Raw genomic sequence first — 48,467 nt, 5'->3', positions numbered from 1 at the left:
TTTAGACATAAAATATGCTCCCTCCTAAGTGACAAGTTTTTATTATTTCACTTGTCTACCTAGAAGGGAGCATATCAAATAGACAGCCCCTTTTACGTTCAGAATCAATCTTCTTCCATCCATACCTTCATGGTTTTCAGAAGCTTTTGTTTCTCTGGAATACTCATTTTATGTACCTGCTCGGAAATCTCGCGGTCCAGGGCAGTTTCACGGTATTCAGAATCAATTCTGCCAATCAGGGAATCCAGGGAGATGTTCAGCAGTCTTGCATAATAAATAAGGATACGCAGGGACATTGCAGTACGGTTATTCTCCACGTTGCTGATGTAGCCAGGAGTTACATTCAGAGCTTTGGCAACTTCCGCCTGGGTAAGCTTCATTTTGATTCGCAGTTCTTTCATTCGGGATCCTAAGTTTTCGTAATCAATCTGATTCATATTCGTTCTCCAATCTTTTTAACAGGTGCCGAACTGGCTTACCTGTGATTTTACACGCATTTAAGCTGCTTTCCAATTTGAACAAAATCTTCTGCAAATTCTGACGCACATCTTGCAGAAAACCCTTTTCAAACAGTTTCTTCAAACATGCTCTGGCAATCTATGGAACGGTTTCACCGCTTCCTGATTGCCTGCGGGTTCTTATATTATGGAACGACAGCTTCTTTATCCATAATATAAAGTATATAGAAAATATATGAAAAATGTAAGCTGTAAATTGTATGCTATTTATTTTATAGCTATATATCTGTTGTCGTTATTTTGACATTTCTGTCAGATACCCATATAATAAAAAGTGAAATTGGAAACAGGAATCGAACAGTTTGAGGTAATCATAAGATGCAGGATACATTTGAAATGCTGGAGGAGCTTTTGGAACAGGAGCAATTTGAATTGCTGTTTCCGAAAGAAAACGGAGCACAGGCTGAATGGGAATGTTATGAGACATATGAAAATAATGAGAGAAAACAGGGCGAAAAAGACAGCCTTGCCAGAGTGGGAAAAGAGAAAAATCCAGGTGATATCCGCCTTGTTTATTTGATGAATGATGCCGTAGAAAGCTTTCTCATTTTCCGGGACGCCAGACTTACAGGCTCTTATCTGGAGAATTATGAAGGTCCTCTGAAATCATCCTTAAGTCAGGAAGGGGATGAATATATACTGGTAGTATGGCAGGGGGAGAACGTAGTCACCCTGTTTTTCAGAATGCTGGATCTGGAGGTTTATCTTTATAACTATGGGGAAATCGGTCATTTCTGGGTACCTGGGTATGAATATCTGCGTCAGCTGGAATATCGGATCGCCATTGCAAGAGATAAGCTGGAATATCTGGGAGAAGAGTTTTGCACAGAAAAAGAAAGGGCACTTGTGCAGCTGGCGGACTTTCCACCGTTGAATTATTGCTGTTATCCTGCAGTGCCGAAACAGTATATTGTGCCAAAGGAAGACCCCTGGAAGCCGTCTGCAGCAGCATTTCAAGTAATGGAAGAGCTAGCAAAAGAAGCTCGGGATTTTTCTCTGCTTCGGTTATTGCATGTTTATAAGAAATTTCCAGCTCCATTTATCGCCAGGATTTTTGCCAGGGTATTGCACAAGAATAAGCATAGTGCAGTGATTGATCTTCTTACCGGAAAAATAAAAAGCGCAGCGGCGGCTTATCCTGACCGGACTTTTGGAAATGAGGCTGATCAGCAGTTAAAAAGCCTGCTGTCAAAAGCGGGAAAACTGCAGGAAAAACTGACCCGGGACGGAATCCATGCAGAGATATTAAGAGAAGAGCCCTTTACAACAGCCAGAGACAGCCTGGATTTTCAGGTTTTTCTCATGGTTTGGAAAAAGGGCTGGCGGAATCGCAAGGTGGAAATCCGGAAACTGTGAATAAGAAATTATCGTGCTTTAACACTTCTCAGAAAATAACAGATCGCCCACGCAATACTCATCCCCGCGGCGATTCCAAATGCAAAGAGAAAGGTGTCCCTCCCATATTTAAGTGCCTGCATGGGATTTCCCTCTACAATACTGCTCATGCAGTAATAAAGGGTACTTCCGGGAATTAATGGAATCACGGAAGTAACGAAAAAAGAAGTGGAAGTTTCCTTGCAGATTCTTGCCAGGATTTCCGCATACACATCTGCAATAAAACCAGCCAGCAGTGCCGGAAGAAAAACACTTCCCCACAGACTCTTCCCAAAGAGAAAGACCAGCCAGCTAAGAAAACCACCGGCAGCAGCCAGCGGCAGATATTTAGTTTTCATGTGAAAAAGAAGACCAAAAGCCACAGATCCGATAGCTCCGGTAATCAGCTGTATAACCGTCATTGTGATCAAAGTCCAAACCTCCCAAAAAGAATAATTGCGCCCATAAAACCAAGTGCCAGTGCTGCTGCAAGAAGTAACGCGGCGATCAGCCTGATAATACCCGAAAGGGTATCACCAATGAGTACATCGCGGATCGCATTAGTTGACATAAGTCCTGGAATCAGAAGCATAATATCACCAATCATGATCTTATCCATGTGAAGGAAAGGACAGAGCAAAGTAAATCCGCAAATGGCGCAGCCTGTGAGAAAAGACGCTGCAAATTGGAAAGTAACCTCGTTCATACATACTGGTCTTAGATATTTTTGCAGGCTCCATATCAGGATTGCAGCAATGCCGGCAGTAATGGCATCCGGAATAGTGCCGCCGTAGAAAAGGGCAAAACTGCAGGCTGCAAGAACGCTTCCAAGCAGTTTCCAAAGAGGCTTAGGTCTGTTTGCATTGATCTTCTCAAATTCATTTCGCAGCTCCGCAGCAGAAACCGGATGACTGCAGAAACGGCGGCTCAGGTCATTGAGCTGCTCCAGCTTGGTGAAATCATTCCCCCCACATTCATGAATGCGCCGTGTCTGCGTCCGTGCGCCATCTCCGGGAAATTCCATAGTAATAACAATGCTGGACGTGATGACAAAAACATTCATATGGGTAGCACCACAGGCATAGCCCATCCGGTTCAGGGTGTCCTCCACCCGGAAAATTTCTGCGCCGCTGTTTAACAGTGCGTCGCCCATATCAAGAAAAACATGCAAATAATCTTTAGATGTCTGCATAAGGAATGCTCCTTTAAGTTATAGAAAAGCCTTGATGGGCAGGATTCTTTCGCGAATCATTTTGCTACGGGAATAAGATAAGTATAAAGCTTAATGGCAGGCAATACAACCGTTAAATAATTGATTTCCGGAATCTTGTATTCCATAAAATGCCCGATTGTGCTAACATAGAGCATAGTAGATTACGAAATATTTTCAGGAGGAAATTTAAATGGGTTGTACTACAATTTTAGTTGGAAAAAAGGCATCTTATGATGGTTCTACCATGATCGCAAGAAATGACGATTCCGGTTCCGGTCATTATATGCCAAAAAAATTTGTGGTGGTTCATCCGGAGGAACAGCCGCGGAAATATAAATCTGTGATTTCTCATGTGGAAATTGATCTTCCAGATGATCCAATGGGCTATACATCTGTGCCAAATGCAGTAGACGGCGAAGGAATCTGGGCAGCTAGCGGTGTAAATGAGGCAAATGTGGGAATGACTGCTACAGAAACGATTACCTCCAATCCCCGGGTACTTGGCGCGGATCCTCTGGTAACCTATCAGCCTGCAAAGGACGGTAAGGAGGAAGCAGCCGGTGGAATCGGAGAGGAAGATATTGTATCCATTGTTCTTCCATACATCCATAGCGCCCGCGAAGGGGTAATCCGCCTTGGAAGCATTCTGGAGAAATACGGAACCTATGAGATGAATGGAATTGCTTTCCAGGATCAAAACGAAATCTGGTGGCTGGAAACCATCGGCGGCCATCACTGGATGGCAAGAAAGGTTCCGGATGAGGCATATGTAGTAATGCCAAATCAGCTTGGAATTGATAAATTTGACTTGGAAAAGGCATTGCGGGATCAGGAAAAATATCGGTGCCCATGTGAGGAATATGCGGATCTGGAATACATGTGTTCCGCTGACCTGAAAGAATTTATCAGCAAAAATCACCTGGATCTTTCCATGGATGGTGTACTGAATCCAAGAGATGCGTTCGGAAGCCATGACGATTCCGACCATGTTTATAATACTCCTCGTGCATGGTATATGCTGAGAAACCTGAATCCGAAGACAAAAATCTGGGATGGCGTAAATGCAGAATTTACTCCATATTCTGATGATCTGCCATGGTGCATGATTCCGGAAAAAAAGATTACTGTAGAGGATGTGAAATATGTATTGTCCTCCCATTATCAGGGAACCTCTTATGATCCATATGCTTCCTATGGAGAAAAAGAACAGCGCGGAGCATTCCGTTCTATCGGTGTGAACCGTACAGATTTCCTGTCTCTGATCCAGATGAGACCAGGCATGGAAAAGGACTGCAATATTCTGGAATGGGTTGCATTTGCATCCAATGCATTTAATGTGCTGGTGCCGTTTTATGCCACAATTGATACCACTCCGGACTATTTTTCCAGCACCACCAGGGAAGTAACCACTGACAGCTTCTACTGGGTAAGCCGCATGATCGGTGCCATGGCAGATGCTTCTTATAAGAGCTCCATTTTCCATATTGAACGTTATCAGGAGCGTGTAATGTCAAAAGGCCACCAGCTGATTGGCAAATATGACGCTCTTCTGGAAAAAGAGTCTGACGCAGCGAAGCGAATGTCCCTTCGCCATCAGGCCAACCAGGAAATTGCGGATATGGTGAAAAAAGAGGCTTCTGACACACTGAATAAAGTGCTTTATGAGCTGAGTAATCAGATGAAGAATGCTTATTCCAGGTCTGATGCGTAATGTCAGAGCCTTTTTCAAACACGCTCTAGAAACCTGTGGACAAATTTCTTTCAATTTAATATAATAAAGTGCAGAAAGCAGTTACATAGGGAACCGGAATGAAAATTAAGGAGGCTGGAATGACAATAAAAGAATGTTATGAGAAAGTTGGCTCAGATTACGATGGAGTTCTGAAAAGACTGGGAAGCGAAGCACTTGTGAAAAGATTTGCAGTAAAATTTCTTAACGATCCAAGTTTTCAGGAGCTGACAGATGGTCTTGCCGCACAGGATGGAGAGAAAGCATTCCGTGCAGCCCATACCCTGAAGGGTGTGTGCCTGAACCTTGGATTTACAGAATTGTATAAGGTCAGTGCAGAGCTTACGGAGGTATTAAGAGGAAGAGAAACCGCAGGAAGTGATGAGCTTTACGCGCAGGTGAAAGAGCAGTACACGACCTTGACAGATGCTATCAGGGAACTGGCCGGTAATTAATGCCTGCTCCTATTCAGCAGATATCATCCCAAGAGATATTTTGTGAACTTCGTTTACAGAAAACCCAAGAAGTACGGTGCGAAAACATGGGAAACATGATTTCTGTGCATCGCGAAGAGTGTAACTATGAAGGAACGGAAGCGGACCTTATGGGCTGCCAGAAGCCATTGCGATTTTGTTTATCGTATTTTTGCATAAGTGGAAAAAGAATACACTGCTTAGTATTGGCGGTGGAACGATTTTGTATATGCTGCTGGTGCAGAGGGTGTTTTAGACCGTGTTTGAAAAAGTATTCCCGCAAATTGTGACGCACATCTTGCAGAAAGCCTTTTTCAAACACGCTCTGAAATTGGCAATACACCAAATCTAACATATCTAATCAGATATAGCAATATTCTATAACGAACTCAAGGTAAAATGAATTATACAAAATCCTCTTATCTTGCTATGATATGTTCAGACAAAAAAGAGAGAAAACATTTCTCTGAACGCGATCATACGAATCTGGAGGAAAATCATGGCAAGAGGAATCAATACAAAATGTTTACATTTGGAAGAAGAGGAAGGCTGTTGTAACAATTATGGCTCTATCAGTTTTCCGATTTATCAGACAGCAACATATGAGCATCCGGCAGTAGGCCAGAGTACAGGCTTTGACTACAGCAGACTGCAGAACCCGACCAGAGAGCATCTGGAAAAAATTGTAGCAACTTTGGAAAACGGAATCGATGCACTGGCTTTTTCCACTGGAATGGCAGCAATCACTCTGGTAATGGAGCTGTTTAAACCAGGAGACCATCTGATCATAGATGCAGACCTGTACGGCGGAAGCATCCGGCTTTTTGACAATGTTTCTTCGAAAAACGGGATCCATTTTTCCAGAATCGACTGTTGGAAAGAAAATGTGGAAAGTTATGTAAACGAAAACACAAAAGCAATTTATATTGAAACTCCAACCAACCCCATGATGAATGTCACTGATATTGCGGCACTTGCGGAAATTACAAAAAGACATAATCTCCTTCTCATAGTAGACAATACATTTTTATCTCCATATTTCCAGAATCCATTGGAACTGGGAGCGGACATTGTAGTGCACAGCGGAACCAAATTCCTGGGCGGACATAATGATACCTTGGCAGGATTTCTGGTAACCAACAGAGAGGATATCAGCGAAAAGCTTCGTTTTCTTATTAAAACCACAGGCTCCGGCCTGGCTCCTTTTGACAGCTGGCTGATCCTCCGCGGTATCAAAACTCTTGGAATCCGCATGGAGCAGGCACAGAAAAATGCTTTCAAAATCGCAGAATGGCTGAAAACAAAGAGCGCAGTGACCAGAGTAATCTATCCGGGATTACCAGATCACCCGGGATATGAGATTATGAAAAAGCAGGCCAGAGGATTTGGCTCCATGCTTACGTTCCAGCTGGAAAGCAAGGAATTTGCCCTTTCTGTCCTGGAAAAAGTGCGGATGATCAAGTTTGCAGAAAGTCTTGGCGGTGTGGAGACGTTGATCACATATCCAACTACCCAGACTCATGCGGATGTGCCGAAGGAGATACGGGAACGCAACGGAATTACAGAGGCGACCCTTCGCCTCTCTGTTGGAATCGAGGATACACAGGATCTTCTTGATGAATTTGAAAAAGTATTTGCAGAAACAGAGGAAGAATTACATGGCGGAAAGAAATCTTGATTTTGATAAAGTGATTAACAGAAAAAATACCAGATGTCTGAAATATGATTTTGCAGTAAAAAGGGGCAAGCCGGCAGATGTGCTGCCTCTTTGGGTCGCAGACATGGATTTTGAGACCTCTTCTTATATTGAGGATGCGCTGGTAGAGCGTGCAAAAGAGGGAATTTTCGGATACAGTGAGGTGCAGACCCCTTATTTTGAAATCTTGGCAAACTGGATGAAGACTCATCACAATTGGGACGTCCGGGAGGATTGGCTGATTAAAACGCCAGGAGTTGTTTTTGCCCTGGCTATGGCGGTGAAAGCATACACGCAGCCGGGAGACAGCGTGCTGATCCAGCTTCCCGTTTATTATCCTTTTTCAGAAGTTATTCGGGACAATGGCAGAAAAGTGGTGAGCAGCAATCTTTATCAGGGAGAAGACAACCGTTATCACATCGATTTCCAGGATTTTGAGAAGAAAATCGTGGAGGAAAATGTAAAACTGTTTTTCCTGTGCAATCCTCACAATCCGGTGGGAAGAGTGTGGAGCGCAGAAGAATTGGAAAAATTAGGAGATATCTGTGTAAAGAATGGTGTGACCGTTGTCAGTGATGAAATCCATCAGGATTTTGTTTTTAAGGGAAAGCATCAGGTGTTTGCCGGCCTGAAAAAGGAGTTTCAGGATATTTCCATTACCTGCACTTCCCCAAGTAAAACATTCAACCTTGCAAGTATGATGATTTCCAATATTTTTATTCCAAATCCGGAGCTTCGCCGAAAATTCCGGAAGCAGCTGGATGCGGCAGGAATCAGCCAGCTCGGGGTTCTGGGACTGGTGGCAACAGAGGCTGCTTATTCCAAAGGTGAAGAGTGGTACCAGGCAATGCATGCTTATGTGGAGGCGAATATCAATTACACAAAAGAGTATGTGGAAAAATATCTGCCTGGGGTGAAGATGACAGATCTGGAAGGCACGTATCTGGTATGGCTGGACTTCCGTGAGACAGGCCTGACCGTTGCGGAACTGGAGGATTTGATTCTTAACAAGGCCAGACTTTGGCTTGACAGTGGAAAGATTTTCGGAAAAGCAGGCGAAGGATTCCAGAGGATTAATGTGGCGTGTCCAAGGGCAACGCTGACGGAGGCGTTGGAGCGGATTAGAAAAGCGTTTTAAATGGAGATATTTTTACTTTCAGTTGTGTACACGCTCTAGGAATGGTAAAATGGAAAAAACATTTTGCGCATACACAGGAGAAAACCATGACCAACAAAATCGACCGTGAAGATATGCTGGCGCTGACCAGGAGGATGAATGTTGCCCGGAGTTCTTTTACAAGGATTGCGGGATGTTATGTGGATAAGGATGGGGACTTTGACGGCAGCTTTAACGTGAATTTTTTAAAGCTGTCCGCCGCAGAAAAGAAGAAAAACATTGAGCTTGCCAAGGTAGTTCCTTTTGCAGCAACAAATGTAAATCTGAAACGTTATGAATTTGTAGATGCAGACAGAAGGCCAGGAACCGTGTGGCAGCTTTTGATGGCAATCCGGGAATGTGGGCTGAAAAACGATGCTCTTATGGACAGTTTCTATGATCTTGTAATGGAGAATTATAAAAGCAGGAGACCTTATGCAGTTTATATTTTCCACGACAGATATGATATTCCGGCAAAGGCAGCAGATAAGGAGCGGTTGGGGGAATCAGAAGCTGTTTTTGAATATCTGATCTGTGTAATTTGTCCTCTTGCAGATGAATACGAGCCAGGTGAGCCGGAGTGCGGCTTTCTTTTTCCGGCATATACAGATGGAGGCGCAGACCTGAACCATGTTGCCGTATTCCAGAAGGATGCAGACAGGCCGCATCTGGAACTGGTGAGGTCGATTTTGCGGGTGAAATAATAAAAATTTAACAGTTGCTTTTGCAAAATATAAAAAAGGTACTCTGTTATATTGGTATCAACATAATTGATATTAATATAACAGAGTACCTTTTTACATAGTCTGGAGTTCTACTTTATGGGATATTTTCGTATTCCCGTATGATCTCCTTTGCAGCTGCATACTTCGTCCGCCAGTGCTTTAGCTGCATTGGATCCGGCGTGACGGAAGAAAGCCGTGTTTCATCTGAATTATGGGCGAGATCCGCAATCTTTACCTTACGAGCCAGCGGATTTTCGCAAAGTCTGCGCACATAATCCAGATAATCATCGGAAGGAGCGTGTGTAAGCAGCTGGACTGCCTCTGTGATCTCTCTTGGAAATTCCGCTTCCAGATCAGGAAGAGTCAGGGCAGTATCTTCCAGAACGTCATGAAGCAGGGCAATGCAGGTGGTAGTTTCATCTGTCATTTGTTCTGCAAGATGAACCGGGTGAAGAATATAAGGAACCCCACTCTGGTCGTATTGTCCTTCGTGTGCTTTATATGCAATTTTTATAGCTTTTATGGTTAAGGGAGTATAGACCATAGTTTATTCTGCAGGTGCAGCCTCCGTGTCTGTATTTAATGGAGTAAAAGCTGCCAGAATTTCATCTGCTTCTGCTGTGGTATCTGTGGTGTATGATAAAATAATGGAGACAAACTTTCCTCCCTGTTTGCGGGTACAATATTTCTGAAGAATTTCATAGTCATTGACTGCCACACTTGTTTCCATAACACGGAAATCCTGCCCGGCAATCTGTATATCTGTTACGTCCGAATAAGTATAGCCCATCCCGGTAGCATCCAACATCTGCTGTGCAGCCAGAAAATACTGGTCAACAGTCATATTCTCCAAAGAAGCATCCTCGACAACTAAGGAAACATTAGGAAAACCAGAGATGGAAGAAGCCATCATTTCATAAACAGTGCCGGACAAAGCATCCTCTCCAAGTTCCACCCCGGAAGCTTCCTCCAGAGTAGTCTGGCCCTGCTTCATAACAGACTGAAGCTCTTCCTCTGTATTCATGACTACTGTTTCCGGCGGTGTGAATTTCAGATTCAGCCACTCACTCTGAAAATCAGTGTCTGTGATGGTGCCTTTTTCATAAGGGATATCAGAAGTATCGGTTGTCTCCTGTGCAGTGCCGTCAGTGCTGCCCGCTGATGCCTCTTGTTCATTATCTGTATTTGTCATAGCTGCTGCATCAGCTGTCTGTGAGGTCTCCTCCGCCAGTACTGGAACAACAGCACCGGTGCAAAGGGAAAAAGCCAGCACAGCCGGTATTAGTAAGCTCTTTTTTCTTCGCATGAATTCGGTATCCTCCTAAGATTTATAATGCCAGAAAAGTTTGATGCATTCATTGAATAAAGAGGGGGATAAAATATCCCACAAATTGTGACGCACATTTTGCAGAAAGCCTTTTTCAAACATGCTCTGATGTCGTGAAACTATTATAGCAAATTCGAAATTACTTTCCTAGTGATAAAAGGTAGAAAAAAACGTGAAAAAATTGTGAAGGGTTACTGTTCGCTGGTGATTTGCTGTGGGGAGTTGCGTTTCCTATCATATTTCGTTATAATAAAAACCAAAGACTCAAAAACAGATTTTTACCGATTGACAACTTATTATACAAGGAGTTTCTATATGAGCTTTTGGAATACCCTGAAACAGAAATTACGAAGCTTTATTCCGGTAAGCCGCACCTATATGGACAATAAGCTGCGTGAACTGGAAAAAGAGAATAAACGCCAGGAAAAAATCCTCCTGGAGCTTCAGAAAAACAGCCAGTCCATGCTGGAGCTGAAGGAATATGTGTCACAGGAACTGCATCGCCGGGACGACTGGGGAAAACGGGCTGCACAGGTGCAGCGTGAAGCGAAAGAACGCCAGATCTGGGTGATCAAATGTCCTGCTCCTGAGGAAAAAAAGATCCGTTGGGGCGATTATGCGTATGCAGTTGCCTTGAAACGTTACCTGGATCGAATGGGAATGTACACTATAATTGACCTGCACGAAGACTGGGACTGTGAAGTGAACGCAGATGTGGTTCTTGTACTTCGAGGCTGCGAATTTTACCGTCCGGATCGTCGGAACACCAAATGCCTCTACATTATGTGGAATATCAGCCACCCGGAGATGGTTACTCAAGAAGAATACCAGCTCTATGATATTGTATGCGTAGGTTCCCGCCATTATGCCAGGGAGCTTCAGGCGAAGCTTACGGTTCCTGTTTATCCATTGCTTCAGTGTACAGACACTGAGCTTTTTTACCCGGATCAGGCAGCTGAATGCAGCCGTGGAAAAGATTATTTATTTATTGGAAATTCCCGTGGTGTGGCCCGCCCATGTGTATTATGGGCAGCACAGGATAAGCTTCCGCTGAAAATCTGGGGTGCCGGCTGGAAAGCCATGTTAGGCCCAGATAAGACCATGGTACAGGACGTTTTTATCGAAAACAGCCAGATTCCAGCCCTTTACCGAAGTGCCCGCGTCACATTGAATGACCACTGGAAAGACATGTTGGATTACCAGTTTGTGAATAATCGCATTTTCGACGCCCTGGCCTGCGGTCTCCCAGTAATATCTGACTGCTGCGATGAGCTCAGGGAAATCTTTCCGGAAGCAGTGCTGTACTATAGCAATAAAGAAGAATTCCACCAGTGCGTGAAGGAAATTGAGAACAACTATGAAGAAGTGAAAGCAAAAGTCGACGAGCAGTGGCCGGTGATTAAGGAGAAATATTCTTTTGAGACGAGAGCGCGAGAACTGGTGGAGATTGTGGAGAAACACAGAACGGAGAATTCATGGCTTCAATAAAAACAATATCAAAAATTTTGATCATTATACCAGCTTACAATGAAGCTGGATGCATAGAAAAGGTAGTAGACAATCTGGAAAGGAATTATCCTCAATATGATTACGTGGTGATCAATGATGGCTCCACCGATGATACCCGTAAGATATGTGCCCGCCGCGGTTATAATTTCATGGATCTTCCTGTAAACACCGGGCTTTCCGGCGCGATCAAAAGCGGTATGCGCTATGCGAACTATTATGGATATGATTACGTTCTCCAGCTGGACGGCGATGGTCAGCATGATCCAAAGTATATAGAGGATATGATTACGGAGATGGAGCGGACCGGTTGTGACATTGTGATCGGGTCCAGATTTAAAACCCAGCGGAAGCCTGTTAATTCCAGAATGATTGGAAGTCAGCTGCTTACCTACGCCATCATGATAACCACAGGCGGGAAATATATTGGAGATGTAACTTCCGGAATGCGCCTTTTTAATAAGCGCATGATCAAACGCTTTGGCTACGATATCAATTACAGTCCGGAACCGGATACCCTGGCATACCTTTTGAATTGCGGGGTAAAGATTGAAGAAGTGCAGGTAGAAATGCACGAGCGAATTGCCGGAACCAGCTACCTGGATTTTAAAAATTCCATTTGGTATATGATGAAAATGTTCTTTTCTATTTTTATTTTTCAATGGGTGCGTAAACGAGAGAAAGGAGACAAAAAATGAGCGACACGCTGAAAGGTTTACTTATTATTGCCTCTGTTCTGACTGTTGGATGGATTCTTCGAAAAATCCGAAAAAATAAAGTCAAAATGGAGGACGCTATTTTCTGGATTTTTTTTGCAGCCATTTTACTTTTGCTGGCAATCTTTCCGGAAATTTCCTATGAATTGTGTCGTATATTCGGAATTATGTCACCAAGTAATCTGGTGTTTCTGGTGATCATTTTCCTGCTGGTGGAAAAAATATTTACCTTATCTATTATTGTATCTCAGCTGGAAGACAAGATTGGAGTGTTATCTGCAGAAGTTGCGCTTCGTTCCAAGGCTGAGAATAAGAAGATTGATAAAGTAGATGAGAAAGAGACGTTATTGGAACGGGAAGAAGTAGAAAAGCAGGAGATAGAGGCTGAAATTGGTATTGGAGAGGGAAGATGACCAATGGTTTCCTTGAAAATCATTCCAGCAATCTGTACTCCCAACTTTTGGGGATATTTTGCAGAAAGCCTTTTTCAAACATGTTCTGGAATGAATATATCTAAAAGTTTATAGAGAAAATGAAAAATATGGGATTAAAGAATTTTGATAATAGTGATAAAATAAATCTTCATACATTTGCGGTATGCGCGTACGGTGAGAGTCCGTATTTGGAAGAATGTGTACAGTCTCTTCTGGCGCAGAAGGTCAGAACCAGAATTCTGATCGCGACTTCAACTCCCAATTCATATATATATGGAATTGGTGAGAAGTATGGAATACCTGTTCATATAAACCACGGTGAAAAAGGTCTTGCCGGAGACTGGAATTTTGCCTATAGCTGTGCAACAACACCGCTTGTAACCCTCGCTCATCAGGATGACAGATATTATGTAAACTACACGGAGGATGTACTGGCAGCTGCGAAGAAATGTCGTCATCCTCTTATTATTTTTACAGACTACAATGAACTTCGAAATGGAAAAACAGTGACAACTAACCGGCTTCTTAAGGTAAAACGCCTGCTTCTGACTCCTCTGAAACTGACAGTCTTTTGGAAAAACCGCTTTGTTCGGAGGAGAATTCTCTCTATAGGATCGGCTATCTGTTGCCCTGCAGTCACCCTTGTAAAAGAAAATCTGGACAGTTTTTCCTTTAAAAATAACATGAAAAGCAACATTGACTGGCAGGCATGGGAGGAACTTTCCAGGCGGATCGGCGAATTCGCCTATACTGCCCGCCCGGGAATGGAACACCGCATTCATCAGGGATCTACCACCTCAGAGCTGATCGAAGAGAATGGCCGAAGAGAAGAAGACCTCTATATGTTTCGTAAATTCTGGCCGGAGTGGGTGGCGAGAGGAATTGAGAGACTTTATCAGAGCAGTGAGAAGTCGAATGGGGTGTGAGGAGTCAGAAGTTCAACTGTGTATAGCATAACTGCAAGGAGAAAGCCATGCCTGAAGTATCAATTATCATTCCTGTTTATAACAATGAAAAGTATATAGAAAAATGTATCCATTCTGTTCTGAACCAAACCTTTGGAGAATTGGAAATAATTGCGGTTAATGATGGAAGTACAGATGAAAGCGGGAAAATTCTGAAAAACCTGGAGAGAGAAGATGTCCGGATTATTTTGTTAGAACAAAATAATCAAGGCGTAGCTGCTGCAAGAAATCTTGGAGTAAAAAAATCTACAGGAAAATATATTACATTTGTTGATGGCGACGACTATCTGAAAAATGATTATATTGAAAAAATGTATGATCTGGCGGAAAAAGAAAGCCTGGATATGGTGATCAGTGGTCTGACATATGTGGATGAAAGTGGAAAAGAACTGAACAAAATCATTCCAGGTGTGTATAAGCGTCTGGAAAACGAAGAATGGACTTTTCGGATTTCTGCCGTATGTTCTCATTTGTACCGGAGAGAGTTGTGGACGAAATACGATGTAAAATTTCAAAGCGGTGAACGAGGCGAAGATATGCCGATTTCTCTGTTTTTCAGTGCGGTATGTCCGCGAATCAATACCATACAGGAATGTGGATATTATTATGTACAGCATGCTTCTTCCGCAATACATAATTTTAAAGGTCTGGAAAAGTATTCCTTACCCTATAAAGGATTGAATCATACACTTGCTAAGGTGCAGAAAATAGGAATAGTGAATAGTCCGGAATTTTTTGAATTATTTGCATTGAGAATATTTTCTACCTGCCTGTTCCAGCTGGCACCAGGTGCGAGTAAGGTCAAAACAAGAGAACTATGCAATTATATTGAAAACACAGTAAATCGCTATTTTCCTCACTATTGGAGAAACAGCAAAGCTAGGCTGACGGTCAAAGCAGACATTCCATTTAGTCAGAAAGTAGCAGTAAGGGTACTGATGATTTTAATGAAAACCCGACTTCTTCACCCTTTCGGCTGGTTAATCAGCAATAAAAAATAAGCAACTGTTTGGTACTTTCGCAGTTACACGTTTCGAGATGTACAGTAATTATGCCTTGCCTGATTTCACACCGAGTTTCCCGGGGGTTCTAGGAACTATGTTCACAAACAAAGCCTCTCGGAATAGTTACCCTAAATAATTAAAATATTATCACATGTGAATAGGAAGATAAATGGACTATATAAGCTTCGTAATTTTACACTATAAAGATATCAAAGTGACAGACACCTGCGTACAATCAATTTTGGCAATGGAACAGCAGGAACGAATTCGAATTGTGATTGTGGACAATGACATTCAGAAATCGGAAAAAGACAGAAAAGAACTTTCCCTGAAATATCAGGAAAATTCCCAGATCAAGATTTTGCAGATAAAAGAAAACGGTGGATTTTCCTATGCAAACAACCAGGGCTATCAATATGCAAAAGAACATTTTGGAAATGGATACATTATTGTGCTGAATAATGACATTGAGTTTACACAAAAAAATTTTGTCAGTATATTGGAAGAAAGCTATCACAGTCATCCATGTCATATTATTGGTCCAGATGTGATCCGTCAGGGAACCGGCGAGCATCAGAATCCTATGGATACAAGGCTTCGTACCAAAGAAGAAGCCTGTTATACTATAAAAATGAATCGTCTGGCTCTACGCTTTTACCCGCTTTTGTATCCTGCGGTTTATTACATGCTTCAAAAAGCAGAAAAATCTAAACTGAAAAACAAAGAAAAACAGGCTGCTCTCAGTCACCAGCTTCAGACTGACGTTATCCCATTTGGCGCCTGTCTGATTTTTACACCATTATTTGCAGAAAAAGAAGAAAAAGCATTTGACCCGGAAACACAGTTTTTCTACGAAGAATATATACTTGCACTGCGCTGCAGGCGAAAAAATTACAAAATTGTATACGATCCATCAATGACCGTATACCACGAAAGCGGCGCCGCCACGAAAAAGAGTTATAGTACAGAGAAGAAACGAATCAGGTTTATGTTGGAGAAAACGGCGGCGGCTTGTGAGGTTTATTTGGAGATGTTGGGAGAATGAAGCAAAATCTTGTCTTTTATAGATGAATATGATAAACTTACTACGAAATTGGCTTGATGGCTAAGCTTGATATATTAACTGGGAAATATTGATGAAAAAAATATTGTATTTAATGGGAATAGACTGGTATTGGATAAAGCAAAGACCACAGATCATTGCAGAAATGCTGAATAAAGATTATGATGTAACTGTAGCTTATTATAAAGAACTGTTTGTGAAACAGTCTTTGAGAAAAAATAATGATGAATTAGAAAAGAGTATATCAATTTCTGCAATCCCATATCGTGATAAGAATAAAATTGCCTATGCTATTCAGAAGCTTTTGTTTCATAGAATAATGAAAAATGTGAAGCAATTTGATATAGTTTGGATTAGTCACCCTTTATTGTATAGGTATCTTCCTCCAAATTATGATGGTAAAGTGATTTATGACTGCATGGATAATCATGAAGCATTATGCAATGATAAGGAAATATGCAAAACAATAAAAAAAACAGAACAACAACTGGTGAAACGTGCAGATATAGTATTTGCCAGCAGCACAGGCCTCTTAAAAAAGGTGCAGAACCTGGGAGGTCAGACAAAAAGTATATTGATCAGGAATGGTTTTATTGCAGATCATATATATCCGCCGGAACCAGTCCGTCATGAAGATAAAGCGAAATATAAAATCGGATACTTTGGAACAATTGCTGAATGGTTTGATTTTGATTTGCTTTTGAAAAGTTTAGATAATTATCCAAATTTGGAATACTACTTGTGGGGACCCATATCCAATACTGAGGTGCCAAAACACCAGCGCATACATTGGAAAGGGGTGATTGAGCATAACAAGCTTTGGGAAAATGTTAAAGAAATGGATGCACTTATAATGCCCTTTAAGGTGAATGATATTATAAGGGACGTGGATCCGGTTAAGCTTTATGAGTATATCAGCATGGGAAAAAAAGTTATTTCAGTAAAATATCCTGAAGTTAGTGGATTTAGTACATTTACACATTTTTACAAAAATGAAAAAGAATTTTATACTTGTATAGATGAAGTAATGAAAATAACGGATGATACGGATTATAAGCTAAATGAACAACTGGAATTTTTAAAAGAAAACAGTTGGGATATTCGATATAATAAAATTAAACAATATATATAAGAGAGGAAAAAAGATGAAAGTAATGAGTGTGTTTGGAACACGTCCGGAAGCAATTAAGATGTGTCCATTAGTTAAGGTTCTGGAAGCGACAGAAGGAATTGAAAGCGTAGTTTGCCTAACCGGTCAGCATAAAGAGATGCTGCAGCAGGTAATTGATATTTTTGGAACAAAGGTAAAGTACAATCTTAATATTATGAAACCAAGACAGACACTGACTACTATTACAAGTAGTATTTTGGAAAAGATAGAGCCGGTATTAATTGAAGAAAAGCCTGATATCGTTTTGGTACATGGTGATACAACTACATCATTTGTTGTTGCATTAGCGGCATTTTATCAGCAGATTCCAGTTGGTCATGTAGAAGCTGGACTCAGAACTTATGATAAATATTCTCCGTTCCCAGAGGAAATGAACAGATGTTTAACAGGTCGTATTGCCGAACTTCATTTTGCTCCGACTGAAAATAATAAAAATAATCTGTTGCGTGAGGGCATTAATAAAAATATTTTTGTTACAGGAAATACAGTAATTGATGCGTTCCAGACAACAGTAAAAGAAGATTACAAATTTAAAGAAAAAGCACTTGAAAATGTGGATTTGAAAAATAAAAAATGTATTTTGATGACTGCACACAGAAGAGAAAATTTAGGACAACCTCTAGAGAATATTTGCAATGCAGTAAAACGCATTGTTGAAAAATATGAGGATATTGAAGTTGTATATCCGGTGCATCTTAATCCTGCGGTACAGGAAGTTGCACATCGTGTGCTTGATGGGGTAGACAGAGTTCATTTGGTAGCACCTTTGGATGTAGAGGATATGCATAATATTATGGATCGCAGTTTCCTGGTAATGACTGACTCAGGCGGACTTCAGGAAGAGGCTCCAGCTTGTGGAGTTCCCGTGCTTGTACTTAGAACGGAAACTGAGCGCCCAGAAGCAGTTCAGGCTGGAACTGTAAAAGTAGTGGGTGTAGATGAAGAGGTTATTTTTAATGAGGCAGTAAATCTGATTGATAACAAATCTGAATATGAAAAAATGGCGCATGCAGTAAATCCTTATGGGGATGGACATGCGAGTGAGAGAATTGCTACATATATAGAGAATTGGTTTAAAGGTGAATAAATGAAAGATACAATACAGATTTTGAAAGATATATGGAAAGATAGATTATTGCTTTTTTCATTATCTACTAAGGATTTTCAAAGAAAGTATTCAGGTACTTTCTTTGGGATTTTTTGGGCTATTGCACAGCCGTTGCTCACAATAATTGTATATTGGGTAGCATTTCAATATGGATTTAAAAGTCCCGATGTAGATGCAATCCCATATGCTGTTTGGTTTATTTGCGGTATCGTTCCGTGGCTTTATGTAACGGAAAGTTTTAGTTCTGCAAGCAATTGTTTTATAGAATATAATTACCTGATAAAAAAAGTAAAATTTAATGTAGTAATTTTACCATTAGTGAAAATCTTATCAGCTTTTTACATTCACATATTCTTTTGTCTCATTGCTGTTGGGGTTGCAGTGGGACTTAAAGTATGGCCAACTGTTTATATTATTCAGTTGTTATATTATATGGTAGCTAATATAATATTACTGTTTGCGCTTTCTCTTATTACTTCATCAATTGTTGTTTTTTTTAGAGATCTGAATCAGATTATATCTGTTATTTTGTTAATTGGAATGTGGGGAACTCCTATTGCGTGGACTTTAGCTGGTTTTCCCGAAGCAATTCACAAATATTTTAAACTAAATCCATTCTTTTATATAATTGAAGGATATAGAGATGCTATTTTGGGCAGGCAGTGGTTTTGGGAACATCCACATTTAACCTTATATTTTTGGGTGTTTGTAATAATTTTACTTGTTATTGGTGGCCGTATTTATGTGAAATTGAGACCACATTTTGCAGATACAGTATAAAGGAAGAATGAAATGAGTCAGGAAGCGGAAAATAAAATTGTTGTAAAGAATTTATCTAAGACTTTTGATATGTATAATTCTCCAATGGATAAATTGAAAGAAGCGCTTAGTCCCAGGGGAAAAATAAGACACACAGAGTTTCACGCATTAACTGATTTAAGTTTTAATGTAAAAAAAGGAGAGATTTTGGGCATTATGGGAAGAAATGGTGCCGGAAAATCTACCTTGTTAAAAATAATTACGGGAATATTGGAACCGACTAGTGGAAGTGTGGAGGTGAGTGGCAGGATATCTTCGCTGCTGGAACTGGGGACAGGTTTCAATATGGAATATACAGGTATTGAAAATATTTATTTTTATGGTACTCTTATGGGATTTACCAAGAAACAAATGGATAAGAAACTGGATGATATTATAAAGTTTGCAGAAATAGGAGATTATATAGATCAAGTTGTGAAAACATATTCAAGTGGTATGTTTGCACGGCTTGCTTTTTCATGTGCAATAAATGTTGAACCTGAGATATTGATTGTCGATGAGATTTTAAGTGTAGGTGATATGAGATTTCAGGCAAAATGTTTTAATAAATTTAAAGAATTTAAAGAACAAGGTGTAACGATTTTGTATGTGGGACATGATGTTGGTATGATGCGTACATTTTGTGACCGATGCATGTGGATTAATAATGGAAAATTAGTAGCAGAGGGGGATCCTACATTTATAACGGCTCAGTTTACGGAATTTATGTATTTGGATGATACGTCGGATTTTACATTGTACCAGAAGTTTTCTGAGGAGAAATCAGCCGAACTGGATGAAAAAAATAATGCTGAAGTAATTGATGATACCCAAAAAGAAGATGGAAAAAAAGAAGAAGTTATTTGTACTGAAGAAGTTGCTGTAAAGCCTGTAATATCTGAAAAAAGTAAGTTCTCAGATTGTCTTGCGCATTGGGGAACAAATGTGGGAATGGTTACTTCAATTAGAATGCTTGGAGAAGATGGAAAAGAAAAAAATCATTTTGATCCATATGAAAAAATTAAGATACAAGTAGAATTTGAAGATAACTTTGAATTGGACTATGAGTCTTTTTCTGTAGCAGTTTCTATAAAAAATAAAGAGGGAACAGATTTATGCGTAAAAACTACATATGATGAAGATGTTTTCCTTAAAAAACAAAAAAAACACTGTATTACTTTCGAATTTAAAACAATGTTGGCAAAAGGGGAATATTACTTAGTGGTGGCATTGGAAAATAGAGAAAATATGAATCCGACATATTACGAATATATAGAAGGCGCAAAGTTTTTTAAAGTATTTTCTGATAAAAAGATTTTTGGTATATATGATGTTGATGCGAAAATAACGATTCAGTAATTAATGGAGGAAGTATGAATATTAATTCAAAAGAGTATTGGGATGAAAGATTTGATACTAATTGGTTAGATTACGCTGGAGACAAACAGACTTTATTTTTTGCAGAACTGTTATGTGGAATGTTGCCACAGAGTCTGGTGAATGAAATTCGTGAAAAAGAATATTCTGTGTGTGATATGGGTTGCGCATTAGGGGAAGCTGTACCAGTTTTCTGTCGGAAATTTGCTGTAGATGTGGATGGCATGGATTTTTCAGAAGAGGCTGTAAAAAAAGCAGCAGAAACATATCCTGAGCATAAATTTTGGGTTGGTGATTTGACAAAATTAAACGCTGAGAAAACATATGATGTAATTATCTGTTCTAATGTATTGGAACATTTTGTGAATCCATGGAAGATTGCAAAAAATCTTTCTGAAGTTTCAAATAAATATATGATTCTAATGTTTCCATACAAAGAAACGTTGAAAATTGATGAGCATATGTATCATTTTTCAGAGCAGGTTATACCAATGAAGATTAATGATTTTTCATTAGTATATGTTAATACTATTGATGGAAAAGCTTTCAAAAATTCTTACTATCCGGATCAGCAGGTACTGCTTGTATATAAGAAAAAATGTGAAAATATGGTACTGCTTTCGGATGTAACAGAAGGTAGTGTTGGAGCTCAGAAAAGAAAAGATGATGAAGAGTGGTTGTCAAGACTGGATATATTAAAGGAAGAATTAAATGCGTCTAATGCAGCGCTTAGAGAACAAATAGCGGGGAAAGATAAAGATATAGAAATTCTGAATGCTGCTATTCATGAAAAAGATTTGGTTTTACAAGAAGAAAAACAGAAATATGAAAATGAAAAAGCGCAGTTAGAAGCTGAAAAAGTGCAGTTGGAAGATGAAAAGTTACAGCTAGAAGCTGAGATAGAAACCGAAAAAGCACAATTTATTACGAGAATTTGTGATTTAGAAAAAGAAGTCGAAGAGCATAAAAATGTCATAAAGCAGACAGAAGATTTTAAAGCTCAAAATAGTGGGAATTTGAATGAGATTGATCGATTGAATAATATTATTCTTCAGAAGGATAATACCATCCTTCAAGCCCGTTCTTTATGTTTGAATATAAATTCCAAGACATCTTACAAATTATTATGTGCTTTTGCACGCTTTGTTAAACAGTTTTTATGTGGTTCTCTCGCAGAAAAAAAGAAGTTTCTTGGAATTTGTAAACGATGTATTACAAGAGAAAGCAGTGAATTTTCAAAGAATGACGGATACAATATGGTATTAAATATTGTTAATGTGTTGGATTCTGTGAATGAAATTGCAATTCCTAGTCAGGCAGTAGAAAAAATTCAGGATAATCAGAATAGTATATTGAGTACGGGAGCTACTTTTAATCAGATTAATCCTAATCAGATTAATTCAATTACAGAAAAATGTTTGGAGCAAACTTATAATAAATCGGATATAATTATTTTTTCTGTAATTAATTATGAATTCAGATATCAGCGTCCACAGCATTTTGCAGCTAGATTTGCAGAAAATGGTCATCGTGTTTTTTACATAAACGCCAATTTTGTAAGTAAGGATAGTATAAAAAGTGTTTCAAATAATTTATATGCAGTAGATTTCCATAATGAAAATTGTAATGCTATTTATTATGCACCGGATTGTGTCGATTTTGACCAATGGTTTAGAGAAAAAATGGACAATTTGGTTAATTTATATGCAATCAGCGATGCTGTTATAGTTTTAGACTATCCTAATTGGGTTAATGGGGCGGAATATCTGCGAAAGACCTATGGATTTAAAATTACAGTAGACTATATGGATGATTTTACTGGATTTTTGGGAACTACAACAAATGCGTTGAAAGATAATTGTATTCATATGCTGAAAACCAGTGATATGGTTGTCGCAAGTTCAAATTTCTTACGTGATATCGCGACAAAATATGCAAAGAAAATTAATACTGTAAGAAATGGAACGGAAGTAGATCATTTCTATAAAGCATTTGAGATGGAAAATCATAAACAGAGACCTGTTATTGGATATTATGGTGCTGTTTCACATTGGTTTGCGTGGGAAAAAGTATGCTATATTGCTCAAAATATGCCAGAAGCAGATATTGTTATTATTGGTGAGGTAACAGAACATAGGGATAAACTGGAAAAATATAAGAATATTAAATTATTAGGGGAAATGAAATATGAAGATTTACCTAAACACTTAGCGTACTTTGATGTTTGTTTGATCCCCTTTGATACTTCGACTGATTTGATTAAGGCAACAAATCCTGTAAAATTTTATGAGTATTTAAGTGCTGGAAAGAGAATTGTTGCGACGGAAATTCCGGAATTAGAGCCCTTCAGAGATGAATATGTTTATATGTCAAATGACGACCAGAAGTTTCTTGAATATGTTAAAATGTGTTTATCTCATGAGGATAATCTGAAAAGTAAAGAAGAATGTATTGCTTTTGCTCGTGAAAATGATTGGCAAAAGAGATATGAGAAATTTGCAGAAGCGTGTCAGGAGGCAGTTCCGAAGGTAAGTATTGTTGTTTTGACTTACAATAATCTGGAACTTAATAAATATTGTATTGACAGCATTTTGAATAAAACGGCATATCCAAATTATGAACTATTGATTTTAGATAATTGTTCAACGGATGGAACAGTGGAATATTTAAAAGAATTAGATAAAAAGCAAGATCCAAGAGTAAAAATTATTATCAATGAGAAAAATAGTGGTTTTGCAGGCGGTAATAATATTGCAATTGATCAAGCAACTGGTGATTTTATAATGCTTTTAAATAATGATACGGTTGTTACACGCGGTTGGCTGACAAATGTAGTTAAGCACATGAGCAATGATCCAAAATGTGGAATGTGCGGTTCAGTAACAAACTCCATTGGAAATGAAGCTATGATAGGTGTTAATTATAAAAATATAAGAGAACTGGACAGTTTTGCGTACCAATATACTAGAATGCATAATAACGAATTGTATACAGAGGTAGACCGTTTGGCAATGTTTTGTACATTGATACGTAAAGAAATTATGAATCAGCATGGAAAGCTGGATGAAAATTATCAGGTTGGAATGTTCGAAGATGACGATTATGCTCAGGTAGTAGAAAAAGCTGGATACAAATTATTGATTGCTGAAGATGTATTTGTGCATCATGTGAATAATGCTTCTTTTAAAAAACTTCAATCCGAAGAATATAAAAAGATATTCGAAAAAAATAAGGAATATTTTGAAAAGAAATGGTCCGTTAAATGGAAAATGCCTAAATACAGAAATGGTGTAACGGCAGTGGTTAATGATGGAATGATGAAAATGCCAGTTAAATAAAAAATGTAATACTGTAGAAATTCTGCTGTTGAAAAACAGCAGAATTTCTACAGTATGTAAGTGCTTAGAAAGATTTTTATGGAGGAATAATGTGGCTTTTGCCATATAATGAGGGTATGAATAAAAAGTGTGTAAAAGTTGGAGGATGTTGCGCAGTCCTTTTTTTGGTTATAATACTTCCTGCATTAGTGATTGGAAAAGGAAGATTATTTATGAATGCGGATTTCAATTCGCAGCAAATTCCTTTTAATATTTTATGTAATAAGGCAATAAAAAATGGAGAATATTTTTGGAATTGGAATACAGATTTAGGAAGTAATTTTATTGCATCGTATTCTTTTTACAATATTGGAAGTCCTTTTTTCTGGATAATGCTATTGGTTCCGTCGAAGTATGTGGTTTATGCGATGGGTCCTTTATTAGTCCTTAAATTCATGGTTTCTGGTTGTTCTTCATATTTATATTTGAGTCAATATGTTAAAAATGGATATTTAGCGGCTATTGGTGCTGTGCTATATACTTTTTCAGGCTTTACATTTAGTAATTTATTCTATAATCATTTTATGGATGTAATAGCACTTTTTCCGCTTTTGCTATTGGCATTAGATCAAAATGTAAAAAATGGAAAAAAAAATTATTTTTCTATTATGGTGGCATTAATGGCAATGACAAACTATGTGTTCTTTGTTATGGAAGTTGTTTTTATAATTTTGTACTTTATATGCCAGGTGAGTGCAGGTGAATACAAAATAACATTAAAGAAATTTCTCAATTTAGCTATTGAATCTGTTTTAGGATTTTGCGCAAGTTGTATTATTGTGCTTCCTTCAGTTCTGGATCTTGTTGGAAATCCGCGCTCAATAGTTCATTTTTCAAATTATCGTGACATGTTGATTTATGCATTAAATCAGTATGTATTAATTATTAAAGCTGCATTTTTGCCATCAGATTTACAAAATGGAGCAGCATTATTTGAAAATCGTTACTCGTGTACAGAGTTATATTTACCAATGGTTGGAATGATTTTTGTAATTAGTTTTATTATTCATTGTAATAAAAAGAAAAATTTTATTTTCAACATGTTAATAGCCTGTATTTGCTTTTCCTTTGTTCCAGTTTTAAATAGTTCATTTCAGTTGTTTAATCAAGCGTACTATACAAGATGGTTTTTTATGTTTGTATTAGTTTTATCCTTGGCAAGTATAAAAGCGATAGAAAATAACTATGAAATAAAAACTGGTGCTATAATAAGCTGTATAATTATTTGTAGTTTATCAATTTATTTATATAAAGGAGACTATATAAATAATAATTTTTATATATGGATTTGGGTTAGTTCTTTATTGGGGATTGTTTTTACAGTTTTATTGGGAAAGAAAAAAGCTGAGAATACTTCTGTAAAAATGTTTATTGGAATTATATTTTTCGTACTTTTGAGTGGTGCAGGCCACTATTACAATACGTTTGACTATAATAACATTGATAGTTATTTTAATGATTTTATTGGGGAAAATAATGAAAATAGTCCAGATGATAAAGAGTTTTATAGAACCGAAAATAAAAATCAGTGGAATTCATCTATGGTATCTGATAATAAAGATATAATTTGTTGGAATAGTACGGTAAGCTCTTCTATTTTCTCATTTTATGAGAATGTTGGTGCCGGAAGATATGTTACTTCTTCACCAGATGATTCTTTATATGGTTTACGTGCATTATTGTCAGTGAAATATATTTATAATAAGGATAATGAGTGGTTAAATACTAAATTATATTCTTCGGATAATGTAAATACAATTTATGAAAATGTTGATTTCTTACCGATGGGATTTGGATATGATAATTATATATCTGAGTCAGAATATCAGGCTTTGCCAGTGGAAAACAGACATTTGGTATTGCTTAAAGCTCTTGTTTTAAGTGATGAGGACGTTCAAAAATATAATTCTCTTTTAAAAAAATTAGACAGTAGTGAGTTGGAGAACTTAAACTATGAATCATTTAAGCAGGATATCAATGAACGAAGAAAAGTCGTTTGTAATAATTTTCAACAGAAAAAAAATGGGTTTTCTGCTGAAATTGATTTAAAATCCGAAAAGATAATCTTTTTTAGTGTACCATATGAAAAAGGTTGGACTGCAACTATTAATGGTGAAAAAGCAGAGATACTAAAAGTAGATGATGGATTAATGGCAATTAAATGCCCAAAGGGACCAAACAACATACAATTTAATTATGTACCACAAGGTTTTGTGATTGGGGCAATGATATCAGTAGTAGCAGTGTTATTAATTGGATGCGGTGTATTATTAGCTCAAAAGGCGAAAAGGTAGAAGTAATGTATGGAAAAAGAAAGAGGATTTAATTTTAGTAGAATCTCAAAGAAAAAAATATTTAATATAATTTTTTTTATACTTTTTATAATGCTTGATTTTAAGATTATAATGAATATAAATATGGAAAGTATCAATTTAAAACAAGCATTTATAATATTGTTTGAGAATGTGCTTGCACTAGTAGTATTGTTAAGAAACGAAAACGCTGATAAGAAAAATACATTTATTATAAGAATCATAAATGTTTTCTCAGTATTTGCAAGCCCTTTTGGGGCTATGGTATTGGGGCAATTAATTGTAGGCGATGGAACATGGGGGCTTTATCCAGAATATATATGTATAAACCTTATTTTGTATATGTGTGTGTACATAATTTTATTTATGATTATAAAAAAGGCGCATATTACAATTTGTTTATATTTTATGTTGGTAAGTGTTTTAGCGCTTACGAATTATTTTGTGAATATGTTTCGTGGTACGGCGTTTGTTTTAATGGATATAAATAGTGTAGGAACTGCACTTGAAGTGGTTGGAAATTATAGGTTTGAAATATCTACTGCTATATGTTTATGTTTATTTGCTACGTTGATATTTTTATTATATCAAATTGATTTTCAAACATTAGATGTAACGTTATTAGGAATTAATTCTGGATGGCTGCGGTGCGTAATTGTTTTAGGAATTGTAATAGGACTATATTGTGGAAAAAATTTTTTTGAAGCAGAAGATTTATATATGTGGGCTATCAATGGAGAATATATAAATAAAGGATATTTATATAAACTATTAAATGAATTTAAATATTTGGAAGTTCAAAAACCAGAAGGCTATTCGATTGAAAAAGTAGATGAAAGTATTTCAGAACTGGTTGGAGACAAGAACATTGGAACTAAAAATATGTTAACTACTCCAAAGAATTTAATTGTCATTATGAATGAAAGTTTAGCTGATTTTGGGGAATTTAGTAATTATATTGCTTCTGAAGACGTTTTATCCTATATTCATAGCTTAAATGGAAATGCAAGGAAAGGATTTTTATATGTTCCATCTTTTGGTGGTGGAACTTCTGATACAGAATATGAAGTGCTGACAGGAAACAGCAAAGAATTTATGCCAGTAGGTAGTAATGCATATCAATTATATTGTAAAAGATTGCAGTATGGATTGGCAAATACATTGAAAGAACAAAACTATACTACTATAGCAATACACCCTTATTATGCTAATGGATGGAACCGTCCACAAGTATATTCCAAAATGCAATTTGATGAGTTTATAACATTAGAAAATTGGGGAGAAGAGATAAATAATATTCGTGAATATGCAAGCGATAGATCCGCTTATAATAAGATAAAGCACATAGTTGAAAATAAAGATGATGAAAATCTATTTATTTTTTGTGTTACAATGCAAAACCATGGTGGATATGATGAAAATTCTGCCAATGGTTTTAAAACGAGTGTTTCATTATCTTACTCAGCAGAATATCCAATGGCAGAAACTTATTTATCTTTAGAAAAAGAATCTGATGCGGCATTTAAAGAATTAGTAGAATATTTTGAAAGTGTAGATGAACCGACAATGCTTGTTATGTATGGGGATCATTGGCCAAGTCTTGAGGAAGGATTTTTTTGGGCACTTTTTGAAAAAGATGTTAATACTTTAAACTGGAAGGAAGTACAGCAGGAACATCGTACGCCATATATAATATGGACAAATTATACTTTGGATTCAGAAAATGAAGATATGAGTTCAAATTATTTTGGAAGTTACATTTTAGAGCAAGCGGGATTGGAATTGACAGAATATAATAGAGCATTATTAAGTATGAAGGAAAAAATTCCGATTATAGGTACTGGTGCAATATGCGATAGTATGGGAAAATGGTATAAAATGGATGAACTTCCAAAAGAATATGAAGAACTAGTTAATTGCTATAAAATAGTACAATATAATAATGTTTTTGATAGAAAAAATCGAGTGGATTCTGTTTTTGATTTGAATTAATGTAATAGAATTGAAGAAAAACAATAGGAGGCCTTGAAAATGAAACCTGTTTTGTTCATAGTAATTCCTTGCTATAATGAGGAAAAGGTATTGCCAATTACAAGTACTATGTTTTTAAATAAAATAAATGAACTTGTGTCTGCAGGGAAAATTGCAGATTCAAGTAGAATTCTTTTTGTAAATGATGGTTCAAAAGATAAAACATGGGAAATTATAACTAGATTAGCTAAGACAGATCCCCATTACATAGGTATTTGTCAAAGCCGGAATAGAGGACATCAAAATGCGGTACTTGCTGGTTTGATGGAAGCAAAAGATAAATGTGATATTACAATTTCAATTGATTGTGATGGTCAGGATGATATCAATGCAATGGATGAAATGGTAGACGCTTATTTGGACGGATGCGAAGTTGTTTATGGCGTACGAAGTAAACGTGACACAGATACATTCTTTAAAAGGTTTACCGCCGAAGGTTTTTACAAATTATTAAATTGGATGGGGGTTGAGGTAGTATTTAACCATGCTGATTATCGCCTGCTTTCCAATAGAGTTTTAAGAGAATTTGCTAATTTTAAAGAGGTAAATATTTTTTTGCGTGGAATGGTACCTTTAGTTGGATTCAAGAGTACAAGTGTGTATTATGAAAGGCACGAAAGAATTGCAGGAGAAAGCCATTATCCGTTAAAGAAAATGTTGGCATTGGCTTTTGATGGAATTACTAGTCTTTCGGTTAAACCAATTAGAATGATAACAACTGCTGGTATATTGATTGCGTTTTTGAGTTTTATTGGAGTTATCTGGGCTGTTGTAGGCGCTTTGCTTGGAAAAACTGTTTCCGGATGGGCTAGCACGGTATGTATTGTGTGTTTTATGGGGGGGATTCAGTTACTGTGTTTAGGGGTAATTGGAGAGTATGTTGGAAAAATTTACATGGAATCTAAGCATAGACCAAGATATATTATTAGTGAACGTACATGGGAGAATGATAACGAAGAAGAGCTTAGGGTTAAGAAATGAAGAAAATAAAATTATTATATAAAAAATATAAAGAAATTATCAATTACATAATTGTTGGTGGAATGACGACTGTTGTTGGACTTGGAATATATTATATATTGGTTATTTCAGTACTGGATCCTTTAAAACCAGTTGAACTTCAAATCGCAAATATATGTTCTTGGATAGGTGCTGTCGCGTTTGCTTATTTTACAAACAGAAAATTTGTATTTGAGAGTCAAAATCAGAATAAAGTAAAAGAAGCATCCCAATTTATTTTGTCCAGAGTGGCTACGCTGTTTATTGATATGGGAGGAATGTTTTTTGGGGTTACACTTTGTAAAATTAATGACAAATTGTCAAAGATCATCGTTCAGGTAGTAGTTATAGTAGTTAATTATTTATTGAGTAAACTTATTGTTTTTAAGAAGGATAAAAGGTAAATAACATTTTGGGGGAATATATGGTTGTTTACTGGATAATCCAAAAAAGAAATTTGGTATTTAATCATAAAATATGCTATACTATCAAAACAGACTAAAAACTAAAAGGGGGACTATGTATGATTTTGACAGATAAAGATATCCGTGCTTTATGTACAAATGAAAAGAAAAGTACAGCTGGAATGATTAATCCCTTTTTTGAGGAGTCATTGCAGAGTGAGTCATATGATTTAGCAATAGGTAAACGTATTGCGGTACTAAAAAAGGAAGTTCGCTGTATTGATATTACCGATCAAAATAAAATTGATTCAATTTACGATGAAATGGAGCTTCCTGCTAGTGGTTATGTGTTATCTCCTAAAGAATATGTTCTTGTATCATTAAGGGAAAATATTGCGCTTCCAGAGAGTATTACAGCTCATATTCGTCCAAGAACGAGATTTACCAGATTGGGTCTGTTAGTAAGTGATCAGCATTGTAATAGTACTTATGAGGGAAATCTGAAACTAGGATTGTTTAATGCCACTGATTATGCAATTAAAATTTTTCCAGGGGTTAGAATTGCCCAGATAGTATTTGAAGAACTGAAAAGTACACCATCAAGCGAGAAGATGTATAAAAATAAAGTAAATGCTGTATATCAAAATGAACAGGAGTTTAGAGGTGCTGTTGCGTCCAAAAAGTTAGAAGATAAAGTGGCTGAAGCAGTAAGTCTTTTATTAAAGAGGGATAATTAAATGGCAACAAGCTTAGATAATTTGATTGATAATTATGTACAGCTGAAAAAGGATATTTTATTCTCGAAGGTAAATGATGAGGATTTGGCTCTTTTTATTGACATGACGAAGAAAGAATTGAAAAGAGAAATTCGGGAAGAAATTGAAGAAGAGGTAAAGGAACGTGCATTAAAAAAAGCGCAGAACGAGATTGAGGAAAAAGCAGGACTGCGACGAATTGCTGAGTTTAAAAAGTTAGCTTTGGATGGATTTATTGTGGCTATTTTTGTAGGGTATTTGTTAACCAGGTAACAGAGATTATAGGACACTTAAAAAGGACATCTGTGCTTGTCGACATAAAGCCAACAATCTGGCTGGCAATTGGTTTTTTCTTTATATGTGTAATAATTTTCTTATGGAGATTTTTAGCCGAACTTGTCAAGCTAATAAAAAAGGAGCATAACGATGAGACAAATTGAGACGAACAGAAAGTATAAGCATTTTAAAGGAAATGAATATAAAGTTTTATATATAGCAGAGCATTCTGAAACTGGAGAACAGTTTGTTGTGTATCAGGCTTTGTATGGTGACTTTAAAGTGTATATTAGGCCTTTAGAAATGTTTGCCTCAGAAGTGGATCGTGATAAGTACCCGGAAGTGAAGCAACGATATAGATTTGAACTTGTAGAAGACTAGATAATCCCCTTGCCCGCCGATTTCCCATGTAGTACAATGTAACTACATAAGCAATCGGCGGATTTTTATTTCTTTAAAAATATATTATTATGAAATGGGAGGGCGCTTAAATGAAGATTGGTGAAAACTCCAAATCGGAACAGATAAACAATCAGTTATCAGTATCAGAACAGCAAAGTAGCAGTAAAATGAAAATAAAAAACACCTCCCACCAGACAATTTCCCTCGGCAATACCGCCTTCGCATCCATTCGGGAAGCCAATAGCTTCTACATTGACAAAACAGATTTTATCCGCCAATGGTGGAAAAGCCAGGATGTTGCTACGTTGATAACGCGGCCAAGGCGATTCGGAAAATCTTTAAATTTAAATATGCTTGAATGCTTTTTCTCAGAAAAATACAGGGGAGAAGGAGAACTGTTTCGGGGATTATCAATCTGGAATCATGAGAAATATAGAGAAATTCAGGGAACATACCCTGTGATTTTTTTCAGTTTCGCAGACATAAAAGGGCAGACTTTTACCTCCGCCCGGGAGGCAATCTGTCAGGTAATTCAGGATTTATATGCCGAATTTGGATTTTTAAAGGAAAGTGAACGCTTAAGTCAGGAAGAAAAAGATTATTTTTCTCTGGTTGCGCCAACGATGTCCGATGCGGTTGCTGCAATGTCACTGAAGCGTCTTTCTATGTGCTTACACAGTTATTACGGAAAAAAGGTTCTGATTTTTCTTGATGAGTACGATACGCCGTTGCAGGAAGCTTACATGTATGGATTTTGGGACGAATTGACAGGTTTTATGCGTGGATTATTTAATTCCACATTTAAGACAAATCCTTATCTGGAACGAGCTCTGTTGACAGGAATAACGCGGGTTAGTAAAGAGTCTATTTTTTCTGATCTAAACAATTTAACAGTTATAACTACTACTTCTGAGCAATATGCTGATTGCTTTGGATTTACAGAAACAGAAGTATTTGACGCCCTGGAAAAGTATGGAATGTCAGATCGGCAAGTCGAAGTTCAGACATGGTATGACGGATTTTCCTTTGGAAACAAAAAGGATATTTATAATCCATGGTCAATCACATGTTTTTTGAAAGAGAAGAAGCTAAGACCCTACTGGGCAAATACCAGTTCCAATCAGCTTGTGGGAAAACTGGTAAGAGAAGGATCTGCTCAGATAAAAATGGTCATGGAAGATCTGTTGGCAGGGAAAAGCTTTCAGACGGAAATTGACGAGGAAATTATTTTTGAGCAGCTGCAGCGGAAGAAGGGGGCAATCTGGAGTCTGTTTCTTGCTGGCGGTTATTTGAAAGTTGTAAAGAGTGAGTTTGATGTATCCAGTGGTAGATACAGCTATGAATTGGCTCTGACAAATCAGGAAGTCAAAATGCTTTTTGAAGATATGGTGGAGGGATGGTTTTCTGATGAAACAGTCCCATATAATGATTTTCTGAAAGCTTTTCTGGCAAAAGATCTGGATTATATGAATGAATATATGAACCGTGTAGCAGAAGCGACTTTCAGTACCTTTGATACTGGCAGAAATCCGTCTGATGATACCAATCCTGAAAGATTTTATCATGGATTTGTACTTGGGCTGATTGTTGAACTTGCAGGAAAGTATCGGGTTACCTCTAATCGGGAAAGTGGATTTGGCCGATATGATGTTATGCTGGAACCCCTGGAGAAAACGAAAGATGCCTTTGTCCTGGAATTTAAAGTATTTAATCCACGTAAAGAAAAGACATTGGAAGATACTGTAGCAAATGCATTACAGCAGATAAACGAAAAAGATTATGACTGTGAGCTTTTAAGCCGGGGAGTTCAGAAAGAGAATATTTTCCATTATGGATTTGCTTTTGAGGGGAAAAAAGTATTGATCGGATAGTTTGGGGAACAATCCCCTTGCCCGCCGATTGTCTATGTAGTAAAATAAAGCTACAAGACAATCGACGGATTTTTTGCGTAAAGAAAACTTACTTAAGAATCGCCGGAAAGGAAAGCATTTAAAATGGATAAAATAGCAGTACTAATCCCCTGTTACAACGAGAGCAAAACCATAGAAAAGGTTGTAACAGATTTCAAGAAAGTATTGCCGGAAGCGGTAATATATGTATACGATAATAATTCTACTGACCATACAGATGAAATTGCCCGCAGAGCAGGTGCTGTAGTCAGATACGAATATCAGCAGGGCAAAGGAAACGTTATTCGCAGGATGTTTCGTGAAATTGATGCACAGTGTTATATCATGGCAGACGGAGATGATACTTATCCCGCAGAATTTGCCCCCTCAATGGTTAAGAAGGTATTGAATAAAAAGGTTGATATGGTAGTGGGAGATCGTCTGTCATCTACTTATTTTACAGAGAACAAGCGGCCATTCCATAATTTTGGAAACAGTCTGGTGCGTAAATGCATTAACATTATGTTTAAAACCCAGATAAACGACATCATGACAGGCTACAGAGCATTCAGCTACCAGTTTGTAAAGTCCTTCCCTGTATTATCCAAGGGGTTTGAGATTGAGACTGAAATGAGCATTCACGCAGTTGATAAGAACATGTATATCGAAAATGAAGTGATCGAGTACAGAGACCGTCCCGAAGGCAGTGAATCCAAACTGAATACATATTCAGATGGCTTCCGGGTACTGAAAACCATAGCCAAATTATACCGTAATTATAAGCCAATGGCATTCTTCGGACTGATGGCAGCAGTGCTTTTGATCCTTGGAATTGGATTCTTTATCCCGGTATTTGTAACCTTCCTTGAAACCGGACGTGTGGGAAAAATTCCTACTCTGATCGTATGTGGTTTTGCTGTTTTGGGAGCAATTCAGTCATTGTTTTCCGGACTGGTCCTGCAGACAATGGTTCAGAAGAACCGGCAGGACTTTGAAATGGAACTGCAGAGGATACAGGAGCAGTATAACAAATTACAATGAAGCTTCTGGACAGCAGTGCGAAGCACGGACATTTATATATGGTAATAACGCCAGAGCCTGTTTGAAAAATCATTCCCGCAATCTGCACGCCCCACTTTGCGGAAAGCCTTTTTCAAACGCGCTCTAGAGGCGATAGATTTGCCTGGAGAAATAATAAAAAGTGGAAGCACAAAAAAGGCTTCCACTTTTTGTTATATGATCATTGTTATAGCCTGTACAACAACAAGACTTTCAATCACCATCATAGTTTCCCATATTTTACAGCTGCGGTTATGATCCACAGACACCATAGCTGTAGAGAACAGGGAAAACAGCGCTGGAGCAAGAGGAAGAAAATAACGTCCCTGAATGCCCTGTATATGATCACAATCCATTGTGGTATAACCGACCATCATGGAAAACATGATCAGCAGCAAAGATCCCAGACAGCTAAAGGCGATAAATGTCCGGTTTTTCCTGGTGAAAACCGGGGCGTCTCCTTTTACGTTTACAAGCAGTAAAAGAATGATCAGGAATACTATTAAAAGGGACCAGTTGATATTAATATCCAGCCAGGATAATTTTCCACCTAATAAGCCTCGTAGAATGGTGTCACTGCACTGGATGACCGTATTCCATAAAATATAAATGGTCTGGAGCGGGTGCTGGAATACATATGAAATCGGATAAATAGTATTTTCCGGATCCGCAGAAATATCTGTGGCAAACATTGCAGAAAACATAGGCATAAATTTAATTAAAGTAACTGCAATTAAAAGGACAGCTCCCACGCAGATACATAAAGGAACGATCCAGCGCATCTTTTTATGCATGTGATGATGGGGCACATGGGAAAAACACATGAGCAGCAATAACAAAAGTGGAAGGTAAACCCCGCCTTTCACAATTGCAATGAACAGTGCCAGAAATCCAAGAGCGATCAGGTAACTTTTTTTTCGCTTAGGGTTATGTAAACGGTAAAAACACAGTGCCGTAAACAAAAAGATGAACCCGTTTATCACAGAATCATAGGAAGCAGAAGCTGCCTGCTGCAGTGTGATAGGCAAAAGCCCAAGTGCTCCCAGAAGATTTTTTCCAAATGGTGCAATGCAAATGGCAAAATAGACCAGAAGGATAAATACCACAAGACTGCAGATCCTTGCCAGCTGGAAGGTAAGCATGGGGGAAAGATGCAGCAGCCGTCCAATACTAAGTCCTATTGCAGCCGGAACATAAACGACTGCAGGAACCAGACCTGATGTGCTTACATAGGAAATTTCAATCAGATCCGTATCCGAAGCAAACTCAAAGCTGTGAAACAGAAGCTGGTAGTAGGAGTTCGTCTCCAGTCCATTGCTTAACATATCGCTTAACTGAGCATCACAACGCCGTTTATATATGGTATTGCCTGGGGTTTCCGTATTTTTTACAAACAGCATTTTGTTAGAAAGGCTGTAAGCTGCATCAAAATGCGTTGGTTCATCCGGAACTCCGTGAACAGTAACCAGACATTGGAAAATCAGTCCCAGAAATAAAGCAACAGGAATATAAAATTTCGTCACAGTCATCTGGCGGATAATGATCAGATAAAATGTCATTATTATAAATAAAAGCAAGATCACACACAGCGCAATATAAAAATAAAGCATGAAATTATTGTCGCCGTAAGTGAAGGAATAAATAATATTTGTATGGCTGTTTGTATCGTTGTTAAACTCCTGAACCAGGGCCTGTTTTTCATTTGATGTAAAAGAAAGAACCGTTTTGTCCCCATTTATTAATTCCAGTTTTAATTGTAAATGTGCATTTTCAGAGGCACTTACTGGCTGGGGCAGATCGCAGGTCAGTTCTTTCTTTTTTGTTGCTCGGAAAACGGAAAGTGCGTGTTCTGCCTGATAATAAATTTCTCCGGAATCTGCATTTGCCAGAGTGATGAAAAGGCGGGCATCGGAATTTTTATTTTTTGCAGTGCCCTCAAGTGTAAACATCTTCAACTCAGGAACTGTACAGGTAAATGTCTCTGTAAGAACGGGGGAATCCGAGGTCAAGGTTATGGTACCTGTGGGCTTGTGAGTTGTCATCATAACATATTCAATGGGCTGATGAAGGTTAAACCGAAACTGGGCTTTATACATAAGAAGACATACACCACTGATAGAGAGAAGAATGATAAAAAGCGAGAGGATATGTCCTGGTATTTTCTTTTCTTTATTCATATATAGAATCTCCTGTGTAAAAAAATATTTGTGAAATATGCTCTGCTATTCACACAAAAATAAAATTTCATGTTAAAATATTATAACGAATTGGAAATAAATATGCAATGATTTATAAGAAAAGAGAGGGATAAATGAAGAAACGGAAGCGCTTACTGGTTATACTTTCAACATTTGTCATGGCTGCTCAGCCCCTGTGCGTTGCCGCAGAAATGCAGGATGCAGAAGGCTTTGGGGCAGTAGAAGAAATATGGGCTGACGAGGAGAACGAGGAGGAATTTTCAGCTGCTCCTGAAGTGGGGAATGAGGATTTAAATGGCTTTCAGGCTGAAATTTCCACAGAGGAAAATGACAGGATTGAGGCAGAAGAATCTGGTGAGATCATCTCCGGTGCTATTGCAGGAGATTCCGTTGACAGCGGCATCAGCCTTTTTTCTCTGGACTATTACACGGATAGCTATGGTGCTCAGTTGGATGGAAATGCAAAGGCCTTGTATGATCTTCTGGTGCAGAATTATGTGGTGGATTACAGCCAGTATCTGGACAGTGTTGATTTTCTTTTTGAATTTCCTGATACCATTACATTTGAAGCAGTTGTTGAGGATGGCAGTTTTCAGAGAAAAGGAGAAAGCTATGTACAGGCTACCAATGATGTGAAAACAGCCATTCAGGCAGCTTCAGATGCTTTTTCCTATGATTATCCACAGGCATTCTGGTTCAGGGGCAGCAACTATGGATACCGGGTCAGCTGTGTTCGGGATGGATCCTCTTCTACCGGATACAGGGGAACCTTTAAGAATTTCACCTTTAAACCGGCGAACAGGGAAATCAGTGAGAATGCCCATACTCGAATGGGGGATTTTATGGGTGGTGTTCAGAGTGCTGTTGCAGAGCTGAATGAGCAGACTGTGGGCATGGATATGGAGCAGAAAATAAAGCGGATTCATGATTATATCTGTCAGAGAGTTACTTACAGGAACGATAATACTTTGTGGGTGCATTCTGCCGCCTCGTTGTTTCTGGATGCAGATCCTGCATTTGTCTGCGAGGGCTATGCGAAATCCATGAAAATTTTCTGCTATTATATGGGAATAAATTGTGCCTGTGTCAGCGGAACAGCCAGGGGAACTTCTTCAGGAACTCCTGGAGCGCACATGTGGAATTATGTACAGATGGATGATGGAAACTGGTATCTGGTGGATGCCACATGGGATGATGTGGGAACCCCGCCATCTTCACGGTATTTGCTGGTAGGAAGGGCTACAAAGGGGCAATATATTACCATTGGTGAGGAGCGTGTGGAGTATACCAGTTTTTCTACTACTTCAGCAGAAACGGCTGGTCCTGTGTTTATTTTGCCGGTTCTGGCAGAAGAGAGTTATGCAGATAATAAGGGGAAAAATGAGCCCGCAGTTACAGTTGTGCCTACAGTGACACCAACTGCGGCGGTAAGTGCGGAACCGACCCCGACTGTAAGTGCGGAACCGACCCCGACTGTAAGTGCGGAACCGACCCCAACCGTAAGCGTGATACCCACTCCAACCGTAAGTGCAGAACCGACTCCGACCGTAAGCGTAGAACCGATTCCGACTGCAAGTGCGGAACCGACTCCGACCGTAAGCGTGAAACCGACGCCAACCGTAAGTGCAGAACCGATTCCGACCGTAAGCGTAGAACCGACTCCGACTGCAAGTGCGGAACTGACTCCGACCGTAAGCGTGAAACCGACGTCAACCGTAAGTGTGGCTCCGACCCCGACTGCAAGTGCGGAATCGACTCCGACCGTAAGCGTGAAACCGACGCCGATCGTAAGTGCGGAACCGACCCCAACCGCGAGCGTAGCACCGATACCCACTGTAAGCGTCACTCCAATCCCGACTGCAACCCCAGTGCCGACTGCGACACCCGTGCAAACTACCACCACACTTACCTTACGGGTAAAACAAACCTACAAGTCCGGTGGTAAAATAAAGTCAGTCCGCACCACCAATAAGAAAATTGTCAAAGTGGATAAGAAGGGCAAAATCACTGGTAAAAAAGCCGGAAAAGCAACGGTAACCATCACTTATACCAACGGAAGCCGCAGGATTTTCCAGGTAAAAGTGCAGAAAGGCATTGTAAAAACAACGTCTGTTTCCGTGAATAAACGGAATATAATCCTTGCCAGAAAAGGAAAAAGCTTTCAGCTGAAAGTTACTCTCACACCAGTCACCAGCCAGCAAAAAGTAACTTATAAAAGTTCCAATTCCAAAGTAGCAGCAGTAAATTTAAAAGGAAAAATAGTTGCGAAAAAGAAAGGAACAGCTACAATTACAGTGAAGTCAGGAAACAAAAAAATTACCTGCAAAGTCAAAGTAAAGAAATAACCCCTAAATACTGTCAGAACCGAAACAAAATAAAGTTTGGTTTTGACAGTATTTTTTATTGACAAAGCCCAAAAATATGATATACTTTGATAATCAAACTATTTTAAATTAAAAACAAGAAACTACACAACATACCTGGAGGGTATTATGGTTGGAAAAATAAAGGGAACCGGTTCCTACAGGCCGGTTCAGGTGTGGGACAATGACAAACTGTCCCACATGATGGATACAAGTGATGAGTGGATTCGTGGGCGAACCGGAATCGGTCAAAGACATATTGCAAGCGGTGGAGAGACCGTTGCTTATATGGCAGCTCGTGCGGCTGAGGAAGCTCTTTCAGATGCAGGAATGCGACCGGAAGAGATTGACTTGCTCCTGGTGTCTACCATGTCATCTGAAAGGATTATGCCATGTGCTGCCTGTGAAGTGCAGAAACTGATCGGTGCAGTGAACGCAGCCTGCTTTGATCTGAACGGTGCATGTACAGGATTTCTGTTGGCATTGAATACAGCTCAAGCCTATCTGGGGCAGCAGATTTATCGCAGGGCATTGGTAATTGGTTCTGAAACTCTTTCCCATCTTACAAACTGGAAGGACAGAAGTACCTGCGTATTGTTTGGCGATGGCGCCGGTGCGGTGGTGCTGGAAGCGGAAGAAAATGCAGTCTATACCCAGGCTGTTCATTCTATTGGAAGTAAAGGCGAAGCCCTTACCTGTGTCAGCCGCAATCAGCAGCAATTTATAGAAAAAGACGCAGATATTTCTTCAACTTACATGCAGATGGATGGAAAAGAAGTATTCAAATTTGCAGTTTCCAAAGTTCCGGAAGTGATTATGGAGGTTTTGGAAAAAGCAGGAAAAACAAAAGAAGAAATCCGCTTTTACATGCTTCATCAGGCGAATAAAAGAATCGTTGCTTCAGTGTCAAAACACATGAACGAACCTTTGGAAAAGTATCCGATGAATATAGAAAATCTGGGAAATACATCCTCCGCAAGCATTCCGCTTCTCCTGGATGAGTGGAATAAAAAAGGCAGATTAAATTCAGGAGACTGGATTATCCTTTCAGGATTTGGCGGTGGACTTACCTATGGAGCCAGCCTGCTTCAGTGGTAAAAATGTGTATCAGGGCTTTGAAAAATAAAACTATAGCAGATAAAAAAGCTGCTTTGCTCTGGAAATCAGGTAATTCAGGCTGATAAATACAGGTTGTTAGAGAGCGTTTTGAAAATCATTTCCGCAATCTGCGCGCCCTATTTTACAGTATATTTTGCAGAATGTCTTTTTCAAACACACTCTGGTCATATAAAGTGAACAGCAACCATGTAAAGCTTTGAATCATAAAAAGTTGAAAAATGGATTTGAAAATCTAAAAAACAAAATAAGGAGAACAAAAAAATGTTAGAAAAAATCAAAGAAATTGCAGCAGATTCATTAGGAGCAGACGTAAGTACAATGACAGCAGAAACATCTTTCAAAGAAGATCTCGGAGCAGATTCCCTTGATCTTTTTGAGATGGTAATGGCACTGGAGGAAGAGTTTGAGGTAGAGATTCCTACTGAAGATCTTGAGAATATTAAGACCATCGGTGATGTGGAAAGCTATCTTCAGAGTCGCCAGTAATTTGGAAATTTTGTATTCAGGCTTTGGCAGTATACATAAATAATAAGCCGGAATGTCAAGAAATATATGTTGTTTACAGGATGATTCCGGCATGTATTTGCCATAGGTGGGCATGGTATAACGGAATTACAGAATGGAGAATTTCATGAAAACAGAAGTTACGGAATTACTTGGAATTGAATACCCGATCATTCAGGGCGGCATGGCCTGGGTGGCAGAATATCATCTGGCAGCAGCTGTTTCAGCAGCTGGCGGGCTGGGGCTGATTGGAGCCGCAAGCGCTCCTGCAGACTGGGTTCGTCAGCAGGTACGGGAGGTGAAAAAACTGACCGATAAACCTTTTGGTGTGAATATTATGCTGATGAGTCCATACGCAGATGAGATTGCACAGGTAATTGTGGAAGAAAAAGTTCCAGTGGTTACAACCGGTGCAGGAAACCCTGAGAAATACATGAAAATGTGGAAGGAAGCAGGAGTAAAGATCATTCCGGTTATTGCTTCTGTGGCTCACGCAAAGAGAATGGAGCGATGCGGAGCGGATGCCGTAGTGGCAGAAGGATGTGAATCCGGCGGCCATATCGGTGAGACAACCACAATGGTTCTGGTGCCTCAGGTCGTAGATGCAGTGAACATTCCGGTTATTGCAGCTGGTGGAATCGCAGACGGAAGAGGGATTGCAGCAGCCTTCATGCTTGGTGCAAAAGCCGTTCAGATGGGAACTCATTTTGTGGCAACCACAGAGTGCTGGGCACATCAGAATTACAAAGATATGATACTGAAAGCAAAGGACATTGATACAAAGGTAACCGGTCGTTCCACCGGTCATCCGGTACGTGCTCTCCGCAATCAGATGACAAAAGAATACTTGAAAAAAGAGGCAGAAGGAGTTCCGTTTGAGGAACTGGAGCAGATGACGCTTGGCAGCCTGCGCCGTGCTGTTGTAGACGGAGATGTGAAAATGGGAAGCGTTATGGCTGGTCAGAGTGCAGGACTTGTGAAGGAGCAGATGAGCTGTCAGGAACTGATCAGAAAGTTGGTAAAAGAGACGGATGCGTTGTTGAAAGGAACTGGAATTTATGAGTAAGATCGCATTTCTTTTCCCTGGACAGGGAGCACAGAAGGCTGGAATGGGACAGGATTTTTATGAAAAGTATCCCTCTGCCAGACAGGTTTTTGACCAGGCAAGTCAATGGCTTTCTCTGGATATGAAAGCTCTTTGCTTTGAAAAAAATGACAGATTAAACCTTACGGAATATACGCAGGCAGCACTGGTAACCACCTGTCTTGCAATGGAAAAAGTGGTGGAGGAGTGTGGGCTTCATCCGGATATAACTGCCGGATTAAGCCTTGGAGAGTACTGTGCCATTGCTGTTTCAGGTGGAATGAGTGTGAAAGATGCCATAGTAACTGTGCGAAAAAGAGGAATCCTTATGGAACACGCAGTGCCGGCAGGAGAAGGCTCTATGGCAGCTGTTATAGGTCTTGATGCAGATAAGATCCAGAACGCAATTGCAGGAACAAAGGCTGAAATTGCCAATTATAACTGCCCTGGACAGATTGTTATCACAGGACCAAAACCTGCTGTAGAAGAAGCTTCTGTGAAGCTGAAAGAAGCCGGTGCAAGACGTGTACTTTCCCTTGCAGTAAGTGGCCCTTTTCATTCCTCTTTGCTTCAAAATGCAGGAAAAGAACTGGAAAAAGAACTGTCAAAAGTAGAGCTTTCCGGTCTGAAGATTCCTTATGTGACCAATGTGACCGCCCAGTATGTGACAGACATCAGCGAGACAAAAAATCTTCTTGCAAGGCAGATTTCTTCCTCTGTTCTCTGGCAGCAGAGTGTGGAAAAGATGATTCAGGAGGGTGTGGATACTTTCGTAGAAATTGGTCCCGGAAAGACTTTGGCTGGTTTTATGAAGAAAATAGCGCCGGAAATGAAGACCTATAATATTCAGAATGTGGAAGATCTTGAACAGATTTCAGATCTTATACACAGTAGAAAATAAGACCAAAAACAGTTAATTAAAATAATACAGGTATTATCAGAAGCAGCCGATACGGAGAAATTCAGAAGTGGTTAACAAAGGAAAAGTTAATGTTTGTCGTGCTGGAAAAATATGATATTCACCTGACTTTACAGGAGTAAAACAAGGAATGAATGCAGAAAAAAAGATTGCAGTTGTAACAGGTGCTTCCCGTGGAATCGGAAGAGCGATTGCTCTTGAGCTTGCTGCTAAGGGAGCATTTGTAGTTATAAATTATAATGGTTCAAAAGAAAAAGCGGAGGCAGTGAAAGCTGAGATTATTGCTGCCAGAGGTGCGGCTGAAACCAGTCAGTGCAACGTATCTGACTTTGATGCCTGCGGTGCTTTTATTAAAGAAACAGTAAAAAAATATGGACAGATAGATATCTTGGTGAATAACGCAGGAATTACAAAAGACGGGCTTCTGATGGCAATGAGTGAGGATGATTTCTGCAGGGTTATAGATACAAATCTTAAAGGAACTTTTAACTGCATTCATCATGTGGCCAGACAGATGTTGAAGCAGAAAAGCGGACGCATTGTAAATATGGCATCCATTGTTGGCATCGGCGGAAACCCCGGACAGGCTAATTATGCAGCCTCAAAAGCAGGTGTGATCGGTCTCACAAAGACTGCAGCAAAGGAACTTGCATCAAGAGGAATTACCGTAAATGCCGTTGCTCCTGGCTTTATCAGAACGGACATGACAGATGTACTTTCTGATAAGGTAAAAGAAGAAACCTTGAAGAATATTCCTATGGGAACTTATGGTGAACCGGAGGATGTAGCCAAGGCAGTAGCATTCCTGGCATCACCGGAAGCCAGATATATTACAGGGCAGGTTTTGTGCGTAGATGGAGGAATGTTATGAGTAAAAGACGTGTAGTGGTGACTGGACTTGGAGCAGTAACACCTGTGGGAAATAATGTGCAGGCCTTCTGGGAAAGTGTAAAAACAGGCAAAATAGGAATCGGAGAAATTACCAGATTTGATACTGCAGATTTTAAGGTGAAGCTTGCGGCAGAAGTAAAAGATTTTAATGCAAAAGATTATATGGATTTCAAATCTGCCAAACGAATGGAACTGTTTTCCCAATATGCAGTGGCTGCAGCAAAGGAGGCTATGGCAGATGCAGGAATTGAAATGGGAAAAGAAGATCCTTTCCGTGTTGGAGTGATCGTGGGATCCGGAATTGGGAGCCTTCAGGCAATGGAATCTGCAGATCAGAGACTGATCCAGCGCGGACCATCCAAGGTTGACCCTCTTCTTGTTCCCAAAATGATCAGCAATATGGCCGCTGGAAACGTATCCATTGCTCTTGGTGCAAGGGGAAAATGCACCAACGTAGTGACTGCCTGTGCGTCTGGAACACATTGTATCGGAGATGCATTTCGTGCAATCCAGTATGGTGATGCAGAGGTTATGATCGCAGGGGGAACGGAAGGTGCGATCAGCCCGGTTGGTGTGGCTGGATTCACGAATCTGACCGCCCTTAGCACCAGTCAGGATCCATATCGTGCGTCCATTCCATTCGATAAAGAAAGAGGCGGTTTCGTAATTGGAGAAGGAGCCGGAGTTGTTGTTCTGGAGGAACTTGAGCATGCAAAAGCACGTGGTGCGAAGATCTATGCTGAGGTAGTGGGATATGGCGCAACTGCCGATGCCTACCACATTACGTCTCCGATTGAAGACGGCAGCGGAGCGGCGCATGCTATGACGGATGCCATGAAAGAAGCTGGTGTACAACCTGAAGAAATCGACTACATTAATGCGCACGGAACCGGTACACATCACAACGATCTCTTTGAGACAAGAGCCATTAAAGCAGCACTTGGAGATGCGGCAAAGAAGGTAAAAATCAATTCTACTAAATCTATGATCGGACATCTTTTAGGAGCCGCCGGAGGTGTGGAAGCTGTTGTCTGTGTGAAGTCTATTGAGGAAGGGTTTATTCATCAGACTGTAGGCACAAAGGAGACAGAAGAAGAGTTGGATCTCGATTATTGTATCGGCGGACCAACACGGCAGGAAGTAAATTATGCTATGAGCAATTCTCTTGGATTTGGTGGACATAACGCAGTACTTTTAATGAAAAAATACAGGTGAAAGCGAGTATTATCAGTTTGCGAAGCCTGTGCCTGTGAAGGTACTGAAAAGATATATTTAAAGTATGAATTGCTGTAGAAATTGCTGTAAATAAGGAGAAAAAATCATGGAATTTGAACAAATATTAAAGTTGGTCGACCATGTATCAGCTTCTCATCTGGAGTCTTTCTGCTATGAAGGTGATGGAGTGAAACTGACTTTAAATAATAAAATTGCACCTGTGATCATACCTGGAACCATGCAAAATAACATATTATCGGGTGCTGAAACAGGAGAAAAAGGTTTCGTATATGGAGAAAAATATAGCATTTCGGAACAGGCTCCAGATAGAAAAATGGCGGATAAAGAACTTTCTGCAAGTGAGAAAAAACAGGCTTCAGATACAGTGATTTCCAACGGAGAACCAACAGGAAATACTGTGAAATCTCCTCTGGTAGGAACATTCTATGCAGCTCCATCTGAGGATGCTCCTGCCTTTGTAAAAGTGGGAGATATAGTAAAAAAAGGACAGATTCTTGCTATTGTAGAAGCTATGAAACTGATGAACGATATTGAAAGCGATTTTGATGGAGAAGTTGCAGAAATTCTGGTTGAAAACGGTCAGCCTGTAGAGTATGGACAGCCGTTATTTGTAATCCGTTGATATAGAAAGAAGCTAAATTTTATAATATCCATGTTAAAAGGTCAGAATCCCTTTTGACACGCAGACCATTTTATCAAAAATAGGATAAATACATTTGTTTTTCAATGAAATAGGAGCAGATATGAATCACTTAAATATAAAACAAATTGAGGAAATCCTTCCTCATCGTCACCCGTTCCTTTTGGTTGACTACATCGAAGATTATGAACCGGGAGAATTTGCTGTTGGCTATAAATGTGTCACATTCCGGGAGGATTTTTTTAAAGGACATTTTCCCCAGGAGCCGGTAATGCCAGGCGTTCTGATCGTGGAGGCACTGGCACAGACAGGTGCGGTCGCGATTCTTTCCAAGCCTGAAAACAAAGGCAGGATTGCTTACTTTGGCGGCATTGATAAGTGCCGGTTTAAAGGGAAAGTTCAGCCTGGAGATAAGCTAAAACTGGAAATGAAAGTCATGAAACAGAAAGGGCCTATGGGTGTTGGAGAGGCTGTGGCAACTGTGGATGGAAAGGTTGTAGTGAAAGCGGAACTTACTTTTATGGTGGGCTAGATAGATATATATTACGATACTCGGAAGGGTGAAATTATGATCAGAAAGTTATTAATTGCCAATCGCGGAGAAATTGCCGTAAGGATCATCCGCGCCTGTCGGGAAATGGGAATAGAAGCAGTTGCAGTGTATTCTGAGGCAGACAAAGAAAGCCTGCATACGCAGCTTGCAGACGAAGCCATCTGTATTGGACCGGGACCTTCTGTTAAAAGTTATCTGAATATGGAAAGTATTATCAGTGCCGCCATAGTATCCGGTGCAGATGCAATACATCCTGGATTTGGCTTCTTATCTGAAAATGCCAGATTTGCCCAGATTTGTGAGCAGTGCGGCATCACTTTTGTGGGACCTCCATCACAGGTAATCCAGAATCTGGGAAACAAACAGATTGCCAGAAATACCATGGAAGCAGCAGGAGTTCCAGTAATCCCCGGCACTACAAAAGCTATTCTGGATGTGGAAACAGGAGCAAGAGAGGCCAGTCAGATTGGCTATCCGGTCATCATAAAAGCAGCTCTTGGAGGCGGTGGAAAAGGTATGAGAACTGCCTTCTCTCCGGAGGACTTTGAACTGGCATTTCTTACAGCCCAGAAGGAATCTCAGATCGCATTTGGAGATGGAACCATGTATATCGAGCATTTTGTGGAACATCCCAGACATATTGAATTTCAGATCCTTGCAGACAGTCATGGAAATGTAGTACACCTTGGAGAAAGGGACTGTTCGATTCAGCGAAATCATCAGAAAATGATTGAAGAATCTCCTTCTATGGCAGTGTCAGAAGAGTTGCGGAAAGAGATGGGAATTGCAGCAGTAAAAGCGGCGAAAGCAGCACATTATGTAAATGCCGGAACTATTGAATTTCTCCTTGAAAAGACAGGGAAATTTTATTTTATGGAGATGAATACCCGTATTCAGGTTGAGCATCCTGTGACAGAATGGGTTACCGGTCTGGATCTGGTTAAGGAGCAGTTAAGGATTGCTTCCGGGGAAGCTCTGCCTTTTTCCCAGGAAGATATTCATATTCAGGGACATGCTATAGAATGTCGTATTAATGCCGAAAATCCATGGAAAAATTTTCGCCCGTCACCTGGAACAATCACGGATCTTCATCTTCCCGGAGGCCAGGGAATCCGGGTAGATACAGGAATTTACAATGGTTATCAGATTCCACCGTATTATGATTCCATGCTTGCAAAGCTGATCGTACACGGCAATAACCGTGAGGAAGCAATTGCAAAAATGAAAAGCGCTCTGGGAGAAATGATCATTCAGGGTGTTGATACAAATGTAGACTATCAGTTTGAAATTATGAACGATCCGGACTATCAGAAAGGTGTATTTGATATCGGCTTTCTGGAGAGTCATCAGATCGGAGGAGTGAAGGTAAATGAAGCTTAGATATGCCTTTAAACGTACAATTGCAAACAAATCTGCAGGTGCAGATAAAGAACTGAAACCAGAAGTGCCGGATGGTATGCTGAAGAAATGCAATGCCTGCAAGGCCGCTGTATTTGTAGATGAGGTGAAAAAGAATGCCTATATCTGTCCGCATTGCGGCAATTATTTCCGTGTTCATGCAAGGAGAAGAATCGAAATGCTGGCAGATGAAGGAACCTTTGAAGAGTGGGATAAGGTAATGCCAATAAGTAATCCTTTGTCCTATAAAGGGTACGAAGAGAAGGTAAAAAAGCTTCAGGAAAAGACAAACCTGGACGAAGCAATTGTCACAGGAAAGGCAAAAATAGGCGGAATATCTGTAGTGCTTGGAGTGTGTGACAGCCGTTTTCTCATGGCTAGTATGGGAGAAAATGTGGGAGAAAAAATTGCCAGAGCAGTGGAAAGGGCAACACAGGAACGTTTGCCTGTAGTGCTTTTTGCCTGCTCAGGAGGTGCCAGAATGCAGGAAGGAATTGTATCCCTGATGCAGATGGCAAAGACTTCCGCAGCTTTAAAAAGACACAGCGATTCCGGGCTTCTTTATATCAGTGTCCTTACGAATCCAACTACCGGTGGTGTGACAGCAAGCTTTGCCATGTTGGGAGATATTATCCTGGCAGAACCAGGTGCATTAATTGGTTTTGCAGGTCCCAGAGTGATAGAACAAACGATCCGGCAGAAGCTTCCTAAAGGATTTCAGAGTTCAGAATTTCTGTTGGAACATGGATTTATTGATCAGATTGCAGAACGAAAGAACATGAAAGAAACACTGGCCAGACTCTTGAAAATGCATTGTAAAAATGATTGTGCGGAAAGTCTGGAAGGACAGGAAAATGCAGAGAAGATTTCAGAAAAAAAATCTGATTCAGCTGACGGCATGTCTGTAAACAACAAATTAAATGTGGATTTTACGACGAAAATCACAGCAAAAAAATCTGCCTGGGAGCATGTTTCTCTTGCACGAAGCAAAGAACGTCCAACAGGAAAAGATTATCTTCCATGGCTGTTTGATTATTTTACAGAGCTTCATGGAGATAGACTTTTTGGCGATGATCCGGCTCTGATTGGCGGTATTGCATACCTTGCAGGAAAGCCTGTAACTGTGATCGCCCAGGAAAAAGGAAATGGTACAAAAGAGAATATTGCCCATAATTTTGGCATGGTTTCTCCGGAAGGCTACCGAAAATCCCTGCGTCTTATGAAGCAGGCAGAAAAATTCCACAGACCAGTGATCTGCCTTGTGGATACACCCGGGGCGTTTTGTGGACTGGAGGCGGAAGAACGGGGCCAGGGAGAGGCAATTGCCCGAAATCTGTATGAGCTCTCCAGCCTTAAAGTTCCGGTGCTTTCTATTGTAATTGGAGAAGGTGGCAGCGGTGGGGCCCTTGCTCTTGCCGCAGGTGATCAGGTCTGGATGATGGAGAATTCCATTTATTCAATTCTTTCCCCAGAAGGCTTTGCATCTATTTTGTGGAAAGACAGCACACGGGCAAAGGAAGCCGCAGAAGTAATGAAGCTGACAGCCGTAGATCTGAAGGACCTTGGAATTATTGAGCAGGTAATCCCTGAGAATCAGCCTCTTACCAGAGAAAATATGGCAGATACCATGGAAGAGTTGAAAAACAGAATAGAAGAATTCCTGGAAACCTATCAGTTGCTTGATCCGGAAAAATTACTGAATAAG

General features: G+C 39.4%; 45 protein-coding genes and 3 pseudogenes. 39 read left to right on the top strand and 9 right to left on the bottom strand.

Annotated elements, in window-relative coordinates; translation table 11 throughout:
* Nucleotides 1-104 precede the first annotated feature (104 nt).
* Nucleotides 105-437, bottom strand: a complete 333-nt coding sequence (locus AB5Z12_RS13560) for a helix-turn-helix domain-containing protein (protein ID WP_173735011.1) — start codon at nucleotides 435-437, stop codon at nucleotides 105-107.
* Between the two features lie 399 nt (nucleotides 438-836).
* Here AB5Z12_RS13560 and AB5Z12_RS13555 point away from each other — a divergent pair, with 399 nt between their 5' ends.
* Nucleotides 837-1,874 carry a DUF3878 family protein gene (locus tag AB5Z12_RS13555; protein WP_173770931.1) on the top strand — a complete coding sequence of 346 codons (1,038 nt, stop codon included), beginning with the start codon at nucleotides 837-839 and terminating at the stop codon, nucleotides 1,872-1,874.
* Nucleotides 1,875-1,882: 8 nt separating this feature from the next.
* On the opposite strand, the gene AB5Z12_RS13550 is transcribed toward AB5Z12_RS13555, so the two are convergent.
* Together AB5Z12_RS13550 and AB5Z12_RS13545 are read right to left on the bottom strand one after the other, a co-directional pair.
* Nucleotides 1,883-2,314, bottom strand: coding sequence for a threonine/serine exporter family protein (locus AB5Z12_RS13550; protein ID WP_148462219.1), 432 nt, complete (start codon nucleotides 2,312-2,314; stop codon nucleotides 1,883-1,885).
* Nucleotides 2,315-2,319: 5 nt separating this feature from the next.
* Nucleotides 2,320-3,084, bottom strand: a complete 765-nt coding sequence (locus tag AB5Z12_RS13545) for a threonine/serine exporter family protein (protein WP_173715802.1) — start codon at nucleotides 3,082-3,084, stop codon at nucleotides 2,320-2,322.
* A 211-nt stretch (nucleotides 3,085-3,295) separates the two neighbouring features.
* On the opposite strand from AB5Z12_RS13545, the gene AB5Z12_RS13540 reads away from it, so the two are divergent.
* The 7 genes and pseudogenes from AB5Z12_RS13540 to AB5Z12_RS13510 all read left to right on the top strand — a co-directional run bounded on the left by AB5Z12_RS13540 (nucleotide 3,296) and on the right by AB5Z12_RS13510 (nucleotide 8,863).
* Nucleotides 3,296-4,816, top strand: a complete 1,521-nt coding sequence (locus AB5Z12_RS13540; protein ID WP_173770930.1) for a C69 family dipeptidase — start codon at nucleotides 3,296-3,298, stop codon at nucleotides 4,814-4,816.
* 119 nt (nucleotides 4,817-4,935) lie between these two features.
* Complete coding sequence (locus AB5Z12_RS13535) at nucleotides 4,936-5,289, top strand: Hpt domain-containing protein (RefSeq protein ID WP_148462144.1); 354 nt, start codon at nucleotides 4,936-4,938, stop codon at nucleotides 5,287-5,289.
* Between the two features lie 145 nt (nucleotides 5,290-5,434).
* A pseudogene (locus AB5Z12_RS13530) lies at nucleotides 5,435-5,563 on the top strand (AzlD domain-containing protein); the annotation flags it as partial.
* Nucleotides 5,564-5,580: 17 nt separating this feature from the next.
* On the top strand, nucleotides 5,581-5,691 hold the full coding sequence (locus AB5Z12_RS13525) for a DUF6783 domain-containing protein (RefSeq protein ID WP_368356938.1): 111 nt from the start codon (nucleotides 5,581-5,583) through the stop codon (nucleotides 5,689-5,691).
* Nucleotides 5,692-5,806: 115 nt separating this feature from the next.
* Complete coding sequence (locus AB5Z12_RS13520; protein WP_368356930.1) at nucleotides 5,807-6,985, top strand: PLP-dependent aspartate aminotransferase family protein; 1,179 nt, start codon at nucleotides 5,807-5,809, stop codon at nucleotides 6,983-6,985.
* Entirely contained in the window at nucleotides 6,966-8,141 is a 1,176-nt protein-coding gene (locus AB5Z12_RS13515) for a MalY/PatB family protein (protein WP_368356931.1), read from the top strand. The genes AB5Z12_RS13520 and AB5Z12_RS13515 overlap by 20 nt, the downstream gene beginning before the upstream one ends.
* Nucleotides 8,142-8,227: 86 nt before the next feature.
* On the top strand, nucleotides 8,228-8,863 hold the full coding sequence (locus AB5Z12_RS13510; RefSeq protein ID WP_368356932.1) for a DUF4317 family protein: 636 nt from the start codon (nucleotides 8,228-8,230) through the stop codon (nucleotides 8,861-8,863).
* Nucleotides 8,864-8,978: 115 nt separating this feature from the next.
* Here AB5Z12_RS13510 and AB5Z12_RS13505 read toward each other — a convergent pair whose 3' ends face one another.
* From AB5Z12_RS13505 to AB5Z12_RS13495, 3 genes are read right to left on the bottom strand one after another with little or no spacing between them, the layout of a single operon-like run.
* The gene (locus AB5Z12_RS13505; protein WP_118582867.1) at nucleotides 8,979-9,428 is read right to left on the bottom strand and encodes an HD domain-containing protein; all 450 of its coding nucleotides are present in this window, start codon (nucleotides 9,426-9,428) and stop codon (nucleotides 8,979-8,981) included.
* A 3-nt stretch (nucleotides 9,429-9,431) separates the two neighbouring features.
* Nucleotides 9,432-10,190 (bottom strand): hypothetical protein, encoded by a 759-nt coding sequence (locus tag AB5Z12_RS13500; RefSeq protein WP_173770928.1) that lies wholly within the window; start codon nucleotides 10,188-10,190, stop codon nucleotides 9,432-9,434.
* Nucleotides 10,166-10,309: a DUF6783 domain-containing protein gene (locus AB5Z12_RS13495; protein ID WP_368356933.1), complete on the bottom strand. Its 144-nt coding sequence runs from the start codon at nucleotides 10,307-10,309 to the stop codon at nucleotides 10,166-10,168. Before AB5Z12_RS13495 ends, AB5Z12_RS13500 begins: the two co-directional genes overlap by 25 nt.
* Nucleotides 10,310-10,526: 217 nt before the next feature.
* Here AB5Z12_RS13495 and AB5Z12_RS13490 point away from each other — a divergent pair, with 217 nt between their 5' ends.
* The 3 genes from AB5Z12_RS13490 to AB5Z12_RS13480 are packed head-to-tail and all read left to right on the top strand — an operon-like array spanning nucleotide 10,527 to nucleotide 12,846.
* The gene (locus AB5Z12_RS13490) at nucleotides 10,527-11,699 is read left to right on the top strand and encodes a glycosyltransferase (RefSeq protein ID WP_368356934.1); all 1,173 of its coding nucleotides are present in this window, start codon (nucleotides 10,527-10,529) and stop codon (nucleotides 11,697-11,699) included.
* On the top strand, nucleotides 11,687-12,415 hold the full coding sequence (locus AB5Z12_RS13485; RefSeq protein WP_195991162.1) for a glycosyltransferase family 2 protein: 729 nt from the start codon (nucleotides 11,687-11,689) through the stop codon (nucleotides 12,413-12,415). The genes AB5Z12_RS13490 and AB5Z12_RS13485 overlap by 13 nt, the downstream gene beginning before the upstream one ends.
* On the top strand, nucleotides 12,412-12,846 hold the full coding sequence (locus tag AB5Z12_RS13480) for a DUF2304 domain-containing protein (protein ID WP_148462150.1): 435 nt from the start codon (nucleotides 12,412-12,414) through the stop codon (nucleotides 12,844-12,846). The genes AB5Z12_RS13485 and AB5Z12_RS13480 overlap by 4 nt, the downstream gene beginning before the upstream one ends.
* Nucleotides 12,847-12,860: 14 nt before the next feature.
* Here AB5Z12_RS13480 and AB5Z12_RS13475 read toward each other — a convergent pair.
* Nucleotides 12,861-12,914, bottom strand: a pseudogene (locus AB5Z12_RS13475) (DUF6783 domain-containing protein); the annotation flags it as partial.
* A 60-nt stretch (nucleotides 12,915-12,974) separates the two neighbouring features.
* On the opposite strand from AB5Z12_RS13475, the gene AB5Z12_RS13470 reads away from it, so the two are divergent.
* From AB5Z12_RS13470 to AB5Z12_RS13390, 17 genes are all read left to right on the top strand, one after another.
* Nucleotides 12,975-13,793: a glycosyltransferase family A protein gene (locus AB5Z12_RS13470; protein ID WP_368356935.1), complete on the top strand. Its 819-nt coding sequence runs from the start codon at nucleotides 12,975-12,977 to the stop codon at nucleotides 13,791-13,793.
* Between the two features lie 47 nt (nucleotides 13,794-13,840).
* Nucleotides 13,841-14,833, top strand: coding sequence for a glycosyltransferase (locus AB5Z12_RS13465; RefSeq protein ID WP_173735001.1), 993 nt, complete (start codon nucleotides 13,841-13,843; stop codon nucleotides 14,831-14,833).
* Between the two features lie 172 nt (nucleotides 14,834-15,005).
* Nucleotides 15,006-15,881, top strand: a complete 876-nt coding sequence (locus tag AB5Z12_RS13460) for a glycosyltransferase (RefSeq protein WP_173735000.1) — start codon at nucleotides 15,006-15,008, stop codon at nucleotides 15,879-15,881.
* A 112-nt stretch (nucleotides 15,882-15,993) separates the two neighbouring features.
* Nucleotides 15,994-17,031 (top strand): hypothetical protein, encoded by a 1,038-nt coding sequence (locus AB5Z12_RS13455; protein WP_368368675.1) that lies wholly within the window; start codon nucleotides 15,994-15,996, stop codon nucleotides 17,029-17,031.
* A 13-nt stretch (nucleotides 17,032-17,044) separates the two neighbouring features.
* Nucleotides 17,045-18,157, top strand: coding sequence for a non-hydrolyzing UDP-N-acetylglucosamine 2-epimerase (wecB, locus tag AB5Z12_RS13450; RefSeq protein WP_173734998.1), 1,113 nt, complete (start codon nucleotides 17,045-17,047; stop codon nucleotides 18,155-18,157).
* Entirely contained in the window at nucleotides 18,158-18,958 is an 801-nt protein-coding gene (locus AB5Z12_RS13445) for an ABC transporter permease (protein ID WP_173734997.1), read from the top strand.
* A 12-nt stretch (nucleotides 18,959-18,970) separates the two neighbouring features.
* Nucleotides 18,971-20,335 carry an ABC transporter ATP-binding protein gene (locus AB5Z12_RS13440; RefSeq protein WP_173734996.1) on the top strand — a complete coding sequence of 455 codons (1,365 nt, stop codon included), beginning with the start codon at nucleotides 18,971-18,973 and terminating at the stop codon, nucleotides 20,333-20,335.
* Between the two features lie 14 nt (nucleotides 20,336-20,349).
* Nucleotides 20,350-23,691: a glycosyltransferase gene (locus AB5Z12_RS13435; RefSeq protein WP_173734995.1), complete on the top strand. Its 3,342-nt coding sequence runs from the start codon at nucleotides 20,350-20,352 to the stop codon at nucleotides 23,689-23,691.
* An 89-nt stretch (nucleotides 23,692-23,780) separates the two neighbouring features.
* On the top strand, nucleotides 23,781-26,024 hold the full coding sequence (locus tag AB5Z12_RS13430) for a YfhO family protein (protein ID WP_173734994.1): 2,244 nt from the start codon (nucleotides 23,781-23,783) through the stop codon (nucleotides 26,022-26,024).
* Nucleotides 26,025-26,033: 9 nt separating this feature from the next.
* The gene (locus AB5Z12_RS13425) at nucleotides 26,034-28,034 is read left to right on the top strand and encodes an LTA synthase family protein (protein WP_173734993.1); all 2,001 of its coding nucleotides are present in this window, start codon (nucleotides 26,034-26,036) and stop codon (nucleotides 28,032-28,034) included.
* A 39-nt stretch (nucleotides 28,035-28,073) separates the two neighbouring features.
* Nucleotides 28,074-29,054 (top strand): glycosyltransferase family 2 protein, encoded by a 981-nt coding sequence (locus AB5Z12_RS13420; protein ID WP_173734992.1) that lies wholly within the window; start codon nucleotides 28,074-28,076, stop codon nucleotides 29,052-29,054.
* Nucleotides 29,051-29,476, top strand: a complete 426-nt coding sequence (locus AB5Z12_RS13415) for a GtrA family protein (protein WP_173734991.1) — start codon at nucleotides 29,051-29,053, stop codon at nucleotides 29,474-29,476. The genes AB5Z12_RS13420 and AB5Z12_RS13415 overlap by 4 nt, the downstream gene beginning before the upstream one ends.
* Before the next feature lie 119 nt (nucleotides 29,477-29,595).
* Nucleotides 29,596-30,213, top strand: a complete 618-nt coding sequence (gene dcd, locus AB5Z12_RS13410; RefSeq protein WP_173734990.1) for a dCTP deaminase — start codon at nucleotides 29,596-29,598, stop codon at nucleotides 30,211-30,213.
* The gene (locus AB5Z12_RS13405) at nucleotides 30,214-30,504 is read left to right on the top strand and encodes a hypothetical protein (protein WP_368356936.1); all 291 of its coding nucleotides are present in this window, start codon (nucleotides 30,214-30,216) and stop codon (nucleotides 30,502-30,504) included.
* 153 nt (nucleotides 30,505-30,657) lie between these two features.
* A complete protein-coding gene (locus AB5Z12_RS13400; RefSeq protein WP_173734988.1) occupies nucleotides 30,658-30,888 on the top strand; it encodes a DUF1653 domain-containing protein in 231 nt (76 codons plus the stop codon).
* A 110-nt stretch (nucleotides 30,889-30,998) separates the two neighbouring features.
* Entirely contained in the window at nucleotides 30,999-32,780 is a 1,782-nt protein-coding gene (locus tag AB5Z12_RS13395; protein WP_330382747.1) for an AAA family ATPase, read from the top strand.
* A gap of 123 nt (nucleotides 32,781-32,903) precedes the next feature.
* Nucleotides 32,904-33,839, top strand: a complete 936-nt coding sequence (locus AB5Z12_RS13390) for a glycosyltransferase family 2 protein (RefSeq protein WP_173715825.1) — start codon at nucleotides 32,904-32,906, stop codon at nucleotides 33,837-33,839.
* A 46-nt stretch (nucleotides 33,840-33,885) separates the two neighbouring features.
* On the opposite strand, the pseudogene AB5Z12_RS13385 reads toward AB5Z12_RS13390, so the two are convergent.
* Nucleotides 33,886-33,939, bottom strand: a pseudogene (locus AB5Z12_RS13385) (DUF6783 domain-containing protein); the annotation flags it as partial.
* Nucleotides 33,940-34,030: 91 nt separating this feature from the next.
* Entirely contained in the window at nucleotides 34,031-36,034 is a 2,004-nt protein-coding gene (locus tag AB5Z12_RS13380; RefSeq protein WP_173715826.1) for a DUF2142 domain-containing protein, read from the bottom strand.
* 134 nt (nucleotides 36,035-36,168) lie between these two features.
* Here AB5Z12_RS13380 and AB5Z12_RS13375 point away from each other — a divergent pair, with 134 nt between their 5' ends.
* The 11 genes from AB5Z12_RS13375 to accD all read left to right on the top strand — a co-directional run.
* Nucleotides 36,169-38,400 carry an Ig-like domain-containing protein gene (locus tag AB5Z12_RS13375; RefSeq protein WP_173715827.1) on the top strand — a complete coding sequence of 744 codons (2,232 nt, stop codon included), beginning with the start codon at nucleotides 36,169-36,171 and terminating at the stop codon, nucleotides 38,398-38,400.
* A 147-nt stretch (nucleotides 38,401-38,547) separates the two neighbouring features.
* On the top strand, nucleotides 38,548-39,516 hold the full coding sequence (locus tag AB5Z12_RS13370) for a beta-ketoacyl-ACP synthase III (protein WP_173715828.1): 969 nt from the start codon (nucleotides 38,548-38,550) through the stop codon (nucleotides 39,514-39,516).
* A gap of 282 nt (nucleotides 39,517-39,798) precedes the next feature.
* Nucleotides 39,799-40,023 (top strand): acyl carrier protein, encoded by a 225-nt coding sequence (gene acpP, locus AB5Z12_RS13365; protein ID WP_118578781.1) that lies wholly within the window; start codon nucleotides 39,799-39,801, stop codon nucleotides 40,021-40,023.
* Nucleotides 40,024-40,168: 145 nt separating this feature from the next.
* On the top strand, nucleotides 40,169-41,107 hold the full coding sequence (fabK, locus tag AB5Z12_RS13360) for an enoyl-[acyl-carrier-protein] reductase FabK (protein ID WP_118578783.1): 939 nt from the start codon (nucleotides 40,169-40,171) through the stop codon (nucleotides 41,105-41,107).
* Nucleotides 41,100-42,026 carry an ACP S-malonyltransferase gene (gene fabD, locus AB5Z12_RS13355; protein WP_148462170.1) on the top strand — a complete coding sequence of 309 codons (927 nt, stop codon included), beginning with the start codon at nucleotides 41,100-41,102 and terminating at the stop codon, nucleotides 42,024-42,026. Before fabK ends, fabD begins: the two co-directional genes overlap by 8 nt.
* A 148-nt stretch (nucleotides 42,027-42,174) precedes the next feature.
* Nucleotides 42,175-42,915 (top strand): 3-oxoacyl-[acyl-carrier-protein] reductase, encoded by a 741-nt coding sequence (fabG, locus tag AB5Z12_RS13350; RefSeq protein ID WP_148462171.1) that lies wholly within the window; start codon nucleotides 42,175-42,177, stop codon nucleotides 42,913-42,915.
* The gene (fabF, locus tag AB5Z12_RS13345; protein WP_148462172.1) at nucleotides 42,912-44,150 is read left to right on the top strand and encodes a beta-ketoacyl-ACP synthase II; all 1,239 of its coding nucleotides are present in this window, start codon (nucleotides 42,912-42,914) and stop codon (nucleotides 44,148-44,150) included. Before fabG ends, fabF begins: the two co-directional genes overlap by 4 nt.
* A 106-nt stretch (nucleotides 44,151-44,256) precedes the next feature.
* Nucleotides 44,257-44,793, top strand: coding sequence for an acetyl-CoA carboxylase biotin carboxyl carrier protein (gene accB / locus AB5Z12_RS13340; RefSeq protein WP_148462173.1), 537 nt, complete (start codon nucleotides 44,257-44,259; stop codon nucleotides 44,791-44,793).
* A 121-nt stretch (nucleotides 44,794-44,914) separates the two neighbouring features.
* The gene (gene fabZ / locus AB5Z12_RS13335; RefSeq protein ID WP_118578791.1) at nucleotides 44,915-45,343 is read left to right on the top strand and encodes a 3-hydroxyacyl-ACP dehydratase FabZ; all 429 of its coding nucleotides are present in this window, start codon (nucleotides 44,915-44,917) and stop codon (nucleotides 45,341-45,343) included.
* Between the two features lie 36 nt (nucleotides 45,344-45,379).
* Nucleotides 45,380-46,744: an acetyl-CoA carboxylase biotin carboxylase subunit gene (locus tag AB5Z12_RS13330; RefSeq protein WP_148462174.1), complete on the top strand. Its 1,365-nt coding sequence runs from the start codon at nucleotides 45,380-45,382 to the stop codon at nucleotides 46,742-46,744.
* Nucleotides 46,734-48,467, top strand: a 1,734-nt coding sequence (gene accD / locus AB5Z12_RS13325; protein ID WP_368368674.1) for an acetyl-CoA carboxylase, carboxyltransferase subunit beta, incomplete at its 3' end; no start/stop codon positions are given. The genes AB5Z12_RS13330 and accD, both read left to right, overlap by 11 nt.

The organism is Ruminococcus sp. RTP21358st1_G6_RTP21358_211008 (assembly GCF_040908885.1).
Taxonomy (GTDB): Bacteria; Bacillota; Clostridia; order Lachnospirales; family Lachnospiraceae; genus Blautia_A; species Blautia_A faecis.
The sequence above is the reverse complement of the archived record's forward strand: the minus strand, read 5'-3'. Positions and strand labels throughout refer to the sequence as shown.

Bases quoted from the DNA above. Each gene is read 5' to 3' on its own strand.
- acpP (WP_118578781.1), top strand. From the start codon at position 39,799: ATGTTAGAAAAAATCAAAGAAATTGCAGCAGATTCATTAGGAGCAGAC.
- AB5Z12_RS13490 (WP_368356934.1), top strand. From the start codon at position 10,527: ATGAGCTTTTGGAATACCCTGAAACAGAAATTACGAAGCTTTATTCCG.
- AB5Z12_RS13440 (WP_173734996.1), top strand. From the start codon at position 18,971: ATGAGTCAGGAAGCGGAAAATAAAATTGTTGTAAAGAATTTATCTAAG.
- AB5Z12_RS13400 (WP_173734988.1), top strand. From the start codon at position 30,658: ATGAGACAAATTGAGACGAACAGAAAGTATAAGCATTTTAAAGGAAAT.
- AB5Z12_RS13480 (WP_148462150.1), top strand. From the start codon at position 12,412: ATGAGCGACACGCTGAAAGGTTTACTTATTATTGCCTCTGTTCTGACT.
- AB5Z12_RS13435 (WP_173734995.1), top strand. From the start codon at position 20,350: ATGAATATTAATTCAAAAGAGTATTGGGATGAAAGATTTGATACTAAT.
- fabF (WP_148462172.1), top strand. From the start codon at position 42,912: ATGAGTAAAAGACGTGTAGTGGTGACTGGACTTGGAGCAGTAACACCT.
- AB5Z12_RS13470 (WP_368356935.1), top strand. From the start codon at position 12,975: ATGGGATTAAAGAATTTTGATAATAGTGATAAAATAAATCTTCATACA.
- AB5Z12_RS13445 (WP_173734997.1), top strand. From the start codon at position 18,158: ATGAAAGATACAATACAGATTTTGAAAGATATATGGAAAGATAGATTA.
- wecB (WP_173734998.1), top strand. From the start codon at position 17,045: ATGAAAGTAATGAGTGTGTTTGGAACACGTCCGGAAGCAATTAAGATG.
- AB5Z12_RS13380 (WP_173715826.1), bottom strand. From the start codon at position 36,034: ATGAATAAAGAAAAGAAAATACCAGGACATATCCTCTCGCTTTTTATC.
- AB5Z12_RS13550 (WP_148462219.1), bottom strand. From the start codon at position 2,314: ATGACGGTTATACAGCTGATTACCGGAGCTATCGGATCTGTGGCTTTT.
- AB5Z12_RS13510 (WP_368356932.1), top strand. From the start codon at position 8,228: ATGACCAACAAAATCGACCGTGAAGATATGCTGGCGCTGACCAGGAGG.
- AB5Z12_RS13420 (WP_173734992.1), top strand. From the start codon at position 28,074: ATGAAACCTGTTTTGTTCATAGTAATTCCTTGCTATAATGAGGAAAAG.
- fabZ (WP_118578791.1), top strand. From the start codon at position 44,915: ATGAATCACTTAAATATAAAACAAATTGAGGAAATCCTTCCTCATCGT.
- AB5Z12_RS13535 (WP_148462144.1), top strand. From the start codon at position 4,936: ATGACAATAAAAGAATGTTATGAGAAAGTTGGCTCAGATTACGATGGA.
- fabD (WP_148462170.1), top strand. From the start codon at position 41,100: ATGAGTAAGATCGCATTTCTTTTCCCTGGACAGGGAGCACAGAAGGCT.
- AB5Z12_RS13330 (WP_148462174.1), top strand. From the start codon at position 45,380: ATGATCAGAAAGTTATTAATTGCCAATCGCGGAGAAATTGCCGTAAGG.
- AB5Z12_RS13405 (WP_368356936.1), top strand. From the start codon at position 30,214: ATGGCAACAAGCTTAGATAATTTGATTGATAATTATGTACAGCTGAAA.
- AB5Z12_RS13375 (WP_173715827.1), top strand. From the start codon at position 36,169: ATGAAGAAACGGAAGCGCTTACTGGTTATACTTTCAACATTTGTCATG.
- dcd (WP_173734990.1), top strand. From the start codon at position 29,596: ATGATTTTGACAGATAAAGATATCCGTGCTTTATGTACAAATGAAAAG.
- AB5Z12_RS13515 (WP_368356931.1), top strand. From the start codon at position 6,966: ATGGCGGAAAGAAATCTTGATTTTGATAAAGTGATTAACAGAAAAAAT.
- AB5Z12_RS13455 (WP_368368675.1), top strand. From the start codon at position 15,994: ATGGGAATAGACTGGTATTGGATAAAGCAAAGACCACAGATCATTGCA.
- AB5Z12_RS13520 (WP_368356930.1), top strand. From the start codon at position 5,807: ATGGCAAGAGGAATCAATACAAAATGTTTACATTTGGAAGAAGAGGAA.
- fabG (WP_148462171.1), top strand. From the start codon at position 42,175: ATGAATGCAGAAAAAAAGATTGCAGTTGTAACAGGTGCTTCCCGTGGA.
- AB5Z12_RS13430 (WP_173734994.1), top strand. From the start codon at position 23,781: ATGTGGCTTTTGCCATATAATGAGGGTATGAATAAAAAGTGTGTAAAA.
- AB5Z12_RS13560 (WP_173735011.1), bottom strand. From the start codon at position 437: ATGAATCAGATTGATTACGAAAACTTAGGATCCCGAATGAAAGAACTG.
- AB5Z12_RS13390 (WP_173715825.1), top strand. From the start codon at position 32,904: ATGGATAAAATAGCAGTACTAATCCCCTGTTACAACGAGAGCAAAACC.
- AB5Z12_RS13555 (WP_173770931.1), top strand. From the start codon at position 837: ATGCAGGATACATTTGAAATGCTGGAGGAGCTTTTGGAACAGGAGCAA.
- AB5Z12_RS13425 (WP_173734993.1), top strand. From the start codon at position 26,034: ATGGAAAAAGAAAGAGGATTTAATTTTAGTAGAATCTCAAAGAAAAAA.
- AB5Z12_RS13485 (WP_195991162.1), top strand. From the start codon at position 11,687: ATGGCTTCAATAAAAACAATATCAAAAATTTTGATCATTATACCAGCT.
- AB5Z12_RS13395 (WP_330382747.1), top strand. From the start codon at position 30,999: ATGAAGATTGGTGAAAACTCCAAATCGGAACAGATAAACAATCAGTTA.
- AB5Z12_RS13540 (WP_173770930.1), top strand. From the start codon at position 3,296: ATGGGTTGTACTACAATTTTAGTTGGAAAAAAGGCATCTTATGATGGT.
- AB5Z12_RS13545 (WP_173715802.1), bottom strand. From the start codon at position 3,084: ATGCAGACATCTAAAGATTATTTGCATGTTTTTCTTGATATGGGCGAC.
- AB5Z12_RS13500 (WP_173770928.1), bottom strand. From the start codon at position 10,190: ATGCGAAGAAAAAAGAGCTTACTAATACCGGCTGTGCTGGCTTTTTCC.
- AB5Z12_RS13370 (WP_173715828.1), top strand. From the start codon at position 38,548: ATGGTTGGAAAAATAAAGGGAACCGGTTCCTACAGGCCGGTTCAGGTG.
- AB5Z12_RS13415 (WP_173734991.1), top strand. From the start codon at position 29,051: ATGAAGAAAATAAAATTATTATATAAAAAATATAAAGAAATTATCAAT.
- AB5Z12_RS13465 (WP_173735001.1), top strand. From the start codon at position 13,841: ATGCCTGAAGTATCAATTATCATTCCTGTTTATAACAATGAAAAGTAT.
- AB5Z12_RS13505 (WP_118582867.1), bottom strand. From the start codon at position 9,428: ATGGTCTATACTCCCTTAACCATAAAAGCTATAAAAATTGCATATAAA.
- fabK (WP_118578783.1), top strand. From the start codon at position 40,169: ATGAAAACAGAAGTTACGGAATTACTTGGAATTGAATACCCGATCATT.
- AB5Z12_RS13460 (WP_173735000.1), top strand. From the start codon at position 15,006: ATGGACTATATAAGCTTCGTAATTTTACACTATAAAGATATCAAAGTG.
- accB (WP_148462173.1), top strand. From the start codon at position 44,257: ATGGAATTTGAACAAATATTAAAGTTGGTCGACCATGTATCAGCTTCT.